Origin of the sequence: Wolbachia endosymbiont of Bemisia tabaci (assembly GCF_003999585.1) — a bacterium.
Taxonomy (GTDB): domain Bacteria; phylum Pseudomonadota; class Alphaproteobacteria; order Rickettsiales; family Anaplasmataceae; genus Wolbachia.
In genome coordinates, this window is the sequence record NZ_CP016430.1 from 223137 (window position 1) to 280807 (window position 57671).

Annotated in this window: 38 protein-coding genes, 1 tRNA gene and 8 pseudogenes (1 of these 47 only partly in view); 20 read left to right on the forward strand and 27 right to left on the reverse strand. The window is 33.3% G+C overall.

What is annotated here, in order from left to right; all coding sequences use genetic code 11:
• The first annotated feature begins 30 nt into the window (after nucleotides 1–30).
• The 3 genes from BBB02_RS01035 (at nucleotide 31) to BBB02_RS01045 (ending at nucleotide 2781) form a co-directional block, all read left to right on the forward strand.
• The gene (locus BBB02_RS01035) at nucleotides 31–228 is read left to right on the forward strand and encodes a hypothetical protein (RefSeq protein WP_063630617.1); all 198 of its coding nucleotides are present in this window, start codon (nucleotides 31–33) and stop codon (nucleotides 226–228) included.
• 303 nt (nucleotides 229–531) lie between these two features.
• Complete coding sequence (locus BBB02_RS01040) at nucleotides 532–1434, forward strand: DMT family transporter (protein ID WP_127463675.1); 903 nt, start codon at nucleotides 532–534, stop codon at nucleotides 1432–1434.
• A gap of 39 nt (nucleotides 1435–1473) precedes the next feature.
• Entirely contained in the window at nucleotides 1474–2781 is a 1308-nt protein-coding gene (locus tag BBB02_RS01045; protein WP_127463676.1) for a UDP-glucose dehydrogenase family protein, read from the forward strand.
• A 17-nt stretch (nucleotides 2782–2798) separates the two neighbouring features.
• Here BBB02_RS01045 and BBB02_RS01050 read toward each other — a convergent pair whose 3' ends face one another.
• From BBB02_RS01050 to BBB02_RS01095, 10 genes are all read right to left on the reverse strand, one after another.
• A complete protein-coding gene (locus BBB02_RS01050; protein ID WP_127463677.1) occupies nucleotides 2799–3944 on the reverse strand; it encodes an MFS transporter in 1146 nt (381 codons plus the stop codon).
• Nucleotides 3945–4071: 127 nt separating this feature from the next.
• On the reverse strand, nucleotides 4072–5124 hold the full coding sequence (locus BBB02_RS01055) for a threonine aldolase family protein (RefSeq protein ID WP_127463678.1): 1053 nt from the start codon (nucleotides 5122–5124) through the stop codon (nucleotides 4072–4074).
• Nucleotides 5121–6170, reverse strand: coding sequence for a threonine aldolase family protein (locus tag BBB02_RS01060; protein ID WP_063630628.1), 1050 nt, complete (start codon nucleotides 6168–6170; stop codon nucleotides 5121–5123). The genes BBB02_RS01055 and BBB02_RS01060 overlap by 4 nt, the downstream gene beginning before the upstream one ends.
• 1 nt (nucleotide 6171) lies before the next feature.
• The gene (locus tag BBB02_RS01065) at nucleotides 6172–7950 is read right to left on the reverse strand and encodes an ABC transporter ATP-binding protein (RefSeq protein WP_127463679.1); all 1779 of its coding nucleotides are present in this window, start codon (nucleotides 7948–7950) and stop codon (nucleotides 6172–6174) included.
• On the reverse strand, nucleotides 7951–8940 hold the full coding sequence (locus BBB02_RS01070) for a phytanoyl-CoA dioxygenase family protein (protein WP_127463680.1): 990 nt from the start codon (nucleotides 8938–8940) through the stop codon (nucleotides 7951–7953). It abuts the gene before it with no gap.
• 4 nt (nucleotides 8941–8944) lie between these two features.
• Nucleotides 8945–10621, reverse strand: coding sequence for a WG repeat-containing protein (locus BBB02_RS01075; RefSeq protein ID WP_063630622.1), 1677 nt, complete (start codon nucleotides 10619–10621; stop codon nucleotides 8945–8947).
• Entirely contained in the window at nucleotides 10582–12909 is a 2328-nt protein-coding gene (locus tag BBB02_RS01080) for a glycosyltransferase (RefSeq protein WP_127463681.1), read from the reverse strand. The genes BBB02_RS01075 and BBB02_RS01080 overlap by 40 nt, the downstream gene beginning before the upstream one ends.
• Nucleotides 12866–13819 (reverse strand): NAD-dependent epimerase/dehydratase family protein, encoded by a 954-nt coding sequence (locus tag BBB02_RS01085; RefSeq protein WP_063630624.1) that lies wholly within the window; start codon nucleotides 13817–13819, stop codon nucleotides 12866–12868. Before BBB02_RS01085 ends, BBB02_RS01080 begins: the two co-directional genes overlap by 44 nt.
• Before the next feature lie 125 nt (nucleotides 13820–13944).
• Complete coding sequence (locus tag BBB02_RS01090; protein ID WP_063630625.1) at nucleotides 13945–14694, reverse strand: NTP transferase domain-containing protein; 750 nt, start codon at nucleotides 14692–14694, stop codon at nucleotides 13945–13947.
• A gap of 120 nt (nucleotides 14695–14814) precedes the next feature.
• Nucleotides 14815–17415: an ankyrin repeat domain-containing protein gene (locus BBB02_RS01095; protein WP_127463682.1), complete on the reverse strand. Its 2601-nt coding sequence runs from the start codon at nucleotides 17413–17415 to the stop codon at nucleotides 14815–14817.
• A gap of 432 nt (nucleotides 17416–17847) precedes the next feature.
• On the opposite strand from BBB02_RS01095, the pseudogene mutL (BBB02_RS01100) reads away from it, so the two are divergent.
• Nucleotides 17848–19014: pseudogene (mutL, locus tag BBB02_RS01100) on the forward strand (DNA mismatch repair endonuclease MutL); the annotation flags it as partial.
• Nucleotides 19015–19119: 105 nt separating this feature from the next.
• Here mutL (BBB02_RS01100) and BBB02_RS01105 read toward each other — a convergent pair.
• Nucleotides 19120–21720 carry an ankyrin repeat domain-containing protein gene (locus tag BBB02_RS01105; RefSeq protein ID WP_127463682.1) on the reverse strand — a complete coding sequence of 867 codons (2601 nt, stop codon included), beginning with the start codon at nucleotides 21718–21720 and terminating at the stop codon, nucleotides 19120–19122.
• A gap of 429 nt (nucleotides 21721–22149) precedes the next feature.
• Here BBB02_RS01105 and mutL (BBB02_RS01110) point away from each other — a divergent pair, with 429 nt between their 5' ends.
• The 3 genes and pseudogenes from mutL (BBB02_RS01110) to BBB02_RS01120 form a co-directional block, all read left to right on the forward strand.
• Nucleotides 22150–23940, forward strand: coding sequence for a DNA mismatch repair endonuclease MutL (mutL, locus tag BBB02_RS01110; RefSeq protein WP_127463683.1), 1791 nt, complete (start codon nucleotides 22150–22152; stop codon nucleotides 23938–23940).
• 68 nt (nucleotides 23941–24008) lie between these two features.
• On the forward strand, nucleotides 24009–24947 hold the full coding sequence (gene wmk / locus BBB02_RS01115) for a WO male-killing family protein Wmk (RefSeq protein ID WP_127463684.1): 939 nt from the start codon (nucleotides 24009–24011) through the stop codon (nucleotides 24945–24947).
• Between the two features lie 169 nt (nucleotides 24948–25116).
• Nucleotides 25117–25515: pseudogene (locus tag BBB02_RS01120) on the forward strand (DNA repair protein RadC); the annotation flags it as partial.
• Here the strand turns inward: BBB02_RS01120 and BBB02_RS01125 are convergent.
• Nucleotides 25513–25692: pseudogene (locus BBB02_RS01125) on the reverse strand (adenylosuccinate synthetase); the annotation flags it as partial. The pseudogenes BBB02_RS01120 and BBB02_RS01125 overlap by 3 nt on opposite strands.
• A gap of 179 nt (nucleotides 25693–25871) precedes the next feature.
• On the opposite strand from BBB02_RS01125, the pseudogene BBB02_RS01130 reads away from it, so the two are divergent.
• A pseudogene (locus BBB02_RS01130) lies at nucleotides 25872–26420 on the forward strand (hypothetical protein); the annotation flags it as partial.
• A gap of 93 nt (nucleotides 26421–26513) precedes the next feature.
• On the opposite strand, the gene BBB02_RS01135 reads toward BBB02_RS01130, so the two are convergent.
• Complete coding sequence (locus tag BBB02_RS01135) at nucleotides 26514–27479, reverse strand: IS110 family RNA-guided transposase (protein ID WP_127463686.1); 966 nt, start codon at nucleotides 27477–27479, stop codon at nucleotides 26514–26516.
• 333 nt (nucleotides 27480–27812) lie between these two features.
• On the opposite strand from BBB02_RS01135, the pseudogene BBB02_RS01145 reads away from it, so the two are divergent.
• The 5 genes and pseudogenes from BBB02_RS01145 to BBB02_RS01165 form a co-directional block, all read left to right on the forward strand.
• Nucleotides 27813–28346 (forward strand): annotated as a pseudogene (locus tag BBB02_RS01145) (triose-phosphate isomerase); the annotation flags it as partial.
• Nucleotides 28347–28496: 150 nt separating this feature from the next.
• Complete coding sequence (gene murD, locus BBB02_RS01150) at nucleotides 28497–29852, forward strand: UDP-N-acetylmuramoyl-L-alanine--D-glutamate ligase (RefSeq protein WP_127463687.1); 1356 nt, start codon at nucleotides 28497–28499, stop codon at nucleotides 29850–29852.
• Nucleotides 29853–29870: 18 nt separating this feature from the next.
• Entirely contained in the window at nucleotides 29871–30461 is a 591-nt protein-coding gene (locus tag BBB02_RS01155; RefSeq protein ID WP_127463688.1) for a COQ9 family protein, read from the forward strand.
• Nucleotides 30462–30823: 362 nt separating this feature from the next.
• A complete protein-coding gene (locus BBB02_RS06320) occupies nucleotides 30824–31006 on the forward strand; it encodes a helix-turn-helix domain-containing protein (RefSeq protein WP_245970153.1) in 183 nt (60 codons plus the stop codon).
• Between the two features lie 347 nt (nucleotides 31007–31353).
• Nucleotides 31354–32694 (forward strand): ankyrin repeat domain-containing protein, encoded by a 1341-nt coding sequence (locus tag BBB02_RS01165; protein WP_127463689.1) that lies wholly within the window; start codon nucleotides 31354–31356, stop codon nucleotides 32692–32694.
• A gap of 806 nt (nucleotides 32695–33500) precedes the next feature.
• On the opposite strand, the pseudogene BBB02_RS01175 reads toward BBB02_RS01165, so the two are convergent.
• A pseudogene (locus tag BBB02_RS01175) lies at nucleotides 33501–34531 on the reverse strand (class I SAM-dependent methyltransferase).
• Between the two features lie 95 nt (nucleotides 34532–34626).
• Between BBB02_RS01175 and BBB02_RS01180 the strand changes: the two are divergent.
• The gene (locus BBB02_RS01180) at nucleotides 34627–34998 is read left to right on the forward strand and encodes a hypothetical protein (RefSeq protein WP_127463690.1); all 372 of its coding nucleotides are present in this window, start codon (nucleotides 34627–34629) and stop codon (nucleotides 34996–34998) included.
• Nucleotides 34999–35280: a DUF2610 domain-containing protein gene (locus tag BBB02_RS01185; protein WP_127463691.1), complete on the forward strand. Its 282-nt coding sequence runs from the start codon at nucleotides 34999–35001 to the stop codon at nucleotides 35278–35280.
• A 10-nt stretch (nucleotides 35281–35290) separates the two neighbouring features.
• Here the strand turns inward: BBB02_RS01185 and dapD are convergent, their stop codons facing one another.
• Nucleotides 35291–36133 carry a 2,3,4,5-tetrahydropyridine-2,6-dicarboxylate N-succinyltransferase gene (dapD, locus tag BBB02_RS01190; RefSeq protein ID WP_127463692.1) on the reverse strand — a complete coding sequence of 281 codons (843 nt, stop codon included), beginning with the start codon at nucleotides 36131–36133 and terminating at the stop codon, nucleotides 35291–35293.
• Nucleotides 36134–36171: 38 nt separating this feature from the next.
• On the opposite strand from dapD, the gene BBB02_RS01195 reads away from it, so the two are divergent.
• Both BBB02_RS01195 and sdhA read left to right on the forward strand, forming a co-directional pair.
• Nucleotides 36172–36582, forward strand: a complete 411-nt coding sequence (locus tag BBB02_RS01195; RefSeq protein WP_127463693.1) for a zinc-ribbon domain-containing protein — start codon at nucleotides 36172–36174, stop codon at nucleotides 36580–36582.
• Between the two features lie 208 nt (nucleotides 36583–36790).
• A pseudogene (sdhA, locus tag BBB02_RS01200) lies at nucleotides 36791–38673 on the forward strand (succinate dehydrogenase flavoprotein subunit).
• Here sdhA and BBB02_RS01205 read toward each other — a convergent pair.
• The 9 genes and pseudogenes from BBB02_RS01205 to rpmE form a co-directional block, all read right to left on the reverse strand.
• Nucleotides 38645–41281, reverse strand: a complete 2637-nt coding sequence (locus tag BBB02_RS01205; RefSeq protein ID WP_127463694.1) for an ankyrin repeat domain-containing protein — start codon at nucleotides 41279–41281, stop codon at nucleotides 38645–38647. The pseudogene sdhA and the gene BBB02_RS01205 sit on opposite strands and share 29 nt — an antisense overlap.
• Nucleotides 41282–41531: 250 nt before the next feature.
• Complete coding sequence (gmk, locus tag BBB02_RS01210; RefSeq protein ID WP_127463695.1) at nucleotides 41532–42140, reverse strand: guanylate kinase; 609 nt, start codon at nucleotides 42138–42140, stop codon at nucleotides 41532–41534.
• A gap of 35 nt (nucleotides 42141–42175) precedes the next feature.
• Nucleotides 42176–43945: a pentapeptide repeat-containing protein gene (locus tag BBB02_RS01215; protein WP_127463696.1), complete on the reverse strand. Its 1770-nt coding sequence runs from the start codon at nucleotides 43943–43945 to the stop codon at nucleotides 42176–42178.
• Nucleotides 43929–44903: an ankyrin repeat domain-containing protein gene (locus BBB02_RS01220; protein ID WP_127463697.1), complete on the reverse strand. Its 975-nt coding sequence runs from the start codon at nucleotides 44901–44903 to the stop codon at nucleotides 43929–43931. The genes BBB02_RS01215 and BBB02_RS01220 overlap by 17 nt, the downstream gene beginning before the upstream one ends.
• A 661-nt stretch (nucleotides 44904–45564) precedes the next feature.
• Nucleotides 45565–46525: pseudogene (locus BBB02_RS01225) on the reverse strand (aspartate carbamoyltransferase catalytic subunit).
• 75 nt (nucleotides 46526–46600) lie between these two features.
• Complete coding sequence (locus BBB02_RS01230) at nucleotides 46601–47617, reverse strand: extracellular solute-binding protein (RefSeq protein ID WP_127463698.1); 1017 nt, start codon at nucleotides 47615–47617, stop codon at nucleotides 46601–46603.
• Between the two features lie 89 nt (nucleotides 47618–47706).
• Nucleotides 47707–49182: a hypothetical protein gene (locus tag BBB02_RS01235; protein ID WP_127463699.1), complete on the reverse strand. Its 1476-nt coding sequence runs from the start codon at nucleotides 49180–49182 to the stop codon at nucleotides 47707–47709.
• 83 nt (nucleotides 49183–49265) lie between these two features.
• Nucleotides 49266–50054, reverse strand: a complete 789-nt coding sequence (locus BBB02_RS01240) for an NAD kinase (RefSeq protein ID WP_127463700.1) — start codon at nucleotides 50052–50054, stop codon at nucleotides 49266–49268.
• Between the two features lie 21 nt (nucleotides 50055–50075).
• On the reverse strand, nucleotides 50076–50288 hold the full coding sequence (gene rpmE, locus BBB02_RS01245) for a 50S ribosomal protein L31 (protein WP_006013575.1): 213 nt from the start codon (nucleotides 50286–50288) through the stop codon (nucleotides 50076–50078).
• Between the two features lie 125 nt (nucleotides 50289–50413).
• On the opposite strand from rpmE, the gene fabD reads away from it, so the two are divergent.
• The gene (gene fabD, locus BBB02_RS01250; protein ID WP_179948520.1) at nucleotides 50414–51373 is read left to right on the forward strand and encodes an ACP S-malonyltransferase; all 960 of its coding nucleotides are present in this window, start codon (nucleotides 50414–50416) and stop codon (nucleotides 51371–51373) included.
• A gap of 607 nt (nucleotides 51374–51980) precedes the next feature.
• On the opposite strand, the gene gpmI is transcribed toward fabD, so the two are convergent.
• Nucleotides 51981–53489 carry a 2,3-bisphosphoglycerate-independent phosphoglycerate mutase gene (gene gpmI, locus BBB02_RS01255; protein ID WP_127463702.1) on the reverse strand — a complete coding sequence of 503 codons (1509 nt, stop codon included), beginning with the start codon at nucleotides 53487–53489 and terminating at the stop codon, nucleotides 51981–51983.
• A 198-nt stretch (nucleotides 53490–53687) separates the two neighbouring features.
• Here gpmI and BBB02_RS01260 point away from each other — a divergent pair, with 198 nt between their 5' ends.
• A complete protein-coding gene (locus BBB02_RS01260; RefSeq protein WP_127463703.1) occupies nucleotides 53688–54422 on the forward strand; it encodes a leucine-rich repeat domain-containing protein in 735 nt (244 codons plus the stop codon).
• 87 nt (nucleotides 54423–54509) lie between these two features.
• Here the strand turns inward: BBB02_RS01260 and BBB02_RS01265 are convergent.
• Nucleotides 54510–54581, reverse strand: a tRNA-Asn gene (locus BBB02_RS01265).
• Nucleotides 54582–54825: 244 nt separating this feature from the next.
• Complete coding sequence (alaS, locus tag BBB02_RS01270) at nucleotides 54826–57369, reverse strand: alanine--tRNA ligase (RefSeq protein WP_127463704.1); 2544 nt, start codon at nucleotides 57367–57369, stop codon at nucleotides 54826–54828.
• A gap of 218 nt (nucleotides 57370–57587) precedes the next feature.
• On the opposite strand from alaS, the gene BBB02_RS01275 reads away from it, so the two are divergent.
• On the forward strand, nucleotides 57588–57671 hold the start of the coding sequence (locus BBB02_RS01275) for a hypothetical protein (protein WP_127463705.1). 873 nt of this gene lie beyond the right edge of the window; 84 of the gene's 957 nt are visible here — the first part of the coding sequence; its start codon is at nucleotides 57588–57590; its stop codon lies beyond the right edge, outside the window.

Here is a 57671-nt window from a genome sequence, read left to right on the forward strand (position 1 = left end):
GGAGGTATAGCAAGAGAATAGAGAGGGAAGATGAGCTTAAACTACCATAATCTAAAAGAACATCCGAGAAATTTTCGAGATGTAACAGGTTTGAAAATAGAAGAATTCGAAAAGATTGTAGAAAAAGTGCGCCCAGAATGGGAAAAAGTTCAAGAACAGAAGAAATGCCATGGAAGAACGTCAAGATTGCCTGTATTGGAAGATAAAATACTCTGTATAATTCTATAGACCTGCTGCAAAAGAGGAGATATTTAAAGAGAGATGTAGCAAGAGGGAATGAGCTTAAATTATCAAATCAACGTTATTCTACTTTACCTCACTAGCATTTTCCTTACTTGAGCCTTACTATTACTCACAAATATAAACGTTCGTTACATAGCTCTTAATATGTCTAAAGAGACGAAATTTCCCGAATTATTTATAATGAACCCTTACGATCACATTCTGGGGACGTACATCAGAAAACTTTTATATTATTAGTTTTGTAGTAAAATTATATGAGTACATCGTATCTATTAAATCAGAAGCTTTATGGATTACAGATTGAGAGCTTATTTGTTTGGGGTTATCTGGTTTATACTTAGCTTACTTAGTAGTGTAGCTAATGATACTATATCAAAATATCTAAGTTTACATCTTCAGAGTTTTGAAATAATTTTTTTCCGCTTTCTGTTTACCACTATTACCCTTGTACCTTTTATGTTTTACTATGGAATAGAAACTTTTAAAACAAGTCAAATATCTACTCAAATAACCAGGGGTGGGTTGTTGTTTTGTGGAATGACCTTATGGACTTACGGGTTGACTGTTTTCCCCATAGTAACTGCAACGATTATAAGTTTTTCTATACCATTATTTGTTATACTTCTTGCAATCCCTTTGCTAAACGAAAATATAATTTGGCAAAGATGGATAGTAACTGTTATTGGCTTTGTTGGTATTGCTATTACTACCAAAGCTCATAGTGAAGATTTTAATCCTAAAATTCTTATTTTTATTGTATCTGCATTGATCTTTGCTATATTGGATATACTTAATAAGAAACTTGTAACAAAAGAGTCAGTAATAAGTATGTTATTTTATTCAGCTCTAACGACAACTATTTTTTCTACTCCACCTTTGTTATTTTGTTGGCATGTGCCTTCCTTGTTGGAGTTAGTATTACTGCTGATTTTGGGAATTAATTCTTCAAACCTAATTCTGTTCTTTATGTTAAAAGCTTTTACTCTTACTGATGCTACTGCACTTGCACCGTATAGATACATAGAGCTAATAATTTCTGCAATAGTAACATACGTTATATTTAATGAATTACCTGATAAAAGTGCTTTATATGGTACTTTGATATTAATACCTTCAACCTTATTTATAGCTTATTCGGAAGGTAAGGCAATTAAGAAAAATAGTGTAACAACAAAAGTTTATAATTGTTAATGGTATTTATTTTAGATGCTAAGCTATATTTTTAAGGTAATGCACATAACTATTATAGGAGTAGGGTATGTAGGATTAGTATCTGGTACAATGTTATCTGAGCAGGGCCATAAAGTTGATTGCATTGACATAAATACTGAGAAGATTGAACTTTTGAAATCAGGGAAAATTCCTCTATATGAACCTGGATTAGCAGATTATTTAGAGAATAATATAAAGTCACAAAGAATAAGATTTTTCGATTCGTATTTTCAAATAAATCCCAATACAGAAGTAGTATTTATAACTGTAGATACTCCATCAGACTCCCTAGGAAATGCAAATTTAAAGAATGTATATAATGCAGTAAGTGAAGTTTCTGAAAGAGTTAATCAAGATTGCTTAATAGTGATAAAGTCAACTGTTCCTCCTGGTACTGCAGAAAATATACATAATTATTTATCTAATAAGGGCTATAACTTTGATTTAGGAGTTAATCCAGAGTTTCTCAAGCAAGGCTCTGCAGTATCAGATTTTTTATACCCAGATAGGATAATAATAGGAGTAAAAACTAAGCTAGCTAGGGCAAAACTAGAAGTTATATATAGATCATTTATAGATAAGAATATTCCGTTAATAGTCACTGATACAGTTACTGCTGAAATGATTAAATATGCTTCTAATGCTTTTCTAGCAACAAAGGTTGCTTTTATCAATGAGATGGCAGGTTTATGTGAGCTATTAGGAGCAGACATTGACCTTTTAGCTAACAGTATGGGAATGGACCATAGAATAGGTAAGGAATTTCTCAAAGCTGGTCCAGGATTTGGAGGATCATGTTTTCCTAAAGATTTGTCGGCTTTAATAAGGCTTGCTGAAGACCACAATGTCAAGCTACAAATTTTAAATTCAGTTAAGGAATCTAACTATAATCATATAACAAACATTGCTAAAAAGGTAGAATATGTATTAAATGGAGTCCAAAATAAAAAAATAGCAATATGGGGGCTAACTTTTAAGTCTGGTACTGATGATGTAAGAAATAGCCCAGCTATAGATATTGCACAATTGTTAGTGAATAACAAGGCTAAAATTACTGCATATGACCCAATGGGGATGGATAATGCTAGGCAAGTTCTAAAGGATATAGAATACGCGGACAATGCTATAGGGGCTGCAAGGGACGCGGAAGCCTTGTTATTGTTAACGGAGTGGAAAGAATTTAAAAATCAAGATTTTGCAAGTTTAAAGAGTATTATGGCTGCACCTAATGTTTTTGATTTCCGTAATTTATTAGATAGCGAGCTATTACTAAGATATGGTTACCATGTTTATTCTTTGGGTAAAAAATCTATCTACAAAGTTTAACTGTTGAGAAATTTTTTTTACACCGCTTTACTTAGTTTTTTTAGATCTTTGCTTGATAGTATGGAAAAGCAAACGAGTGCAACAACAGAGCAAATGGAAAAAAATGAAAACATAATACTGTTACCACAGTGCTTAACAAGTACTCCTAAGAGCACGCATGAAAATATTGAACTTGCAATATACCCAAATAATCCTGTTAAGCTTACAATTGCACATACATTATTTTGTGGAGCAATTTCTACAGCTATAACACCTGTCAGTACTTGCACTCCAAATATAAAGAATCCTGATAAGATTGCACCAAGGTTTATAAGAATTATGTTTTGACCAAAGTTCATTGCAATAAAAGTGAGTGCTATACCCAACATATAAAGTGATGCCAGCAAGCTTCTATTTTGAAAGAAGTACATATCACTAATTCTTCCTGTTATTAAAGTTCCAAGGATTCCACCTAAATCATATACGCCTGTTATTAGTGAGGATTGTACAAGAGAAATTTGTAATTTATTCTTTAAAATTATAGGAAACCAAAAGAAGATTCCCATTTTTATAATATAAGCACAAAAAGTAGCACAACATAGAAACCATATGGAACTTGTTACCTTGATACCTATTTGAGATTTCTGCACCTTATAATAGGTAATAAAGTTGGCACTTTCTTTGTAATATGCCTTTAATATTATATAAATTCCAAAAAGTAAGCATAAGAAACCAGAGTACAAAAATGCACTTTTTGCATCATATATTTTAATTATACTTGGTAATACAATTAAAGTAATACAAGAACCAAGTTGCTGAGATGCGCTCATAACTCCCCATGATGATGCAATTGAAGAGATGCTAGAGTTTTTAACCATAAACTTGGTAATAGCTGGCCAACCTAACCCTTGTGTCCAAGCTAATAATATTAATGTTAACAGTAATAAAGTTAGATTATTATATGATAAAGTTATACCAATGGTTAATAATCCAGTTGCAATATTGCATAGCCCAAACATAAATAATGGATTATTTTTGGAGTCCATGATTATTCCATTAACAAATTTTGATACTCCATAAAAAAAAGAAAAGCAGGCAAAAAAATAGCTTAATTTTACATGGTCAGTATCTATTAACAGTGGTAGAGCAATTGGTATACTTTGTCTTGATAAATAAAGCAGCATATATCCACAGAAGAATAGTAAATATTGAAAGAAGACAAAGTTTACACCTATTCCCAAATAGCTCTATGCAGATGCTAGCATAATACTATATTGGTATAATATTGTTTGACAAGAAGTTTGCAAACAATTAGTGCAGAAAATTACTTAGTATCTTTCTTATAGCAGATACAGTAGCATTAATATCTTCATAGCTTATATCTCTATGTGTTATAGCTCTGATTTTACCTTTGATGTTAGCCATTCTAATTCCATAATTTGTCATTAGTACGTTTATTAATTCTTGAGTAGATATACAATTAGTACGTAATGAAAAATACGCTATATTAGTTTTATACAGGTTGATATCAATTATAACTTGATCTATGGAGTCTAGGCCTTCTATAAGGTGCTGCATTTTTTTATGATCTTCTTCTAAAGAATTTACATTATTACGTAGAGCATATAAACATGCAGCTGAAATAATGCCAGCTTGGTGCATACCTCCGCCAATTTGAAACTTATAGTACCAAGCTTTTTCAATAAACTCTTCACTTCCAAGCAATATTGCGCCCATTGGAGCACCTAATCCTTTACTAAAATCAATGAATACCGAATCAAAATAACTTGCATACTCCTTTGGAGATATTTTAGTATGAGCACAAGCGTTGAACAGTCTTGCTCCATCTAAATGAGTGAATACGTCATTCTCTTTGCAGAGACTTGAGATCTCTTGAATATATTCTAAAGGCCACACAGCTCCACCACCAAAATTTGTCGTTTGTTCGATAGAAACAAGCCCAACTCTCGGAATATTTCTTAAACTAGGACGAGTAATAAACTCAACAATTTGTTCTCCAGTAAATATTCCTCTCGTACCTTTGATGGGCAAAGGAGTGGCATGTGCCTGGGCTGCGATCAAGCCAGATTGTACTATGAGCGGATGTGAAGTTTCATCAAGCAGCAAGTAATCACCAGGTCTTTGAATGTGTACTTTATAAGCAATTACATTGGACATCGTTCCTGAAATCAAAAAGATTCCTGCAGGTTTACCTAATATTTTACATGCGGTTGCCACTAATTCGTTCACAGTTGGATCTTCACATGCAGCTTCGTTTCCAACTTTTGCTTTAGCCATCGCTTCCCTCATTTTAGCTGAAGGGTCAGTGTTTGAATCGCTAAAGAAATCTATTTTTACTCTCATATTAAATTTAACACAACCTCCTTTATAATTTCAGCAGCTTTCATGATGTCTGTTTCCTTTGTGCCAAGATGGGTAACTGCTCTTATATGAGACTCGAGCCAAGGAAAAAGCAATAAACCATAAGCTTGGCACTTACTCAAGAAAACCTCATTAGTTACATTTAGTGCTTTTATACTAAAGCTTACTATATTAGTTTCTGGATAAGGTAGTACCAGTTTTATGTGTGGAATTTCCTTAATCTTGTCTGCAAACAGTTTGGCGAGTTTATTGTCTTCTTTAAGCCTAGAAATATTGTTCTGTAGTACATACTTTGCTGCATTAGCACAATACCCTATCTGATGATAACCACTACCTAGCCAAACCTGTAGCTTTTTAGCCCTTTCAATTATCTCTCTTTTACCCATAAGCATTGAACCAAAAGGAGCTCCAAGTCCTTTGGTAAAAGAAAAGCTCATTGTATCCACATATTTAGCATAATCTGCTAAAGCAATATTTGTTTCGACATGAGCATTAAATATTCTTGCACCGTCTAAATGAAGATTTACATTGTGAGCTTTTAAAAAGTGATATAACTCGACTTGTTTTTCAAAAGGATAAATTTTACCATTAAACCCGTTTATACTATTTTCTATAGAAACAAGACTCACCTGAGCAAAAATTTTGTACCTTGGCTTAGAATTAATAGCATATTCTACTTCAGCAACATCTAAGATTCCGCTATTATTTCTAATACAATTAAATACGATATTATTTACTTTTGCATTGCCTGCGCTATCGAAAAAATTAACGTGATAATTATAATGAGTTATTAGTTCATCACCAGGACTTGTTTGACTGGCAATGGCTAATCTATTTGCAAGCATACCGCTGGTTACAAATAATGCTTCTTCTACTTTGAATAATTGTTTGCAATATTCTGATAAGTCATTACAGCTTTTGTCTTCACCATAAGCAAAATCTCCAACAGTTGCATTACTTATTGCATGTATAACGTTGGAGCTCTGCAGAGTTGTAGTGTCACTTCTCAGATCAATAATTTTTTCCATCTTATTTCTTGCCATTCAAACAACCAATTTGAGCATTCCAAAGTTCCTTGTAAAGACCTTGCTTAGAAACTAATTCAGCGTGTTTACCATCTTGGACAATTTTTCCTTTGTTAAATACTAGAATTCGGTCCATGTGTAAAAGTGTAGAAATACGGTGTGCTATAGTAATCGTAGTTTTATTTTGCATCAGTTTAAATAAACTCATTTGAATTGTTTTTTCTGTTATAGAATCTAACTGACTAGTTGGTTCATCAAGAAATAATATTGGAGCGTTTTTTAAAAATGCCCTTGCTATTATTATTCTTTGTCTTTCTCCTCCAGATAGTTTGATGCCTTTTTCTCCGACTGTAGTTCCATATTGATCTGGTAGAGTCATAATGAAATCGTGAATACCAGCCAGCTTTGCAGCTCTCATTATTTCTTCGATAGTAGATTGAAGTCTACCATATATGATGTTTGCTAAAATAGTATCATGAAATAACAATGGGTCTTGAGGTATTACAGATATTTGTTGCCTCAAAGAACTCTGTGTAACTTCTGATACTATTTGATTATCAATCTCTATATTACCTTTTTTAACATCAAATAGCCTTAGGATTAAGTTTATAAAAGTAGATTTACCACCTCCAGAATAACCAACTAGACCTACCTTTTCGCAAGGATTATTAATGGTAACTGAAAAATCTTGAAATAATGACTTTTGACCCTCATAAGAAAAAGAAACATTATTAAACGTTATTCTTCCACTTAATAAATTTAATTCTTTAGCATTTTCCTTATCTTGAATTTCTGGTACGGTATTCAAGATTGGCAATGCATCTGAAACTTTGCCGAAATGAGTAGAAAATTGGGTAAGATTTCTAGTTAGATGGTTAAGAAACTCTATAATCGATATATTAATTCCAAGTACAAGAACAATATCTCCTATTGCGATTTTGTTCAATTGATAATCATGAATTAAAAAATACAAGTTTACTGCTTGGAGTATATCAAATGAATAGCCATATATAAACCAAAGCCAAAAGTATGCCCACTGCAATTTTCTCTCTGCAATAGTTCTTTTCTTGCATATTTGAAAAAATTTGTGTCTCTCATGTGCTTGCTGAGAAAATAGCCTTACTGATATAACATTTAAAATACTATCTGCTATACTAGCTATTACTTGTGAATTTTGTTTAGAGTAATTATCAGCTAGTTCAGTAAGTACACGAAAGCTGAAAATCGAGACTAAAATAAAAATGCTTACCCAAGTGAATGTAGCGATTGCAAACTTTATGTTTACTAATGATAAGGTATAAATAGCTAAGACTAATGCTATACTGTAAACGAAAAAACAATCTATAAGCAATCTTATTAACTCTATCACACTATCCATTAAGCTACTGACCTTATGTACTAAGCTTCCAGATAAATTGTTCTGATAATAGGAATGGTCTTGTTGGAGTAGCCTACAAAAAGATATATCAGCTATTTTTTGACGCATTAAGGTAAACATTCGAATGTCAACAAAATAGCCATAGAATCTAAAAGCAGTAGTGATAAGTAATGCCATGCCAAGATAAGCGCTTACAGGTAATAAAAGATTTTCAATTACATTACCTTCCTGATATTTTACAGCTGTATCTAGAATATTTTTTACTAAATACTTTCTAAAAGACAAATCAACAGCTACCACCAGAGCAACTAAAGACATTATAAGTACATTAAGCTTGAATTTAGATACTATATTCAAGATGAACATCAATACACATTTGAAGCTATCAACTCTACTTCTGTTCATTTACAATGCTAGCTCCACTACTTTAACTTTTTTATTGAGAAATACAAGTAGTGAAAACCATAAATTTTTGTATATTTTTCCTGAGATGTCTCCAGCATCATGTAGTGCTGATGCTTGATTTAGAATAAGCAGCTTATATAAATCTCGCTTAGCCTCAGTAGTGTCGATCTCAGAAATATTTGTAGTTGTATCTGTAATAAAGGCTAACCAGCTCTTGATAAGTTCTTCCATGTTTTTTGCTTTTATACTTTCCTGGTAGCCAAACAATGACAAGCATTCTCTCAGTATAGATTCTGTTAACTCACCACAATTGAGTATACCAAAAACTGAAGGCTGAGGTTTTGGCACATAGGGAAGGTCTTGATCTTTTATAATCCACCTTGTTACATAAGCAAATCTATCTTTAGCATCTATATTCTTATCACTACCATGCCATAACCGTGAATCAAAAACTATCGCATCTCCTGCTGAAATAGGTAGTGACTTAATTTTATAATTTTCCCGATTACTTGAGTACTGATCAAAAAAATATGGGTACCAAAAATCAACTAAAGGCTGTATTTCCCATTTATGACTGTTTTCTATAATTTGCAGTGCACCTGAAGTTTCACTTACATTATTCAAAGCTAACCAAACAGAAAAGTGGTAAGGATCATTGAAACTATAGGAGATGTCTTGATGGAAGGGAACTGCATCTATTAAATCAGCAGTTTTACATATAACATTTGATTTTTTCTGCAGTATCTGACACTGAAGTGACTTTTCAAGGTAATTTTTAATAATTTTATCTAATGCTTGAGAGATAATTCTAGTTACTCGAGATGACGTGCCCCATCTGCCGGTACAGTTTAAGTAGTCAGAAGTTGAAACACTTAGTTCTTGGGATAGCTTTGATATCTTATTTGTTATATCACTTAAAGACTGAGTTATTAGCTCTAAAGGAACCAGATTTTTGATAATAAAAAAACCATTTTTTTGTAATGTTTCCATGTGATTAACACCTGACATCAATAACTGATAAGTAATCTGTTAAAGGTAAAACAGCAAAAATTTTGAATCCTTTTACTTGTTTGAGTATTTTTTCCCAATCGTTTAATGTTCTTAGTTTACCTCCTGTTTCAACCATGACATTAATATCTACAGAGCCTCCAGTTGGAGAGCGGTAATCTAAAATAGTTTCTATCAATAAAATACGAGATATTCCTTTGACCAATTTTAAATAAGACAATACTTTATCATCATCATAGTGCTGTAGAAAGCGGCAAAAGACACCTAATTCATAATTTGTAACTGATAGTTCTTCCTGAGTTATAAGTTTGACTTTTAAATTTTCTACTAACTGTCTTGGTACTTTATGTTCGTTATATAGGCCTATAGAACCTTTATTGTGTATATCAGAATAAGCAAGAAATAAAGAGTGTACACCAAATAGCAATATATTCTTAGCACCATCTATATTAATCCTAGAATTAAACTCTTTAGTATCAAATCTAGAATATCCTAGCAATGCTTGGTAAAACGCTATTTTCTTATCTTCTGATGCTTCTCTTTCCTTAAAAGATTCAAATGAAGAGATTGACTCCTGTTTTAGTATATCAGCAATCTTTAACCAATTCTTTTCAGCGGCAACTCTTGCCCACATTGTTGCTGCTTTTGGCAAAAATGGTATTTCCTTAAAACACTTACCTTTTGATGATAGTTTCCATAAGTCCTCGTCCTTATCGTAATCAACAAACCCTATTTCCCACAACGCCCTTAACAGCCTTTCTAGATTTGGTACGATAATGTTTAACTTTTTAGATAAAACTGGCATAGTTGCAGGTAAAATATTTAACAAATCAAGTTCAATAGCAATGCTTGTTAGGTAAGTTTTCCAAAAGGCTGAAAGTTCTGCAGAAATCCTATGCACTTGAGATTCTTTACCTAAATCAAAAATACTAAACTTTACATTTCCGGTAATATCGATTTGTCCTAACAGACCTTCAAAAGTTTCAACTTTTGCCATCCCATTATAGAATGCTTCTACCATTTTAAATCTCTGCTGGTAAACAGGATCACCATTAATATCTATATGAAACCAACCATGTTGATCTTCTGCAATAGAATACCCTTTATGAAAAACATTAAGTTTTTTATACCATTTATTATGTACTAACTTTCCATGATGATTAATATGTGTAGCTTTACCATCCTTATAGACTACAGCGATACCATCCTTAAAATCTCCAACATAATCATATTCCTCCTGATAAATCCTGTTGCCATTTAAATTAATATGAAAACATTTATCATGTCTTCTAACTACACAAGCATCTTCCTGATAATTTCCAATCCATTGATAAGACTGTTTGTATACTCTACATCCAAATGAATCAATATGGTAACACCCTGTATCATCTTCTACGGCTGCTCTATTAAAGTAGAATCCAAAAGTTTTTAGAAATCTATTATGATAAACTGCTTCTCCTCTTACATTGATATGATAAGCACCTGTCTGATCATAAACCGGTGCAAGACCGGGCTCATGAAATTTACCAACCTTTATAAACCTATTTTCATACAAAGGATTTCCTAGTAATTCGTGAAAGCTCTCACACGGTGAAATTTTAATAGATCTAAGATTATCTTTGATTAATTGATCAAAGGTTTTCTCATGTTGCATGTTTTGCATAATTTGTAATTTAAATAATTCTTTTGTAAGCTTAGGTACTCACTACTCTGCCATATTTCCTCGAGTTTAACCTCATTAACATTACCAAAATTTCCTAATGTCTTACGGAGTTCATCTGGAGCACAGCAAGGACTAAACTTTCCTTCATTGTTTATCCATGCTTCTTTACCTAAAAATGGGCATTGACCACCTGGAGCCAAATCCTTAATACCTTCTTGAGAAAGAATTGTAAAATTTTCTAATTTTATCTTTTTACCATTTGGTAATAGCATATTATCTCTAAGCTCATATAACCTTCTCACCTCTGTATTCCATCTACTAATTGCTAACTCATCTCTTCTCATAGATAGATCCTTAATTTCCTCAAAATGTGCCCAAAGATGATGTCCTTTAACTCTATCTATGCCGTTTTTTATGGCCATCTTAACTATGTCATAGAGTTCATGTAAATTACTTTCCAAAAATGTTAATTGTAAAGTAACGGTACACCTTTCACCTGTGTCGCTAAAGTATTTATCTCTAACTTCAAGGAAAGTTTTTAAGTTTTCTGTCACTACTTCCCATTTTGAACCTTTCATGATTCTTTCATGAGTTTCTTTAGTTGCCCCATTCCAGGAAATCTTAACATCAGATAAAATTGGTACCAATAGTTCAGCCCATTTTCTAGCTCCTTTAATGGGAAAAGAACCATTGGTTGTGAGGTTAAGCTTAAGGCCGAACTCATGGCACAAATTGATTATTTCATCAAAGCTTTTATACATTAAAGGCTCACCCATAGTAGAAGGAATGATTTCCCTTAAAGGTGTGCCAGCTGCTTCCTTAATTACTTTTCTGATAGTTTCTATCGATAGTATCTTAGGTTTTATTCCTTTAGCTTTCTTTTCTTCTTTAACTTTGCTGTATGGTGAAAAACATTCGCACATTATACAAGCAAAATTGCAGTAATCTGGATTAGTATCAAAAGTAATTCTCCAAGGACCGGGTTTAACAGCTACTGATTTGCCTTTCTTTTTAATAGCATTACGGTAAATCTTGTTAAGTTTTTCAGTATGCTCACTTATAGAAGGTATATTTCCATTTTTAGTATAAGGATAGCCTTTTTGGGTAAGTTTACTATATAACTCCTGATCTGTAGATAGGATTTGCATTTTTTCTGATAAACTACTTGCATCTCTGTGCTTAAACAACAGTCCATCTCTTACATATTCTGCCATACCACCATAATCGGCTGTTATAACTGGTATTCTAAGTTGCTGTGCTTCATGTATTACTAACGGTGAATTTTCACCCCAAATTGAAGGAACGACTATTGCATCAACTTTATTAAATACGTCAGTAACTATATTCTTATTATCATAACTTCCCATCCACTCTATTCTTTCTTTAACAATAGGTAAAAATTGATCGGTAATCGCTTTTAAAGCGTTAGTTTCTTCTCTTTCTGCTCCCCAAATTCTAAGTTTTGCTTTAGATGATAAGTGAGAAAAAGCCTTTAGTAATAGGTCAACACCTTTTTCGGAAGTATGAGTACCAATATAACCGAAAATAAACTCTTTTTCTTGTGCTCTATTTCTATTCTTAAGACGATTGAGATCAAAACCATAATCAAGATAAGAAATTTTGTTTATCGGAACATTAAAATCCTGAGTAAATTTATCCATCAAGAATTTCGATGGGGAAATAAAGTAATCTATATAGTCTATTATTTTCCTTGTGTGCTTCATTCTAGTTGCAACCCATTGTTCCCAATAATTTATGTCTGAATTCAGGAATTCTTCATCTCCTGTAAAATATCCCTTGTAACATTGGGTTGCACATTTTTGATCCTTTTGTCCATCACAAAGCTGCAATAAATCTTCAGAATTACGTTGAATAAACCTTCCTCTTGGACACATTAACCAAAAGTCATGTAGCGTAAAAATTGTAGGTATATTTTCTTTAAAAGCAATTTCTGGTAAAGTAATTGATAGATGATTAAGATGACCAAAATGTATAAGATCTGGCTGAAAGTTATCTATTATTCTTTTAAATTTTATATTTACTTCTTCATTGATAAATTTATAACGATATTTAGCTGTAGGTATATTAATTAAATGCAGTAAAATCCGGGAATCACTACGATCTAGAACTGTAGTGTAATAAAAATCAGGTAAAAAGCTATTTTCATACCTAGTAAATACTTGTACCTCATTGTTATTTGCTAGTTCATGAGCAAGAGTTTGGCTATAAACCTCTGAACCAGCACTATAATAAGGAGGGTAACCATGAATAACTTTTAATATTTTCATATATTACCATATCTATATTGTTAGGATATTCTTGTGTATTGTTTTGTAGACTTTTTATAAATTTACTTAATCCTACTTCTAATGAATGTTTTGGAGACCAACCAAGTAGCTCTTTAGCTCTAGTAAAATCACCATGAAACTTAGTTACATCAAAATTTCTTGGAGGATAAAAATCAATTCTAGAATCACTTTTTGTGACTTTTAATATTGTTTTTGCTAAGTTTTCTAAAGTACATGGGCTATTAGTAGTAAGATGAATAGCAGGAAGAGAAGATTTTTCGCTTTGTAAATATTGAACAGTTAAGCATATACCCTCTATAACATCATCCAAATAGGTAAAATCAAAAACACATTCTTTACCTTCTATTTTAATTGGATCACCTCTTAATGCATTAATACAGAGTGCAGGAATTACTCTACTGTTATGATCTAGTAAACCACCGTATACATTTGAAAAGCGTAATATTGCTACATTAAAATCTTTTGAACTTGTTATTTGTTCCTCAATCAATGCTTTACCTTTGGCATAATTATTTATTGGATCGATACTAGCAGATTCTGTAACTGGCAGTTCCTTCTGCTCTCCATAGACTTCTCTACTACTTGCATATATAAACCACGGTTTATTTGGAAGTGACTTACATAACCCTAAAAACTGCATTGTACCATCAACATTAATTTTTCTACACAGTTCAGGATAAAGTTCACCATGTATAACTCGAGAAATTGCAGCCAGATGAATAATTCCTGTACACTGAGCAAGTAGTGGTACTATATCTTCTGAAAAAAAACTGAGTGGATTGTTGTGAAACCTAATATCACAGCTTATTACTTCATGGCCCTGGTTTTCTAACTTTTTCACCAAGGTTGACCCTATCAAACCTGCAGCACCTGTTATTAATATCCCCATGTATACCCTCTCACTACAACTAGGAAAATTTGTCGTACCAATTATCTTACAAGTAAGAATCAAAAGGTATTATAAAACCAGTATAAAACAAATGTCAACTTAAATTAATGAATAAGAAAATGTAGTTATGAAAGAAAAGTTGGCCGCCTTTTTTTTTGAAAATAGTGTTCGGCTTTAATCAAATCCTCTTTATTATTTACTCCCATTGCTTCTCTTTCATCAGAAACTACATAACCTACACTCAAGTTATTGGTTGCTGCAATGGGCACTATATCATTAAGACAATATTCATTGGTCGAATTATTAAATTTTATTTCTTTTACTAAGGTAAAGAGATCTTTAGCATATGAAACCATTATTCCAGAGTTTGCAAGAAGCATTTTATCTCCATTTTTTAGGATTTTTTGAACATTGCCGTAATTATCAATTACTAATCTTCCATATTGTTCATCTTGACTATTGAATCCAAGAAGAACTAAATTATTATACTTTAAACAATCAGTCATTTTCATAACTGTATCGCTAGATATAAAAGGAGTGTCTCCATACTGTATTAAAACTATGTCTTGATCAGATAACTCCTCCAGATTTTCTAGAGCAATTTTAACTGCAGTGCCAGTGCCTGTAATATCTTCTTGAATTATTAGTTTTATATTGTATTGATCGATTATACTTTTTAGAGTATCAAAGTTTTCTAAATCTTTTAGAAGGGAGTTGTTAACAACAATTGATAAGCTTTTTAGACTCAGCGATTTTGCATTAGAAATTATATGTTCTAAAAGAGTAAGATTTCCCACTTGGTGCAACGCTTTTGAATATTCAGAATTCATTCTACTGCTCTTTCCTGCTGCTAATATTATCAAAATTTTACTCATACATAACTCAGGAATTGATTAGGTAGTAAGTTAATTTATAATTAATAAGATGTAAAGTCCACTGTAATTTTCTAAATGATCTAGATCTTGGCACCCTCATTAGAGTTTCATTTAAGAGAGCTATAACTTTAAACTCTTTACTCTATTTTCTACGCTGACATCTTGTAAACTCTGATCTGGACTTTTTAATATTTCTAATAATCTACTTGCAAGGTTTGAGTGTTTATTGATTACTGCAACCTGGACTAATGACTTGTCTTGATCATTACGAGCATTTGTTACAGCTACGCGCTCATCGGGTTTTATTGCTCTCAGCTTACTGATAATTTCAACATTACCATTTTTTGCATTTTCAAATAGCTCTTCTACTAATTTCAATAGGTTAGTAATATTCTGGTCTCGAGAAAGATCAAGTGGTGCTTTACCTTCTTTATTCTTGATGTTATAAATTGCACCATGTTTCAACAAAGATTTTACAGCTTCGAAAAAGCTATTTTCAGTAGCAACATGCAACGATGTAGTGCCTTTAACTATTGTTTTAGCATTAATAAAATCACTCAATTTATTGTGGCTTACACGTTGTAACAAAGCTTCAATAATTTCTTTATGACCTTTGGAAGCAGCAGTGTGTAATGGTGTATTACCCTTGTTAGTAACTTGAGTAGCATCAGCTCCATTTGCTAGCAAGATATTTACAACTTTTATGTGCCCATTATTAACAGCATAATGTAATGGCGTTCTTCCATCCACGTTCTTCGAATCAATGATTGCTCCATCTCTAATGGAACTCTCAATTCCTAAATAATTATTATCTTCTATAGCCTTAAATAACTTCTCAACCAATTTTAGTAATTTTATTACTTCTGGGTTTCCTCTTCTTTCCGCAAAGTGTAATGGTAAAACATATCTACCTCCTTCAGCTCTAGCATTAAAGTATGCTCCGCTCATAAGTAGAGACCTAACTATATCTAAATTACCAATTTGTGCCCCTAAGTGTAAAGGCGTAGCATTTTTATCCATTTTTGCATTAACATCCGCTCCATTTATAATAAGAGTTTTAACTACCTTAGGATGACCATATTGAGCTGCAAGATGTAGGGCTGTGCCTTTATTTTGATTTTCTTTTACATTTACATCAGCACCATGTTTCAATAGAACGGTTGCTATCTGATCATAACCTTTTTCTGCTGCAAAATGTAAAGGAGTCCAATTTGTGTGATCTAAAGCATTAATATCTGCTTCCTTTTCTAAGAGCAATTCAACCACCTCTAAATGATCATGGTCTACTGCAAAGTGTAGAGGTGTAGTACTTTTAACTGTTTTAGCATTAATGTCTGCTCCTTTATCAAGCAAAGATTTAGCAACTTCTAAATTACCATCATATGCTGCACAATGTAGAGGAGTCCAACTTCTGTTATCTAGAGCATTAATATCTGCTCCATTTTCAATCAAGAAATTCATTATTTCCAAGCGATTATGTTCTGCTGCCAAATGTAGAGCTCTTCTACCATCATCCATCTTTGCATTTATATTTGCTCCTTTTGCAATTAAGCTCTCTACTATTTTTAAAGAAAAACCATTATATGCTGCATTATGTAAAGGAGTCCAATTCTGATCATCCACGGTGTTAATGTTTGCTCCATTTTTAATTAAAAAATCACTCACCTCGAAATGACTTTGCTGAATTGCTAGATGCAAAGGTGTAAAACCTTCGTTTTTTTTAGCATTAACATTGGCTTTTTTCTCTATTAGTAGCTTCACTACTTCTAAGTGACCATTCTGAGATCCTATATGTAAAGCTGTGGAATTATCGTGGTCCTTAGCATTAACATCAATTCCCCTTACGAGAAGAAGAGACTTAACTACTCCAAAGTGATTACGTTCTGCTGCTAAATGTAGAGGTGTAAGATTCTCATAATCCTTAGCATTAACATTAGATTTTGCTTTTAGTAAAATGTCTACTAACTCTAAAAAGCCATTTTGAGACGCTAAATGTAGAGGTGTAATCTTATCATCTGTTTTTGCATTAACGTTTGCTCCCGCTTCAAGCAGAACTTTAACTATATCTAACCTACCAGTTTGTGTTCCCAGATGTAAGGGTGTAATGTTTGCATCAACTTTATGATTACCTATGCCTGAAGATCCAGCGTTAATATTAGACCCTTGTGAAATAAGAGCTTTAACTACTTCGAGGTTACCATTTTGTACTGCAGAATGCAAAGGTCTTGCTCGATCATTATTTACAGCATTAACATCTAATCCCTTTTCAATAAAAACATTTACTATATCTAGATGACCATTCTCTGCTGCTAGGTGTAAAGGTGTATTAAGTTTATCTGTTTTAGTACTAAGATCTGCTCCATTTGCAATCAAGGTGTTGACTATATCTAAATATCCTTGCTGGGATGCAAAACTTAAAGGTGTAAAGCCTAGAATGGTCTTATGGTTTACATCTGCTCCATGAGCAATAAGAAAGTTAACCATCTCTAAGCGATTTTTTGCAATTGAAAAATACAGTGGCGTAAAGCCATCGTACTTAATCTCTGAATTAATATCTAAACCTTCTCCTAATAAAGTGTTGACTAAATCCAACTGACCATTTCCTGCTGCTAAATGTAGTGGTGTAAGACTAAGATGTTTCTGAATTTCATAATTTTCATTTAAAAACTCTACAAAAAATTGCAGCTGATCCAGATTATTAGATATTCTATTAGTAAACATAAAGGCCTCGCATGAAGAATTTATGTAAAATATAGTATCTACAAGTTTTTAAGCAAGATAAATCTTCTTCTTAAAAAAGATACTGTAATCCAATCTGTATGCTTATAACTTTTTTATTTGATCATGGGAGTAGATCAGGTGTCTCAGCTGCAATAGAGACACCTGCCTTAAGTAGCTACGTCAATTTTCTCTGTTTTTTGCCCCTTTTTTTTCTGATGAAGATGTCTTCATTCTTCTCAGTAGCCAATATTCTTTTTAAAGAATAATCGTTACGTGCACCAAGGAACTTAGAAAGAACAATAGGAAATCCACTTAAAAAGCATTAATAATTATACATAATTCTAATGATCTTCATGAAAGGGCTTAGAATAGAATTTAATAGACAATCTGATTTTAATTGATATTAAACTGATCAGACTGAGAGTTGAAAATATGGCAATAATTCTTTTAGACACAAAAACTATAAATCGTATAGCAGCGGGAGAGGTAATAGAAAGGCCAGCGAGTGTAGTAAAGGAATTAGTAGAAAATGCAATAGATGCTGGAAGTTCAGAGATAGAGATCAAAATAGAAAGTGGTGGACGTAACCTTATAACTGTGACAGATGATGGAAATGGAATAGAAAAGGACGACTTAGAACTAGCATTTATGAGGCATGCCACTTCAAAATTAAGCGATAGTGAGTTAATAGAAATCAAGCACCTTGGGTTTAGGGGAGAAGCTTTACCTTCAATTGCAGCAGTAAGCAGAATGAAATTATCGTCTAAGGCAAGTGGAGCAAAGGAAGCATGGTCTATAAGGTATGAGGGAGGAGAAAAAATAAGAGAGATTACCCCTTGTTCTTTGTTGCAAGGTACATATATTGAAGTTCGTGACTTATTTTTTGCTACACCAAATAGACTAAAGTTTCTAAAAACCGAAAGGGCAGAAACACAAAGTATTGTTGATATTGTGAATAACTTAGCGATGATTAATTATAGTATTGGGTTTACTCTCACTTCTGGTAATAAAAAGCTCTTAAAATATGTTAAGCAAACTTCGCTGTTCAACAGATTATGTGAAATAGAAGAAGAATTTCAAAGCAATTCACTGGAAGTTAAAGAGGAAGAAGAAGGCATCAAACTTAAGGGACACATCTTTAAACCTAATGTCAATCGTGGCAACTCAACTCAGATTTATACGTTTGTTAATGGAAGGCCAATAAAAGACAATCTACTTGTTGGTGCAATTAGATATGCGTATCACGATTTTATTCCAAACAATAGGTATCCTTTTGCAGTGTTGCATTTAGAAGTACCATATGACCAAGTAGATGTAAATGTGCATCCAAATAAATCGGAAGTAAGATTTCAGAATAAAAGGCTAATATATGAAATAGTGAGAAGAGGGATAATAAAAACACTATCAACGAGATTTGCAGCGGGTGATCAAGGTATTGAAGAGGAGCTAATTTTTAATGATAGTAAAAGCCAAGAGCAGGTTGATAGTCAAGAGAAAAAAGATCAAAAAGAGTTTTATGAAAAGAGACCAAGTCTTTTAGAAAATCGTCTAATGAAAGAATTCAATGCACCAGATGAAAGAAGGCAAAGCTTACCAGAAACTTTTGTAGTAAGTTAATTTATAATTAGTAAGATGTAAAGTCCACTGTAATTTTTATATATTTTCTAGATCTTGGCACCCTCATTAGAGTTTCATTTAAGAGAGCTATAACTTTAAACTCTTTACTCTATTTTCTACGCTGACATCTTGTAAACTCTGATCTGGACTTTTTAATATTTCTAATAATCTACTTGCAAGGTTTGAGTGTTTATTGATTACTGCAACCTGGACTAATGACTTGTCTTGATCATTACGAGCATTTGTTACAGCTACGCGCTCATCGGGTTTTATTGCTCTCAGCTTACTGATAATTTCAACATTACCATTTTTTGCATTTTCAAATAGCTCTTCTACTAATTTCAATAGGTTAGTAATATTCTGGTCTCGAGAAAGATCAAGTGGTGCTTTACCTTCTTTATTCTTGATGTTATAAATTGCACCATGTTTCAACAAAGATTTTACAGCTTCGAAAAAGCTATTTTCAGTAGCAACATGCAACGATGTAGTGCCTTTAACTATTGTTTTAGCATTAATAAAATCACTCAATTTATTGTGGCTTACACGTTGTAACAAAGCTTCAATAATTTCTTTATGACCTTTGGAAGCAGCAGTGTGTAATGGTGTATTACCCTTGTTAGTAACTTGAGTAGCATCAGCTCCATTTGCTAGCAAGATATTTACAACTTTTATGTGCCCATTATTAACAGCATAATGTAATGGCGTTCTTCCATCCACGTTCTTCGAATCAATGATTGCTCCATCTCTAATGGAACTCTCAATTCCTAAATAATTATTATCTTCTATAGCCTTAAATAACTTCTCAACCAATTTTAGTAATTTTATTACTTCTGGGTTTCCTCTTCTTTCCGCAAAGTGTAATGGTAAAACATATCTACCTCCTTCAGCTCTAGCATTAAAGTATGCTCCGCTCATAAGTAGAGACCTAACTATATCTAAATTACCAATTTGTGCCCCTAAGTGTAAAGGCGTAGCATTTTTATCCATTTTTGCATTAACATCCGCTCCATTTATAATAAGAGTTTTAACTACCTTAGGATGACCATATTGAGCTGCAAGATGTAGGGCTGTGCCTTTATTTTGATTTTCTTTTACATTTACATCAGCACCATGTTTCAATAGAACGGTTGCTATCTGATCATAACCTTTTTCTGCTGCAAAATGTAAAGGAGTCCAATTTGTGTGATCTAAAGCATTAATATCTGCTTCCTTTTCTAAGAGCAATTCAACCACCTCTAAATGATCATGGTCTACTGCAAAGTGTAGAGGTGTAGTACTTTTAACTGTTTTAGCATTAATGTCTGCTCCTTTATCAAGCAAAGATTTAGCAACTTCTAAATTACCATCATATGCTGCACAATGTAGAGGAGTCCAACTTCTGTTATCTAGAGCATTAATATCTGCTCCATTTTCAATCAAGAAATTCATTATTTCCAAGCGATTATGTTCTGCTGCCAAATGTAGAGCTCTTCTACCATCATCCATCTTTGCATTTATATTTGCTCCTTTTGCAATTAAGCTCTCTACTATTTTTAAAGAAAAACCATTATATGCTGCATTATGTAAAGGAGTCCAATTCTGATCATCCACGGTGTTAATGTTTGCTCCATTTTTAATTAAAAAATCACTCACCTCGAAATGACTTTGCTGAATTGCTAGATGCAAAGGTGTAAAACCTTCGTTTTTTTTAGCATTAACATTGGCTTTTTTCTCTATTAGTAGCTTCACTACTTCTAAGTGACCATTCTGAGATCCTATATGTAAAGCTGTGGAATTATCGTGGTCCTTAGCATTAACATCAATTCCCCTTACGAGAAGAAGAGACTTAACTACTCCAAAGTGATTACGTTCTGCTGCTAAATGTAGAGGTGTAAGATTCTCATAATCCTTAGCATTAACATTAGATTTTGCTTTTAGTAAAATGTCTACTAACTCTAAAAAGCCATTTTGAGACGCTAAATGTAGAGGTGTAATCTTATCATCTGTTTTTGCATTAACGTTTGCTCCCGCTTCAAGCAGAACTTTAACTATATCTAACCTACCAGTTTGTGTTCCCAGATGTAAGGGTGTAATGTTTGCATCAACTTTATGATTACCTATGCCTGAAGATCCAGCGTTAATATTAGACCCTTGTGAAATAAGAGCTTTAACTACTTCGAGGTTACCATTTTGTACTGCAGAATGCAAAGGTCTTGCTCGATCATTATTTACAGCATTAACATCTAATCCCTTTTCAATAAAAACATTTACTATATCTAGATGACCATTCTCTGCTGCTAGGTGTAAAGGTGTATTAAGTTTATCTGTTTTAGTACTAAGATCTGCTCCATTTGCAATCAAGGTGTTGACTATATCTAAATATCCTTGCTGGGATGCAAAACTTAAAGGTGTAAAGCCTAGAATGGTCTTATGGTTTACATCTGCTCCATGAGCAATAAGAAAGTTAACCATCTCTAAGCGATTTTTTGCAATTGAAAAATACAGTGGCGTAAAGCCATCGTACTTAATCTCTGAATTAATATCTAAACCTTCTCCTAATAAAGTGTTGACTAAATCCAACTGACCATTTCCTGCTGCTAAATGTAGTGGTGTAAGACTAAGATGTTTCTGAATTTCATAATTTTCATTTAAAAACTCTACAAAAAATTGCAGCTGATCCAGATTATTAGATATTCTATTAGTAAACATAAAGGCCTCGCATGAAGAATTTATGTAAAATATAGTATCTACAAGTTTTTAAGCAAGATAAATCTTCTTCTTAAAAAAGATACTGTAATCCAATCTGTATGCTTATAACTTCTTCATTTGATCATGAGTAGATCAGGTGTCTCAGCTGCAATAGAGACACCTGCCTTAAGTAGCTACGTCAATTTTCTCTGTTTTTGCCCCTTTTTTTTCTGATGAAGATGTCTTCATTCTTCTCAGTAGCCAATATTCTTTTTAAAGAATAATCGTTACGTGCACCAAGGAACTTAGAAAGAACAATAGGAAATCCACACAAAAAGCATTAATAATTATACATAATTCTAATGATCTTCATGAAAGGGCTTAGAATAGAATTTAATAGACAATCTGATTTTAATTGATATTAAACTGATCAGACTGAGAGTTGAAAATATGGCAATAATTCTTTTAGACACAAAAACTATAAATCGTATAGCAGCGGGAGAGGTAATAGAAAGGCCAGCGAGTGTAGTAAAGGAATTAGTAGAAAATGCAATAGATGCTGGAAGTTCAGAGATAGAGATCAAAATAGAAAGTGGTGGACGTAACCTTATAACTGTGACAGATGATGGAAATGGAATAGAAAAGGACGACTTAGAACTAGCATTTATGAGGCATGCCACTTCAAAATTAAGCGATAGTGAGTTAATAGAAATCAAGCACCTTGGGTTTAGGGGAGAAGCTTTACCTTCAATTGCAGCAGTAAGCAGAATGAAATTATCGTCTAAGGCAAGTGGAGCAAAGGAAGCATGGTCTATAAGGTATGAGGGAGGAGAAAAAATAAGAGAGATTACCCCTTGTTCTTTGTTGCAAGGTACATATATTGAAGTTCGTGACTTATTTTTTGCTACACCAAATAGACTAAAGTTTCTAAAAACCGAAAGGGCAGAAACACAAAGTATTGTTGATATTGTGAATAACTTAGCGATGATTAATTATAGTATTGGGTTTACTCTCACTTCTGGTAATAAAAAGCTCTTAAAATATGTTAAGCAAACTTCGCTGTTCAACAGATTATGTGAAATAGAAGAAGAATTTCAAAGCAATTCACTGGAAGTTAAAGAGGAAGAAGAAGGCATCAAACTTAAGGGACACATCTTTAAACCTAATGTCAATCGTGGCAACTCAACTCAGATTTATACGTTTGTTAATGGAAGGCCAATAAAAGACAATCTACTTGTTGGTGCAATTAGATATGCGTATCACGATTTTATTCCAAACAATAGGTATCCTTTTGCAGTGTTGCATTTAGAAGTACCATATGACCAAGTAGATGTAAATGTGCATCCAAATAAATCGGAAGTAAGATTTCAGAATAAAAGGCTAATATATGAAATAGTGAGAAGAGGGATAATAAAAACACTATCAACGAGATTTGCAGCGGGTGATCAAGGTATTGAAGAGGAGCTAATTTTTAATGATAGTAAAAGCCAAGAGCAGGTTGATAGTCAAGAGAAAAAAGATCAAAAAGAGTTTTATGAAAAGAGACCAAGTCTTTTAGAAAATCGTCTAATGAAAGAATTCAATGCACCAGATGAAAGAAGGCAAAGCTTACCAGAAACTTTTAAGTATGGAGAATCCCCAGCCCAAAAGGGAACGATGGTTTTAGAAAGGAAGCAAATTGATTTGGTAGAGGATCATCCCCTAGGATATGCACGTTGTCAGGTCCACAATACTTACATTATTGCTGAGGCTGGAGATAGGCTGATTATAGTAGATCAACATGCAGCCTATGAGAGGTTGATATACGAGTGCTTAACAAGCATAAAAAGACAAAAACTTCTCATTCCTGAAATAGTTGAAATTAAAAACCAAGCTGGAATGGAGATGGTTAAAACTTATAAAGATAAGCTTTTTGAAATGGGTTTTGGTATTGAAATAGAATCAGAAGATAAAATAATGGTGAAAGAAATACCTTCAATCTTGGGAACAATAGATATAAAAGAGATGCTAGTTGATATAGTAGATAAGTTAACGGAAATGGAAGATACGTTGTCAATAGAGGATAAGGTGAATAAAATATCAGCCACAATCGCTTGCCATGGAGCAGGAAGAAAAATGAAATTGGAAGAGATGAATGAGATACTAAGACAAATTGAGAAAACTCCATATTCTGGTCATGAAAGACCAACGTATATAGAAATGAAACTAAGTGATATAGAAAAATTGTTTGAAAGGAGATGAGTTCAGTTTGTCAAAAAGGTTCCCAATTAAGTATACGTAACAGCTCTTCTGGTTATGGAGTATAAAATGTGAAAAAAGAGAATAAATGCTCTAATTTTTTAGATTACAAAGTAATAGGACAGGAAGTAAGAAATCATAGATTAGCAAAGGGATATACTCAAAAAGATTTAGCAAAAAAAATCGGAACAACATATCAGGTAATACTTCAATACGAAAAAGGAACACGCAGAATTTCAATTAAGAAGTTATATGAATTAGCAGAAGCATTATCAACAACTGCTAGAGATCTAGCTTGCGGACAAGAAGTATCAAATGAGGGAAGGTATGAGGGAGAAGAGGTATTAAATCTAGTAAGAAGACATAGAGAGATTAAGGATCAAGAATTACGTGAAACGTTTTATTTATTAACTAAATTCATCCGTATTAGTGAGGAAGAAAGTGGAAAGGCGGTAAAAATAGAAGTAGCAAAGGGTTTGGTTAAGGAAGGAGTTTCTGCTCATGTTATCTCTCGAACAACCAATTTATCTGTTGATGAATATGATAATGATGAGAAAAAAATTTCCATTCCGTATAAAGTAGGTCAAAGAGTAAAAGAATGGAGGTTGAGAAGAGGATACACTCAGGAAGATTTAGCAAGTAAAGTGGGCATAATAAATCAAAGAATATATGAATATGAACAAGGACGAGCTGCTGTTTCACTTGAAATGTTAGATGAAATAGCAAAGATGCTATTAATTAATATTACAGATCTGCTTCCAGAAACAAGAGAAAATGAGAATAGTGAAGTGGAACTATCAAGGTTAATAGAAGAATACAAAAAGATCAAAAGCCAAGAATTACGTCATGTACTCATAAAATCTCTGTTTGAAAGCATACAAGTTTGCAAAGAGAAAGTGAAGAGAGTAGAAAAGATGAAAATTGCAAAGAATTTAGTTAAGGAAGGAATTTCTATCAATATTATTTTAAAAACAGTGGGCATCTCTTTAGACGAAATTCAACAAATTTAAAATAAAAAATCAGTATCTATTAATATCTTTACTTTTTGATGAAAAAATAAGTAAAAAAGATTGAAAAATTGATTTGACTTCACTCAAAAGCTATGGCCTTATGCCAATGCTGACAAAAAACAGCAGTAAATATATAAAAACATTTTGTTATTAGTGAAGGGTAATTTTTATGAATAATAAGAAAGATCGTAGAGAAGAAATAGAATTCAGAGCATTAGAAAGCAAAGGCAAAGCACTACTTGATCGTGAAATAATGGAAACGTTTTTAAGTGCAGTACATGAAAGACCACAAGCTCAAGAAATTGCTAAAAATCTGGTGAATACTTATGCAGGAGTAGGAAGGATTTTAGGTCGAGAAATGGATGACCTGAAAGTTGTAGAAGGAGTAACTGATTCTGCAGTAGCAATGATTATGTGTGTTAAGGAAACACTAGAAAGGGTACTGAGAGAAAAGCTCAAAAGTGAGCCAATAATGGACTTACAAAGGCTAGTAGAGTACTTAAACGTAAGTATAGGCCACTCAGAAAGGGAATGTATAAAAATACTGTATTTGAATAAAAGGCGTCAATACAGCAGAGGGCAGTAAATTTAATTTATACACCTTATCACCTACTACTATAGTATGCCCTGCATTATTTCCCCCCTGAAACCTCACAACTACATCTGCATTCTCAGAAAGATAATCTACTATTTTACCCTTACCTTCATCACCCCATTGCAGACCAACAATTACAATATTATTCATCACTATTTTCTAGATTAATACGTAAATATTAATGCAGCATGCTACAAATGAAAAGAGAAATCTACGCCTTTCCTATATCCCTAAAATAAAGAAATAGACTATCGACTTTTTTATATATTATAAAATTATTCATCATTATATGGTACAACTTACAGCATATTTATAGTAAGGTGTTAATTATGAAAGAGGCAAAGAAGAGTCCGGTAGTTAGATTAAAGGCCACAGCTAAAGAATTCAATTTTAGTAAATTAAGAGCAGATCAAGATAATAAATTAGCGAATTCCGGTGAAACAATGTTCTTAGATTTTCAAAGAATGAATTTTATTATTAATGAAAAAGAAATAGATAAAAATTTTATTATTGCATTTAAGGAAGGAGCTAAAGATTATAAAAATGAGATTTTTAACCGTGATAATTTTGATAACCTCTCTGAAGAAGGTAAAGCTTTTATGGAACCAGTACTTAGGGAGCTTGATCAAGATAGACTATCTGAAGTTTGGGAAAATCATTGTAATAGCCCTACAGTTGCTGATGAGAAAAAAATTGATGAATATAGAAAGGAATTTGAGAGATTTTATAACGCAGGGAGAAGCTCTTATCATCTATTCTCCAAAAAAGATTACCGTGCATTAGCAAAGGAAATTTTCAAGGAAATGTTTAGATACGCTGAAGCAAAGGTTCCAAGTGATGCTATTTTAGAAGAGTTAGTCACCAATTGTAATCAATCAGCAGTTGTGTTAAAAGTCAATAGAAAAATTGATGTAGCTGTGAATAAGTACTTAAAATTTGTGTGGGCGTACTTATTCACAGCTATGCTATTACTATATAGAAACAGTTTTAGGGCTATACTCCTCAGTAAACAGTCTACCGTCTCTTACTAAAGAGTTAGCAAGGATAAGTAATTTTCTCATTGTAGCAGTAGAAGCAACTTTATATGGTTTTTTATATTGATTGTATAGCCTATCAAAGAAGATTTTTATATAAGAATTGTACCTTTGCGCACTAAGAATGCACATATGTAAAACCTTTCTAATTTGTGATCTACCACCCTGAATACACCTTTTTCCCTTACTAAAACCACTATCTCGATTAAAAGGTGCAACTCCGGAAAGGCTGGATATTTCTTCATGTTGGAGAGTTCCAAGCTCGGGTAGATAACAAATAAAAGTAATAGCTGTTATTGCACCTACACCAGGTATACTAGTTATTGACATATACTTTTTTTTAAGCTCTTGATTTTTATCGACTAATTCCATTACCTCATCTTCTAAGACTTGAATTTGATTTTGTAAAACTGCAAGTAGCTCTTCCATTTGTTTGATTATAGATAAATCGGTTACTTGATGAGCTTGGGTTTTTTGTATTTTTGCTATTTCTACTAGTTGATTCCTGCGAGATAATTTTTGCTTCAAACAGTCAATACTACTAACTTTTAAAGGAGTGACACGCATGTCTGTATTACTAACATAACGTGAGATGATGCTACAGTCTATTTTATCAGTTTTAGTAGCAATACCAAGGCTTTTTGCATAATCTCTCACCCATCTTGGTTGAATGACATATACTTCAAAACCATGGCTTAATAAAGTATAAGCACATAATTTTTCGTACCCACCAGTTGCTTCAAGTCCAACTTTGGTTACGTTATGTAAACGCAAAAAGTCGATTATTTGATCAATAGCTTGAACGTTATTTTCAAATACTTTATGATGTCCAAGTGGATGAATGTGGATGTCTAGTTTATTTTTGCTAATATCAATTCCAGTAATAATATTTGATAAATTCATAATTCCTCCATAAATAATGTGTATACTGCATTTTCCACCCTTATATACGAGCCTAAAAACTCAACCAGTTGTTCGGAACTTTCAGTATAATACACCAGAGAGGAGAACCTTGCTGCAAGACGGTCCTTATGACCAAGAGTATGGACGGTTCCTCCTCTCTGCGTGTCTTTATACTGCTATTTCGTGACATTTATAAAGACTTGTTTTTAACATATAAGGGTATGGGGCTGGTATATTTAATGAATCTCATGCCGCACTCAGTAGTTGTAATTTAACTCCACACAGTCCTAAAAAAGCGCTAAACATTTACTGCACCGACCACAACTGCATAAACAGAATTGCCATCATAAAGAGTTCGGTTCTTACACAGGTGAAATTAGTGCAGGAATGTTGAAGGAAATAGGATGTAGTTACGTAATACTTGGACATTCTGAAAGGGCTCATGAAAAAGATAGTGAAATAAAACTTAAATCGAAAACAGCAATAGAATCAGGATTACACCCAATCATCTGTGTAGGTGAAAACTCAGAAGATTATAAAAATAAAAAAACAAAAGAAGTAATAGAATATCAATGCAAAAACCGTTTGCCAACACAAGGTGAATATACCATAGCATACGAACCGATATGGGCAATAGGAACAGGAAATGTCCCAAATAATGACGCAATTGCTGAGGTGATAGAGATAATAAAATTGTGTACTGGTAAAAAACACATTATATATGGTGGCTCAGTCAGCTCAGAAAATATAGGAAACTTGCTCAGTATTCCAAATCTATTGGGAGTTTTAATTGGTAGTGCAAGCTTAGATTTTGATCACTTTTATCAAATTATACAACAAGTCAAGAAAAAATTTTCTCTTAATTAATTCTAAAGGATAAATACTCTTATTGTCATGGCAAAGGAGTTGGCAAAATGTGTCAAGGAGTTTTCTATTGGCTAAGGTTGTGACAATAAAGTTAAGCACTGCCAAAAACTATGGAAGAAGTCATTATAATTTGTATTATATCTTTATAAAATGGTTCGCATAAGTTATCTAGAAGTGCAACTAAACAAATACAAAAATCAAAGTGTTGCGGTTTTCGGCCTTGGTAAAACTGGTTTGTCTGTCATTAATGCCCTAACAAAAAGCAGTGCAAAAATATATGCATGGGATGATAATAAAGAGCAAATAGCAAATGCAAAAAAGATATATAAAGAGTGTAACTTTACTCATCCCAATGAGTATAATTGGCATGAGATAAGCACACTAATTTTGAGCCCTGGAGTGCCAACACCAACGCATTGGATAGTAAAACTTGCAAGAAACTTTAACTGCAAAATAAAATCAGACATTGAGCTATTTCTTGAAACTAAAACTACAAGCCAGAAGGTTGTAGGCATCACTGGAACAAATGGCAAATCAACCACCACGTCATTAATAGGGCACATATTAAAATCCACAGGCAAAAAAGTAGCTATTGGCGGGAATTTAGGTGTGCCTATTTTGGATCTAGAAAGAGACGCAGAAATTTATGTAATTGAATTCTCCTCTTTTCAATTGGAGCTAATAAATAAAATTGATGTAGACATTTCTGTATTGCTCAACATCACACCAGACCACATAGATAGACATGGAAGTATGAATAACTATATAGCAACTAAATTAAAATTGATAAATGGTAGCAAGATTGCCGTGATAGGATGTGATAACAAAATTACCTCTGATGTATTCAATAAATTCACTGGGAACAAAATTCCAATCTCAGCTTCGATGTCACCCTCTTTGTCATCCCAGTGCCTAGGCACTGGGAAACTAGAGAATCATAGCTTATCAGTAAGCGACGTGAAAATAAACCTAGTATCCAATGTAGAAAATATAGTAGCTGCACACGCTGTGTGCAAGTTACTTGGAGTAGATAGCAGCACTATTGTCAATGAAATCAAATCCTTTCCAGGGCTAAGACACAGAAATGAATTTCTTGGCAAAATACATAATGTACTTTTTATCAACGATAGCAAAGCAACCAATGCAGAATCGACCGAAAAGGCAATTTTATCTTATAAAAACATATATTGGATTGTTGGCGGAAAAAGCAAAAAAGGCGGAATAGAATCATTAAGCAAGCATTTCACCAAGATTAGAAAAGCTTTTCTTATTGGAGAATCAACTGAAGTTTTTGCAAACATTATGGAGAACAAAATAGATTATATGAAGTGCTATAATCTAGAAAACGCATTTAAACTGGCTTTTGAAGAGGCCATAAATAGCAAAGAAGAAGTAGCGATATTACTTTCTCCTGCATGTTCTTCTTTTGATCAGTGGAAAAATTTTGAAGAGCGCGGTGAAGCATTTTGCAGAATGTTTGAAAATCTCAGGTACAATTATATGTGATGTTTAGTATAATATTGTATGGAACAAAAGTTAATAGTAGATGAGCTGATTAAGGTTATTCCATTTGAAGGAATAAGTGATGCAACCTTATTGAAAGTGTGCACGAACCTTAACCTAGCCAATAGTTTTTGTAAATTTCAGAATGGAATATATAGTGCTTTGGAGTACATAGCAGAGGACTTAAATAGCTCAATGGAAACTGAACTTTGGAATTTCAAATTAGAAGATATGAAGGTAAGAGAGCGGATAAAGTTAGCTGTCCAAATACGCCTTTCAAACTATGCTAAGTTACCAAATTACAGAGAGTTTTTAAAAAATGTTTTATCATTCTCTATATTACCCCAAAATACATATTTTTCTAGTAAACTCTTGTACAGAACTGTTAGCGCGATTTGGTATGGCATTCATGATCAATCAACAGATTTTAACTACTATACAAAAAGAGCAATATTAGCTGGAGTGTACTTAAGTACGATACTTTTTTTTATCAATGATTATTCAGAAGATTTTGCAGATACCCTGTCGTTTCTTGACAAACGTATCAACAATGTCATGACATTTCAAAAGTTTAAAACCCGTTTGAATAGAATGGTAAGAAACTTCTTATAGCCTCTTTACTTATACGAGTTACTCGTATTTATACCTAAAGCTGCCTTGATTTTTATGTTAAGATAATTGAACATCCACTTTCAGTGAGCTTAACAAAGAACTTGATTGAAAACAATACATTAGAAAGTAGTTTTGCTGGAAACTTGAAGTAGACAGAATTGATACACATAAAGCTGATCCATGTACAAAAGTATCTGTTCAGATACATGACTAATGCTGTGTGATCCATAGAGGTTATTACAATAAGAATGTAAGATCAAATAGAAATTTGGATTTGCAGTAGTTTATAGACCTTATTACAATTGCAAAGGATAAATTCTAGGGTCAAACTACGTCTGAGTTAGATAAAACTATACAAAGAGTTGGGTCATGCAGGAAAGGTATGTCAGCATTATGGTATTTCACGTTTTACCTTACGTAAATGGTACAAACGTTATGAAGAGTTAGGTGAAAAAGGGTTAGTAGATCTCAGTAGTAAGCCTAAAACTTCACCTTTGCAAAAGATCAATGAATCAGATGAACAGCTTATTCTTCATCTAAGATAAACTAGAAAGCTAGGGGCAAGGCGTATTCAAACCGAGTTAAGACGTCTATATGATTTATCCTTGTCATTGGCTACTATACACAAAATTTTCAAAAAACATGATGTAAGTCTTCTGCATGTTAAACGTCATTATCGCAAACAGGTCAAGCGTTATAACTGTAAAGTACCTGGAGAGCGTGTGCAGATGGATGTGTGCAAAATATCGTCAGGGCTTTATTCAGGAAATTGTGGATTTTAATATATCGGAATTTAGTAACTTCAATAAATTGTGATATATCTCTTACAGATTCATTCAAACTTAATTAAGTGGGAGTATTGTTAATGCGAAAAGGGTTTAATTAAAATGGTATGGCGTGTGAGGAAGACATACATCAATTGGTAGAAAGTGGATTTGATATTAACTCAAAAGATGTAAGCGGAGTCACTCTCTTGCATAAGTTTACAAAAGAAGGCGATTTAGTTGGAGTAAAATCATTATTAGAGCACGAAGCTGACTTTAATGTTGTGGACAACGAAAATAGAAATCCACTGCATTATGCTATTATGCATGGACACAAAAAAATTGCTAAACTTCTTGTTAATCAACTGACAATTAATTCTAGAGATAAAAATGGATTTACTCCACTTCACCTTGCTACACTACAAGATGACACAGAATTAATGGATTTTTTAATAACAAAAGGCGCAAAAATTAATGAAAAAGATGCTGAGGAAGGCTATACTCCTCTTCACATAGCTTCATTATACGGTTCTAAAAAGAGCGTCCAGATTTTAATTGATAGCGGAGCAAATCTTGAATGTGAAGATAACAACTTTCGTACTCCTTTATTTTTGACCATTTATCAATGTACTACACATTATGAAAGTAGAGCAGAGATTATAGAATATCTGATAAAGAAAGGTGCAAACATAGAAGCAAAAGATGCAGAAAATAATACTACGCTTTTTCTAGCAGCATATAACAACAAAATGCAACTGGTAAAGCTTATTGTAAAGCAAGCAAAAGCTAAGTTAAAAGAGTTTATTTGCACAAAAAATAAACATGGTTTTGATGCACTGGATTGCGCTATTAAGCATAATAATAGGCAAATGGTAACATTTCTTGTTTCAAAGGGAATAGAAGCAGATGACCAAGATTGTAGCGGTAACACTAGGTTACATAAAGCTAGCTATAATGGTGATACTAAAGCAGTTAAGTTCTTATTGGAGCTTAAGGTAAACGTTAATGCCGTCACTAGATGCAACAGAACTCCTCTGCTACTTGCAGCTAAAAAAGGCCATGTAGAAATTGTAAGAATGTTGTTAGCAGTAAAAGCCAATATGAATATTTGTGATCAACAAGGTTTTACACCTCTGCATCTTACTATTCAAAAGGATTATTTTGATATAGCTCAGCTATTAATGGAAAAAGGGGCAATTAATTGTAGTAATGATTATACTGCAATAGATATGTTTATTGACAAGGCTCATAGCAAAAAAAATATTGAAGAAAATTACAAAAAATTTTGTAGGTTTTTGATGCTTTACTTGAAAGAGCTACATAGTAAACACAAAGCCTTTTGTGTACTTTTAATCCTAGCTCTAAGCTTAACAATTATAGGTTTACCATTTATTTTCAAGCCTATTATTAAATATAGAGAAAGAAGTAAAATATATAAAAAAATTAGGGCTATGCTGATTTATATTTAAGTATAACAGGAGAACTAAGCTAACATATGACAATTATCTGCTCGATAAAAATGGAATTAAATGTATCCGTTTAGCAGAGTGGCAAAATAAAATAGACAAAACCATAAAAATAAATGGTGTCATGCAATTTGAGCTTCGGCATAGATCCCACATAAATTTTTTGGTACATATTTTTCAACATCAATTTCGTATTCCATTCAAAGAATATTAATATTGGCATATAAGTATGAATATTATGCTAATATAGTTACTTTTTAGGTATACATGGCAAATTTATGCCTGGAAACAGTTTTTCCTACACTTTCTTTATAAAAATCACAGGCGCCTGTTATTAGCTAAAGTAAAGGTCAAGTATCTGGAATTCTGGACATAAAATCCTCCTGTATAAAAAGATTAGAAAAAAAATGCAGCGCACATATGACAGACCGCTGAAAAAGATACGCTACGTTTTTTATTGAAAAGTTAACTGAAAGTCTGCAGACAAAGATAGATTTTGAGCTCTTAAAATATCTCTAATTGTCATTATAATCAGATTCAAAATATGCGGAAGTAATTTTTTTTGACAATAGATTTCTTGCATAACTAAGTGTCATTCCAGCTGGGATCCAACTAAACACTTTACAACGTTTTTTGCGCGAAAAGGCTGGATGCCAGTGTCAGCTACTTGCATGACACATATTTGTTCCTATGATAGTCTTATCTGTCTATCTTATTTTGCTACTCTGCTGAACAGATACGTTTCTTTTACCTTTTTTATTCTGTAAATTTTTTAGTATTTGTATGTTTAACATAAGAACTACACAAGACTACAAATGGTGAATCAGCATTACCTTAAAGAGAGTACCCATATTTTCAGTTAACCTTAAAAATTCACTTAAGATCTTATTCTTCTGTTCATTACTTGCATTTTCCATTAAAGCTTGCGCTCTTTCCTTTATACCAAACAAATATAAAAATTCTCTTTGAGTTAAAATCTCACAATTTAAGTATTTTAATGAATCTTTTAATGCTTGAAAGTTTACAAGTGCAGTAATATCACTGTTACCAATATTTTCAAGAAAATTAGCATACTGATGCTGCCTTATCGATTGCAAAGTGCTCTTGTATGAAGGATATATATAGCCATAATCTATGATCAAAGCAGCTCCTCCATTATTGACTATCTTCTTCTCAAGCTTTCTTAATATTTCAATTCCAGTTAAGCATACTTCTACTACCGCACCATTGAAACCCCCTGTCATTCCAGTCTGGAATCCATTTTTTGGTCTGGTTAAGCACTGGAGTGACAATGAAAGACTGCCATCATCTTGTTTCATCACTCTATTTTCATACCACTGCCCATCACGATAAACAAACTGATCAATTGGAAGAGCATCAAAGAACTCATTTGCAAAAAAAATAGTTGGCTGATTTGGTAAGTTGTTGACATCTGTGTGCCAGTTAATATCTAATCCCTTTAATTTCCCTTTTGTGTTTTCTGTAATAAAATAGGGCTTATCTCAACTAGGTGAATGTTCATTGAGCTAAAAAAACAGCTATATTTTTTGGTGACTCTTATTACATCATGAATGAGTGTTCCTTTACCTGGTCCAAGTTCAACTAGAGAAAATTTTGATGGCTTTCCTAATTTTTCCCATGTATTCATTATCCACACTGCAATTGTTTCACCAAATAGCTGACTAATTTCAGGTGCAGTAATGAAGTCACCATCTTTGCCAAGTGGTAATTTATTCATGTAATAGCCGTACTTTTTATGATATAGAGCAGTGTTCATAAAATCACTGATTGATATTGACCCTTGTCTTTTATCAATTAATTCGTGTATATAAGTGAGCATATTATTAATAAATGTTTAACTATAGCGTGCCATACTATAAAATAGTGGAGTATTTATATATATAATATAAGTTTAAAAGCGATAGTGCTTTGGTTATGAATAGTCAAGATACGGATTATGTTACCCTTATACCTCAGAATGATGGGGTTGAATATAAATTTGAAGAAGTTGTCAATTTTATAGAAAATAAAATTATAGGTGCTGATGGATTAACTTTAGCGGAGGTGTTTCAAGCATTAGTTAAAATGCTGAATGGTGACCTAGAATTGGTCAAAAGAGTACTAGCATGTACTAATATTATGGTAGAGCATGGAATGAAGATGGCGAAAGAGTCACAGCTAAGCAGAGCCGATGTTCTTCGAGCTTTAGAAGGCAAAGAAAGTATGCTCAATAGACAAGATTTTATCAAAAAACCATCTCTCCCACCTGCTATAAAATCGATTAAAAAGAAAAGTAGAGGTCTTTAAATGACTGCATCCATCAAAAAATTTACTGTACAGTGTGATTTTAAAGGACAAAATTCGCCTTTTGCAATATACATAGGAGATCCAAAGGGTGATACTCATCCAATTCACCATCAAGATTCCTGGCTTGCAAAGGAGCGTGGAGGAAATATACCTAACAAAATTAAAGAAAGTCTGCAAAAATTACACAAGTTATCTCAAGAAAACGGAATTTCTTTTTCAGAATTATGTGCATATGCTATCACTGTAGTTAGCAACAATGATAAAAAAAGTGATAACAAGTAGTGAGATAAGTTTAATCTCTCAATATTTCATTTATAGAGGTCTTTGATCTCGTTTTTTCGTCTACTTTTTTTACTATAACTGCGCAATAGGTTGAAATGTTGTTTTTAGGTGGAGTAGATCCTGGTACAACTACAGAGTAAGGTGGTACTTCACCATAAAATATCTTACTTGTTTCTCTGTCAATAATTTTTGTTGATGCTCCAATAAACACACCCATGCCAAGAACTGATCCTTCTCTTATTATGACACCTTCGGCTACCTCACTGCGCGCTCCAATGAAGCAATTATCTTCTATAATGACTGGAGAAGCTTGAATAGGCTCGAGAACTCCACCTATTCCCACTCCACCGGAAATATGGCAATTTTTTCCTATTTGTGCACAACTACCAATTGTTGACCAAGTGTCTATCATTGTGCCAGAATCAATGTATGCACCAACGTTGATAAAGCTTGGCATTAGAACAACATTTTTACCTATGTAAGCAGATTGGCGGACAAAACACCCAGGAACTGCTCTAATTTTTGATTGGTAAAATTTCTCCTCATTCCATTCACTAAACTTACTACCGATTTTGTCAAACCAGCAATTGGTGTTGTCTATTATTTTGCTTTCCTCAGTGAGGAAATGTAATAATATTGACTGCTTTATCCACTTATGTACTATCCATTCTCCACTTGATAGCTTTTCTGCTACTCTAATTTTACCACTGTCAAGTAACTCAATTACCTCTTTGATTATTAATCTTGCTTCGTGTTTTAGATTATAGTCGTTAAGTTTTTCTTTATCTTTCCAAATATTTTCTATCTCATCTTGTAATTTTTTAGTTGCAAATTTTTCATTTATTATATACATATTGATATCAAATTTATATTATTTTATACGTAAGCACTATGAAAATACAATGTCATAATTGTAATAAAACTTACTTAGTATCTCGTGGGCAAATAGGTGAATCTGGAAGAAAAGTGAAATGTACAAACTGCAATCACATGTGGCATGAGTATCTAAAAGAAATGTCAAGTGAATTGTGCCCTGCTGGTATACAAGAAAAAAAAGCTAACTGGAGGCAAAGTTTAACTCTAGCTTTTGCAACAGTTGCAGGGTTATGCGTTATAATTGTTGGTGGTATCTTTCCAGGAGAGGTAAGTAAGATATATAAAGCAGTTAGTGCATATAAAGATTCAATAAGCCATAAATTAGGATACAAAAAAGTGCAAACGGAAAATTCAAGTGCGAGAGAACTTGTTGTAAATGAGTTTTATCAAGATTACCTTTTTCTATCTAATTTTAGATCTAATTAAATAGGCATAAGTCATCAATGTTATGCAAATAACTACACTTATTCCTTTATGATAGTGTCATTCCAATTTCAGCTACCTTCATGACGCCCTATGATTGTTATTACATCGTTTATTATAGATTTGTTTCAGAAGCTTACATCCAGAAAACTTGTATAGATTTTTTCTACTTCTGTGATATTATAAGCCTGTGATGATAAAATAAGTGGATATGGATAAGTCAGCGTATGAAATCATAGAGCATGAGTATGATGTGGTGATAGTGGGTGCAGGTGGAGCAGGGCTTAGAGCAACACTTGGAATGGCTGCAACTAATTTTTCAGTTGCCTGTATTTCTAAGATTTTCCCTACACGGAGTCATACAGTTGCAGCACAAGGCGGAATTAGTGCAGCCTTGAGCAACATTGCTGAAGATGATTGGCGCTGGCATGCGTATGAAGTCATACAGTTGCAGCGCAAGGCGGAATTAGTGCAGCCTTGAGCAACATTGCTGAAGATGATTGGCGCTGGCATGCGTATGACACAATAAAAGGTTCAGACTGGCTTGGCGATCAAGATGCAATAGAGTATATGTGTAAAAATGCTGCCAAAGCTGTGATTGAACTTGAAAATTTTGGTGTACCCTTTTCTCGTACGGAAGATGGAAAAATATATCAGCGTGCCTTTGGTGGAATGACAACTCACTTTGGTAAAGGAAAATCGGCTCAGCGTACTTGTGCAGCAGCAGATAAAACTGGGCATGCAATTCTTCATACTCTATATCAGCAATGTCTTAAATTTAACGCTGAATTTTTTGTTGAATATTTTGTAATCGATTTGATTATGGACAAAGGGACATGCTGTGGGGTGATAGCTTGGTCGCTGTGTGATGGTACGTTGCATAGATTTCGTGCACATTCTGTGGTAATAGCAACAGGTGGTTATGGACGTGTTTATTTCTCTGCAACAAGTGCACACACCTGCACAGGTGATGGTAATGGCATGGTGGTGAGAGCTGGGTTGCCACTTGAAGATATGGAATTTGTGCAATTTCATCCAACAGGAATATATGGCTCAGGGTGCTTGATGACGGAAGGATGCCGCGGTGAAGGTGGGTACCTCGTTAATTCTCAGGGTGAGAAGTTTATGGAACGTTATGCGCCAAAGGCAAAAGATTTGGCTTCTCGTGATGTAGTAAGTCGAGCAATGACAATTGAAATTAGAGAGGGAAGGGGAGTTGGGCCAAAGAAAGATCACATGTACTTGAATATATCGCATCTTGATCCGGAAGTAATAAAGCTCAGATTACCAGGTATTAGTGAAACAGCAAAAACTTTTGCAGGAGTTGATGTTACTAAAGATCCTATACCTGTTATTCCAACTGTTCACTATAACATGGGAGGTATTCCAACCAACTATCATGGAGAAGTGATCACGTTGCAAAAAGGTAAAGAAGAAGTGGTAGAAGGATTATTTGCAATAGGAGAGGCAGCATGTGTTTCTGTACATGGTGCAAATCGACTAGGTTCCAACTCGCTTCTTGATCTTGTGGTTTTTGGTAGAGCTGCCGCGCTTAGGGCAAAAGAAAAATTGAAACCTGATACACCACATAAAAAATTGCATTCAGACTGCACAGATTTGATAGTAGATAGATTTAATAAAATGAGATTTGCTTCCGGAGAGTTCAAAGTAGCAAAAATACGAAGTGAAATGCAGCACACTATGCAGAAATATGCATCAGTATTCCGTGTTGCTGAAGTTTTAGAGGAAGGTAAAAAAGCTATAAAAGAAGTAGCAAAAATGATGCCTAACATTGCAGTTGAAGATCGCAGTATGATATGGAATAGTGATTTGGTTGAAGCGCTGGAGCTTGCCAATATGATTCCACAAGCAGTTATTACCATGGAATGTGCAGCTAATCGCGAGGAAAGCAGGGGTGCTCATGCTCGTGAAGATTTCCCTAAACGTGATGATAAAAACTGGATGAAGCATACTATAGCATGGCTTAAAGAAGAGAAAAGCCAAGTTAGTGTAGAAATTGACTATAAAAAAGTTGCTGAAAAAACTCTGAGCGATGAGATTGATTTCATCGCCCCGGAAAAGAGAATTTATTAGTTAACCCATCTGGTTTATTTATAAATTGACGTAGTATTGATACATAGCTCATTTGAGTAGCTGGGCTTTCTTTATGCTCCGATTGATTTGACGATCTTTGTACTTCTTGCTCTGCTGAGTTGTTAGCTAAATTTTGTTGTTCAGTAATATTTTCAGGTTGTTTTGCAGCTAGGTGATCATCTTTACGGCTTTGCTTATTGTTGGTTAATTCCTTAACAGACTTCCTAATGTCGCTAAGTCCCAAAGTGAATATCAGACAGACCACTCCTGTTATAGCTATGATGGGTAACGCTGCTCCAATTGCAATTTGTCCTTGGAAGCAAGAAAGTGTTACCATTGTAATAATAGTAGTTGCTACTGTGATTGCTAACAATACACTAGCTCTCCTGCCCGGATCAATGCATTTCCATGCAGCTTTTAGGCCATCTCCTGTTTTGTGTAGAATATGCTGACATTTTTTTGAAAAAGTTCTAACGTTATATTTTTTTTCAAGTTTTTTCCTTAGTTCTTTAGCTTTTACCTTTCCTTCTTGTGGAGTTTTTGAGTAATTTTCTAAATTACGTAAAGTGCAATAATATTTTTCAGTATGAAATTCTCGATCTTTTAGTTTCAGAGAACGGGAATCAGCACCTATTTCTAGCATCTTTGCACAAAACTTTGTTGTATTGTCGTACTTTTTCCCTAGATCAAAAATTGTTTTCATTTGCGAAAGGTGGTTGCCTTTTTCTGCTTTTTTTGTTAATGATACTTGTAGCGGTGTTCTTCCTTCTTCGTTAATGGCCTTTATGGCCTTACCTAACTGATCTTCAGATATTTCTTTTTCTTTTACTAAACTGGAAATCAACTCCAAGCATGCAACCTTTTGTTCTCCTTTTAGCGAAGCAATATAGTGCAAAGCATTATTACCCTCTTTGTCTTGAGCAGTAATGTCTGCACTATTTTGGAGAAATAACTCTAAGGCTTTATATCTATTTGTTTTTTCAAATTTTTTATCTGTACATGATCGATCTTCATTTTTTTCTTTTATATACTGGAATAAATAATAAAGAGGTGTTTGTTTTGCTGTATTTTCAGCATTTATAGCTTTTTTAAACTGTGCTTTAAGATACTCTTTTTCTTCCTCCTTACTTACATTTAATATTATATTTGAAAATTCAAACTTTCGTTTTTGATTATTACCCTCTTTGTCTTGAGCAGTAATGTCTGCACTATTTTGGAGAAATAACTCTAAGGCTTTATATCTATTTGTTTTTTCAAATTTTTTATCTGTACATGATCGATCTTCATTTTTTTCTTTTATATGCTGGAATAAATAATAAAGAGGTGTTTGTTTTGCTGTATTTTCAGCATTTATAGCTTTTTTAAACTGTGCTTTAAGATACTCTTTTTCTTCCTCCTTACTTACATTTAATATTATATTTGAAAATTCAAACTTTCGTTTTTGCTTTAATTCTAAAACTATTAGATGTAAAGCATTATTACCATCTGTATCTTTCAGGCTAATATCTGCTCCTTTTTGCAATAACTCCTTAAAGGATTTCTCATCTTTATTTTTAATTGCTAAATGTAATTGATAATTATCATTACTATCTGGAGTATTTATGGTATGTGGTATAATTTCTTTAATTTTTGTTCTTATTTCTGATTTTAACTCAGGTTTCTTTACTGACTTTGCTAATTTTTCTAGGAAATCACAATAGTATGTCTTTTGTTCTTCTTTTAAGTATTGTAATTCTTTTGTAGATAATCCTAAATTGTCAGAGCTGGCTCCATACTCTAGTAATTTTATAAGAAACTTAAGTGTGTTATCGTTATCTTGGATTGTGTGAGAATCATGTTTCCCTTTTATTATCTTGTTAATTAGTGCTACCTGAAAAGGAGTCTTTCCTTCTTGATTTTCACTATCAACAAGTTGTGCTAAATTTTTCTCGTTAGCTATTTTTATCAAGGTATCTAGAAACTTAAGCTTTTGTTTCTTTTTGAGCGATGCAATAAGGTGTAAAATATTATTTCCTTTTTCATCTGTTATGCCAATGACATTTGTGCAATCTTTTAGGTATTTTCTAAATTTCCTGTTGTTTCCATTTTGGATTGCATTTAGTAATTGAACGTCATTATCAGAATCCGATATTCCGTTTATTCCATCTTCAAAATCGCTATCAGAATCTGATATTCCGCTCATTTCATCTTCACAATCGCTACCGTAGCCACTGTCTTGTTCATTGTACCTACTCAAACAACTTTTAGTGATTTCAGAAATTACTTGGTTTTTTGTTTCATTTGATATTCTTTTCGATCGTTCTATTACTTCACCTAGCACTGGAAGGAAGCACTGGATATAATATCTGTGATATTTTTCCTGTTCTCTAAGCGATTCTTCTAATTTAGTTAATACTTCAGGACTAGCGCCTTCCTTAAATAACCTTTTACATTCCTTGAGTGTTCCATCTCGACTTCTTGGTTTTTCATGCTTATGTTTTTCTTTTTTTACCTTTCTCTCTATAATATTATACAATTGCTTGTCTTTTTTATCTTGTTTTTTATTTTTGTTTATACATTTGTCTAGTTTATTTGCATTACTAACTAATACACTTGAATCTATAACCATATAAAAACCTCAATATTAAAGCTATTTGGCGTTAGCGCTTCAACTAACAACCTATTGAATTGGACTTTTAAATTGAGCTAGATGTTATCGAAATATAGGTGGAAAGCTAGTTTCTATTAGAAAATCTGTTGTCATAATCAAATCCCCACTTTAGCACTTGTCTACTATTTTAACTATTTTATCTTAAAAAATAATAAATGTGGCTAAACTGTGAAGCGTGAATGCTGCTAAAAGAGATAAATAAATATTTTTATAGATCTTTCGGGCTTTGTTTTTCTTCTAATTTTTTAATCCTTTCTTTATTTAGTATTGATTTTATCTCTTCTACGCTTTTATCAAGATTATCATTAATTATTACGTAATCATATTTATTACTTTTACTTATCTCTTTTTGCGCTTCGGCTAATCTACGCTCTATTTCAATTTCATCATCACTATTACGCCTTTGTAGACGCAGTCTAAGCTCTTCCATTGAGGGAGGTAGTATAAAAACACTTACAACTTTTTCTCTTAAGATTTCAAACAAATGAAATGCTCCTTGCCAATCTATATTCAGTAAAACACTTATTCCACTGCTCAGGTTTTGTTCTATAAAATCTTTTGGTATACCATAAAAATTCTCAAAAACTTTAGCATATTCAAGCATTTGACCAGCCTTACATAGTTCGTGAAACTTTTCTTCAGTAAAGAAAAAATAGTCTTTTCCGTTTACTTCACCGGGACGAGGTTTGCGTGTAGTCATAGAAACAGACATAACTAAATCAGTTGATTGCTCAAGTAATTTTTCTGATATAGTAGTTTTTCCAGCTCCAGAAGGAGAGGATAGAATCAGTAGTATGCCCTCATTTTTTACGGTCATTTTTCTTTATTTAACAAGTACATTATAGAGCTTTTTTAAGACTTTGTATTTTTTGAGTCAAAGTTTAAAAGGCTAGAGCCTTCTAAATTAGAATTTGATGATAAATTGGCATCAATAAGAGAGGAATTATCAAAGACAGTATAACGTAAATCGGCTTTTTCAAGATTTGCCTTATTCAAATTAACGTTTACAAACTTTGCTCTGCTTAATATTGAATTAGAAAAAATAGCATTTTCTAAATTCATATCCTTAAACTCAAAGTAAGAATAATTTACATCAAATTTTTTGCCCTGCGATATTTTCTCTTGCAGATCTTTAATTGAAGTTATAGCACTCTCTAGATCTGTAATTTTGCTCTGTCCCTGATTGTCAATCAAAATTGAATTATCAAATTTGCAATCTGTTAAATGAATATCAGCAATTGAACTTTTATATATGCTTGAAGAGAGGAAAGAGACATCACTCACTGTTGAATTACTCAAATTGCTAAGAAAAAAACTAGTCTTTCTAAAGGCATTATCATAAAACACGGAGGATTTGAAATCACTTTCAATAAAGTTTGAATTAGTGACTTTTGACTTAGACCAGCTCGAATTATCAGCTAATAATTTGAAGAATATTGAATTTTCTATCTCACTCGAATCCATATTATAGTGGGAAAGAGTACTATTATAAATTTGAGAGTCTTGAATTTTTGTCTTATACATTGAAGTTGTAGAAAGATCTGAATCTTCTATTTTTGCAGAGGTAAACAATGAATGATCAAAGAACGAACCACTCATGTCAGAATTCACAACTTTAGTATTATGAAACTTTCCATGACAAATGTTAGCGTTATAGGTGTTAACTTTATACAATTCACTAAAACTAAAATCAATATTAGATAAGTCAGCATCCTGAAGGTCTGATTCGAAAACATATGCATGTTTTATCTTGGAACCATTTAGTATAGATTTAATGAAGTTTGAATTATCCCCTTTCACATAGGAAATTTGTGAATTGATTAAATTGGCTTTTTCAAAGTTACTATCAACTATAATAGAAGCATTAAAATAGGCGTTCGAAAGATTGCTACCTGTAAAATCCGATTTTTTTATTTCTGCACCATATATGTTAGCATTTTTTAATGAAGAAAATTGTACCTTGAGCTTATGTGCATCCACTCCAAAGAAACTTGCGTTGTCGAAATTATTTTTCTGCATAACAGTGTCGTTTATTTCACTATCACTAAAATTGATGTAGCTGGCACTTGAGTTTGATAAATTGGAGAAATTCATTTTTACATTCAAAAACTTGGTATGCAAACCAATTATATTACGTATACTTACTTTGTTGAGATTAGAATTGATAAAATCAGCATAACTGATATTAGACTGATCAAATATGATATCTGTTAAATTTGTAGAAGCAAATTTTGAAAAACTTAAATTTGTGCCTTTTATTTTAACGCCATGTAAATTAGCATTGGAAAAATTGGCACCACGTAAATCAACATCGATAAAAGACACATCTGATAAATCGGTGTTAGAAAAATCGGCACCAATTAAACTTACTCCATCAAAAATAGATTTGCTTAAATACAATTGACTAAAATTAGCCCCATTTAAATTAGGGCCAAAACCTTTCTTAAAATCTTGTGGAACCCCTGCTTTGTTGCACTGTACTAAAAACTTAGCAAAATCTTTTGTATTGTAAGATACGTATTTTATATCGTGCAGAGCGCTTAAAAAATCATTGATTGCATCATCTCCATAGCATAAATGACCAACTAAAATTAATATCAAAAGTCTAATTATCTTTTGCATCGCAGGTACTTTCTTTCGTTTTTATAGCAAAGTTATACATCTCTGAGTTTTCTTGATTGTTTATTTCTTTATCCTCTAAAAGATATGGCATCATTTCAGCAATTGCATTTATTATGTTGATCTGATTCCTTTCGATTGCTATTTCAATAGGGGACTTAAAATTATTATCAACTACTCTAGGATCAGCACCTTGTAATAAGAGAAAGCGAACTGTGTCTATTTGACCTTGTTTCACTGCATAAATTAGAGGAGTATCACCCAATTTATTTCTAAATCTTAGTATTTCTTGAATTGTTAATCCAATTTTTTCTAGCTTATTTATTACTCCTCTTAGACAAATTAAGTTGCCCTTCTTGATGCAGTAAAAAAATTGCTTACTGTAATCATCAGTAAATATAGTTTTAGGAAGGTGCTCATTTAAGCTATCATATTGTCTTTTATATATAGACTTGCTTTTATGTTTTTTTATTTCTTTGTTTAGCTTTGTCCATTTTTCGCTTTTTTCATTTTTTTTGTTCACAGGTGTTATATTGTCAGGCTGTTCTTCTTTCTTTTTCTCTGTTAATTGGCTTGTTGAAAGTTCGGTGTCTTTTTTGCTAATCTCCTCTTCAGGCTGTAGGTTTGTTTGATTATTGTGACTGATTTTCTTCTCTTCAGGTTCTTCTTTTTTTTCTTCTGATAAAGGACTTATTGAAAATTCGGTATCTTTTATATTAGTCTCCTCTTCAGACTGTAGGTTTGTTTGATTACTTGAAGGTACTTCTTCATTGATTACATTTGTTGGGTCTGTGCTTTCTTTGAGTTCGCTCAGAAGCGGAGAAGTTTTTTCAGCATCAGTGTTGCTTTTCGATACGTCTTCTTGATTTATACTGCTTTCATTTTTATTTTCTTCAGGCTGTTCTGCAGCAAGCAGGTTAGATATAACAATTAATAATATGAAGAATGCTTTATATTTCATAAACATTGCAAATATAGGCTTAATTAAAATGATACTATAATCAAATGATTAATCTACAGTAAAAAGTGCTTTAGTTATTGTACAAGTACGATTATGTAAAAATTTATTTTTCTCTTTTATCTAGGTTTTATCTAAAATTGTCATTCGAGTAGCTGACATACAACTGTACGGACATTAAAGAAATCAGTATACAGCTGTATGAACATTGTGGTAATTTGCGTACTAAACAATGTCATCCCAGTGCTCCGACACTGGGATCCATTTTCCATCATCATTAGAAACGTTATATTTTAGCATAACTTTTATGCTCGCAAATTTAACTGGATGCCAATGCTGGCTACTTTTATGACATCTATCATTTTATGTTTATAGTATTTTTTGCAAATAAACGTTCGTAGTTGTAAATTAAATGCAAAAAAATACTTGACACATTTGGTAAGTTGATTATTATCAGTAAAGATGAGGTTATTTTAGAGCTCGAAATCCACCTTATCCAAGTCTGCAGACTTTTCAATTAATTTTTCAACAAAAATATAGCACAGTCTACTTCAGTGCGTACACGTACGCTTAATTTCTGTCATAAGGTGTGTTACATTTTTCTAAATCTTTTCTTTATAGGAGGGTCATTATGTCTAAAATTCCTTAAACATTAATTTTTAACTTAAACATTTATTAAATAGTGCAGTACTGCCTTACGCGTTGCTAATCCAAACTTTACTTGCTGTAAAATAACACAATCTGCTATATCATTGCTAATTTCGATACCTCTATTTATTGGTCCTGGGTGCATAACAATTGCATCTGGTTTTGCGTGCGATAGTTTTTGTGCATCAAGTCCATACAAGTGAAAATATTCTTTTTCTGAATAATTATTATTCATGCGCTCTTTTTGCAACCTTAAAAGCATAATTACGTCAGCATCCTTTATACCTTCAGTTAGTGAGTAGTGAAGTGAATCTACTTCAGAAAAATGTTTACACATCAAAGCTGGTGGTGCAACTAAGCTTATTTTTGCTCCAAACATTTTTAGCAATCTTATATTTGATCTTGCAACTCTAAGCTGGTGGTGCAATTAAGCTTATTTTTGCTCCAAACATTTTTAGCAATCTTATATTTGATCTTGCAACTCTACTGTGCAAAATATCTCCACATATCACAATTTTGAGGTTTTTTATTTGCTTTTTATAACTGATAATTACGAGATAATCTGCAAGAGCTTGAGTTGGATGTTCACTGCTTCCATCGCCTGCGTTGATTAGCGAGCAGTTGACATACTTTGCCAATGTATTAATAATACCACTACTTTTATGCCTGATTATCATATAGTCAGGATTCATTGCATTTAGTGTTTTTATCATATCTTTTAGATCTTCCCCTTTGTTAATAGAAGAAGATTTTATTGGTAAAGTTATAACATTTGCTCCAAGGCTTTTTGCTGCTATTTCAAAAGATGCGAGCGTACGTGTTGAATCTTCAAAGAATAGGTTTATGACTATTTTATTTTTCAGAATATGACTATTTTCAACTTTTTCTTCAAGGTATTGGTTGGCTAATTTAGTTATATTTTCTACATCACCGATTGTGAGGTCTGAGATATTTAATAAATTCCCTCTCTTGTCCATAGCTCCTTTTTTGAGCTTATTCTACTTTCTTAATTTCAATTACACAACTGTAAAGTAGAAGGAAGCTATAAAATTTTATTTCCACTTACATTCATCTGCTATCATAACAGCCTCAAAGAGATGCTCCTCAAGCTCACTTATAGGCAGAGTACTTTGTAGGTAATTTCCCCAAGATTTTAACACATCAGAAATTTCAATAGCTTCAACAATAGGATATTCTTGATTCTTTTTAGCATATAGCTCTTGAGCCTGTTTGCTTACAAAAAACTCCAATAAAGCTATGGCATTTTCTCTGTGTTTTGCGTTTTTTGTTACTGCTGCACCACTAATATTCACCATTACACCATCACTCGGAAAGAAAGCTCCTAACTTTTCTGTGATATTCTTTTTATTTTCTGATGAAAGGATTCTTGCAAAGTAGTAGCTATTTACTATTGCAACATTGCCTTCACCAGCGGCTACAGCATAAATTTGATCTGTGTCACCACCGCTTGGTTTTCTTGCCATGTTGCTTACAATTCCACTCACCCACTCTTTTGTTTTTTCAAAACCATTTTTTGCAATCATAAAAGCGATCAATGATCGGTTATATGGACTTGTGGAAGAGCGTACTAATATTTTCCCTTTCCATTTTTCATTCGCTAAATCTTCATAGGTACTTAATTCCTTAGGATCTACTGATTCTTTATTGTAAACCAATATTCTAGCTCTTTTTGTGAGACCAAACCAATAATCTTCATTATCTCTAAATTTTGCAGGTATGGCATTTTTTAGAGTCTCTGAATCCACTTGAGATAAGAGCCCTCTTTTTTTCGCTAAAATCAAATTTACCGCATCTGCAGTTAAAAACAAATCAGCTTCACCACCATTTTCCATGCGTGAAAGCAATTGGGAATAATCGTCAATGATATAACGTACCTTGATGCCAGTGGTTTTTGTAAAATCATCAAACAAACTATGTACTAATTCTTCTTTACGTGATGAATAAACGTTTACTACTTGTGAATCATCAGTTCCGCTATTTTTATATAAAAAATTAACGACTATCAATATAAATGCCACTAAAGGTATAAATACTAAAGCTTTTTTCATAAACAAACCCCTTTAGCTTAAAGTACTCAAATAGCGAGGCCTTAGCAAGTATAAAAATTCCAATCAATGGACATTGTAGGAGATTTATTTCATCCACCTATACTATAGATAGCATCCTTATAATTGTGAGATTGAACTACAACCTGCTCAAGCGTTAAACTGCTGCGTTTAGCGTCTTTACTATGATTTTCTCCAAGAACATTTGTTCTTTCTCGTTTTATTTCCTCAATGAATTTCCCATTAACATTTTTAGGATCAATCGTTTCTTCAGAATATACAAGATTAGTGCAATTTGTTTTTCTATAGTAATGCACGCCAACACACACAGCTAATAATGCAACTATAACTAAGCCTGTAAGTGGTAATAATCTTATGTTATTGATCAAAGGATTCTGGTAAAATTTTTGTATATTATTAACACCACCTTCCATATACAGCAATAAAGGGAGCGATATATTTGCAGCAACTACGGCAGTTAATAATGCAGTAAATAGTGGCCTATTATTAATTACGGACTCTATTTTATTAGTTTTACTGATTACTTTTTCATCAATATTGACGAAGCCTTTTTTAGATTCCCAAGCATTAAGTACAAAATTTGAATGAGTGCCATTGCTATATTCCAGTCTTACAGACTTTATAACTTTACCTTCTGGCTGGTCCATCAAAACATTATCTAAAACTTCATCTGCATTTTTTACTTGAGTTTGATATTCTTTGGTATTTACAAACTGTTTTATTCCAAGCAGCATTGGGCTAATTGCAAACAATGAAGCAACTGCAATAATCGGTACGATGGTATATAGCGGACTGTTTGTAAAGAACGCAATAAATTTTGCTTTATCTTGTAAATATACTAAAGCTGTAGATGTGCCAAGCACGATAGCGGCCGCACCAAAAATTACAACGCCTTTCTGCTGCATGGCATATTGCGCTTTGGGCCAGAATCTGTTTTTTTGCAGTTTAGATTTGCTGTTTGTAGGCGAAGATTCTTGAGAACTACTTCTGCTCGTGTATGATGGCGGAGAAGTTGAAGGTGTATCGCTATGCTGACTAAACTTTTTAAGAAGATTTTTTTCACTTTCATCCCTATTCCATGGTTGATCAAATACTGTTTCTTGAGAAGGTGATCTGCTTAGAGTTGGATGTTGACTATTTGTTTCATTATCAGTTTTAGAACTATCTTCTGGAGTTTTTTTATTTTTATCTATGGATGCATAAATAGTACTTCCTGGTTCATCGTGAACTGACCCACTTGAAGTAGGTAAATTCAACTCTGCATAAGGAGATTCTTCTAATCTATTTGGACTTTGTGGTATATCAAGTTGTGAATCTGGATTTCTCGGTGGAAGAGTAGGTGATATTTCATCAAGTTGTGAAGCTTGATTTTGTGTCAGAGTCGGTGACGATGTATCTGATGCTTCTTCAAATGGATTTGTGTTTTTGCCATCTTGTTTTAGAGTGCTTGTTCTGGGAGTTGGTATTGGTGAAGTTGCTGCACTATTTTCACTTACCGTTGTATGAGAAACCATTGTGACGTTATCTTTATTTCCTGATCCAGGCATATTCGCTCCAAAATTAATTACAATGTTATGTTGATTACGCTATAGTTATTAAGATATAGTGAATACTAATTTAAGAATAAATATTAGTATAAGAACTGCTGATCAAAGATCCTTTCATTCAAAGGGCAATCTTTGTCAAAAAGTAGAGTGACTGTATTTTCGTGATCTTTCTGTATTTTTACCTGCGATATATCGTGAAATTCTTTATAATCTGATACTACAAGTGCTGGACGATTTTTCACATCATTGATATCAATTTGCACTATTGTATCATTTGAGATTAATGCTCCATTCCAACGCCTTGGGTAGTAGCTATTAATGGAAGTCAGTGCAAGTAAATTTGAATTAAGTGGTAAGATTGGCCCACCGGCAGAGAAGTTATATGCAGTGCTACCTGTTGGGGTAGACAATATAATTCCATCTCCTCTGAATTTTTCTACTTTTAGCTTATTATTAATGGTAATATTCATCTCCACTATTTGATTTGCATTTCTAAAGACATACACTTCATTTACTGCGATGTAATGGTGTTTTTTGCCACTTATGTCTGTGGCTTCCATTTTTAGTAAAGTTAGCTGAGTAGGAACTGCATGTTCTATATGATCAATTAGATCTTCAAAACATTTATTCATTAAAAACCCGACGTTGCCGGTATTTATTATTCCATATACATATATATCTTTATTTCCTATGACGTAGTTGTGTAGGGTGCGTAGCATAAAACCATCGCCACCAACAACTATCAGCAGATCAACTTCATGTTTACCTGCTTCTGCTATATTGATAAAATTGAGTTTCTGCAGTAGTTTAGATACTTCCTGAGACTTGGGTAACGAAGAAGCAATATAGCCTACATTTTTATATTTATACATGTTAAATAAAGAGGGGAGGAACTAAAAAAGACTCCCGTATTTATCATTAAACTTAGCTATTTTACTATCCTTCTCCCCTGAACCGCTTGTCAAACTTCCAGTCCATGCAGGATGAGTAAGAGGATCTCTATCAAGCTTTATTCTTTGACCTTCTTTTCCATAAGTGGAATAAGTTTCAAACTCTTGACCATCTGTCATAACTATAGTAACTTTGTGATAATCGATTTCTGCCATTGTTCTTACAAATTTCTTACCAGCTAAGATTTTAGTGAATCTGGTTCATTTGGTCAATCATTATTGTGAAATATTGACAAAAAATAAATAAAGTAGTATTCTCAATGAAGAATGAAAAAATTTTTATGATTTTTGCTTTTCCTGGTCAGGGCTCCCAATTTGTAGGAATGGGAAAGAGCTTATATGATGAATTTTCAGTTGCAAGGAACGTATTTGATGAAGTAGATGACATATTGGGTAGAAAGCTGTCTCATTTGATTTTCAATGGCCCTATTGAGAAATTAACCATCACGGAAAACGCTCAGCCAGCTATAATGGCAGTGTCAATTGCAACGCTACGTGTTATGAAGCACGTATTTGGTGAATCTCTTTACAGCGTTCAGTATGTTTGTGGGCATTCAGTTGGCGAGTATACAGCGCTGTGTGCTGCAGGGGCATTGACGCTTGAGTCTGCAGTCAAATTGCTAAAAGTTCGTAGCGAAGCAATGCATGAAGCTTCACTAAAATGCAAAGGTGGAATGTTTGCTCTACTTGGAGCAGAAATAAGTGAAGTAGAAGGTATATTAAAATCAGCTCAAATTGATTGTGAAATTGCAAACGATAATGGTGGTGGGCAGGTAGTGGTGAGTGGTACTGCAGAGTCTCTTGAGGTCTTACCTGATTTATTCAAAAACTCAAGTGTCAAGAAAATGATAAAATTACAAGTTAGTGGGCCTTTTCACTCATCTTTTATGAAGCCTGCTGATGAAAAACTTCTGGAATTTTTAAAAAGCATCAACATAACTCGCCCTTCGATTCCTTTTGTATCAAACGTTACAGCTAAGAAAGAAAGTGATCCAGAGATCATAAGAGCTTTGCTCGCTAAGCAAGTTGTAAGTAGAGTAAGATGGAGAGAGATGGTTTTATATATGATAAGCCATGGCACTAATAAGTTTGTTGAAGTTGGCCCTAACAAAGTTTTATCTAATCTAGTTAAAAGAATTGATCAGTCTATCAGTGTAAAAAATATAGATAATATTGGTGATATTAATAGCTTCTTTGATGAATCATTAGTACTAACAGCGAAAAATTTAAAAGTGAGTTAGACTGTATCTATTTGGTATTACCCAAGTAGTATGGTATGGATATTAAGTCGCTTCTTTGTTGTCATTCCAGCGCGTGACGCTGGAATCCATTATACTCCGTAAATTTAACTGGATGCCAGTGTCTGGGCACTGGCATGACACCTACTTCTTTCTGGTGCTTCCTTTCTTGTCATTTAAGTAGCCTTTATCTTATCATTTCAGTGCTTGATACTGGTTTTTCATGATCATCAAAACATCGATTACTTTTATACTCATAAATTTAACTGGATCCCAGTACTGGGATGACATCGGCGGTTGATGTACTATTTCCTTGCAATGCAGAAAGCCTATTTATTACACAATCAACGAACTACCTGTCATTTCGTTTGGTTTCTTAATTCCAAGTAGCTGTAAAATAGTAGGAGCGATATCGTATAACTCCTATGATGTCATTCCAGTGCTTGACACTGGAATCCAGACTGTTATGCAATTCCATCAAAAATGTTCATTTTAACATAATACTTTTATGCTTGTCAACTCAGCTTACAATCAAAATTCCTGGATCCCAGTATTGGGATGACATCGGCGGTTGATGTACTATTTCCTTGCAATGCAGAAAGCCTATTTATTACACAATTAATGAACTACCTGTTATCTCATTTGGCTTTTTGAGTCCAAGTAGCTGTAAAATAGTAGGGGCAATATCAGATAATCTTCCATCTCTTAATTTTAGATTATTATAAGAATCAGAACATACGATAAATGGCACTTTACTTAAAGTGTGAGCTGTGTGAGGTGTATTATTTTCTTCATCGAACATACATTCTACATTGCCATGGTCTGCTGTAATAATGAGTGCAGTGTTACCCACTTCTTTGATAACGTTGAGTACTTTTGCAAGGCAATCATCTACAGCGAGCACAGCTTGCTCAGCTGCTTTTATGTTACCTGTATGTCCTACCATATCAGGGTTAGCGTAGTTTACAACTATCAGCACAAATTCTTGAGAATGAATTTTTTTTACAAGTTCTTCTGTGAGCTCAAAGGCTGACATTTTAGGCTGCAAATCATAAGTTTTAACTTTTGGTGAAGGAATGAGTATTCTTTCTTCGCCAGGAAAAGGTTCTTCTCTTCCGCAATTAAAAAAGAAAGTCACATGCGCATATTTCTCAGTTTCAGCAATGCGCAGTTGCCGTAATTTATTGTCTTCTATTATCTGTCCCAAAGTGTTGGCAAAAGATTCAGGAGGAAAAAGACAGGGAATTTTTATTAAATCCGCTTTGTATTGCATCATACTTAGAATTGAAGAAAATTTTGCTACCTTAGCGTAATCTGTTTTGCCTAGTAAAATACTTGCCAATTGTATCATTCGATCAGCACGAAAGTTAGCCAGTAGTAGTCCATCTTCTGGTTTTATACCTTGATAATCGCCTATTATTGCGGGCCTGATAAATTCATCGGTTATATTATTTTGATAATTTTCATCAATGAGCGATACTGCATCATCATAACGAGGCGCCTTTGCAAATGCGATGGCTTCATAAGCTTCAATTGTTCTTTCCCACCTATTATCACGGTCCATAGCATAATAACGCCCAGAGATAGTGGAGATTCTTATATCATTTTCCTTTATGCTTTCTGTAAATTCTTGAATGCATCTTTTCCCTGAATTTGGCAGTGTGTCTCTGCCATCTAAAAATGCGTGTATTACAACTTTAATTCCGCGCTGTGATATTTTGTTTGCTAAAGATGAAATGTGCTTTTGATGCGAATGAACACCGCCATCTGATATCAATCCCATTATATGGCATATGCTATTCTTACTTTTTAGATCATTAATAAAATTCTGTAGATTTGCATTATTTTCTATCGTTTCGATTGCTTGATTAATACGCTGAAGGCTTTGCATTACCACTCTACCGCTACCAATATTCATGTGACCAACTTCTGAATTGCCTATTTGGTCTTCTGGTAATCCAACATCAGTTCCACAGGCAGATAAACTGCACTTTGGATAATTAGAGCTAATATGTTGCCAACAAGGTGGATTTGAATTGCTAATAGCGTTGTATTTACTATTTTCTATTCCATTACCCCAGCCATCTAATATACATAAAACGACTGATTTAAAGTTCATATAAAAATTAACATCGAAACCCTCAATGGTACCAAAAAAAATAAATTCTTCTCACAACTTTTGTGTTAAAATAAGAGATAGAAAAAGCTGCTTGGAGGCAATGGTATATGAGGTTTTTCATAAAATATTTTATTAAAGTGATTGACAGTTGCTGAAGTGTTTACTAAAACACTTGTATAGCTTTAATAGTGAGGTTAAATGAGCTCTAGCCAATATATAAAAGGTAATACTTTAGCAACATCAGGTGCTATAATTAATGTTGATAGATTAGTAAACTTTTTAAAAAGCAATACAAACATTACAAGACTTATTTTACGATATTCAAAAATTAATTATGAAGGTATAAAAGAACTAGCTAAGCTTGCACATCTTACTTCACTTGATCTGAGTTGCAATTGTGTTGGTACAGAAGGTGCAAAGGTTTTAGCAAGCGGAAATCTTACAAATCTTACTTCACTTGATTTAGGAGGAAACGAAATTGGTGATGAAGGTACAGAGGCTTTAGCCAGTGGAAATCTTACAAGTCTTACTGAGCTTAAATTATATGATAATAAAATTGGCGATAGGGGGGCAAAAGCTTTAGCGAGTGGAAATCTTACAAATCTTACTTTGCTTAGTTTAGGATGGAATGAAATCAGTGACAAAGGTGCGGAAGTTTTAGCGAGTGGAAATCTTACAAATCTTATTACACTTAAAGTATATGATAACAGCATTAATTACAGAGGTGCACAGACTTTGGCGAGTGGAAATTTGGTGCGTCTTACTTCGCTCATTTACAATTATTGCAGTATTGATGAAACATTGCCAAAAAATGTCCTTCCTCAATTAAAAAGGAAATGTAATAAAAGAAAAATAGGAGAGGAGCCAGATAGCAAGCTAAGTGAAGCGCAGACATCTTTGCATTTTGACAGTAAAGGCTTTAAAACTATATAACTTCACACGTTTTGTCTGTTTAAGAGACAAAAAAAAGGTAGTGAATTTTGGGCTAAAAGTGAAATGTACAGATTGTATAAAACAGTGCTCCCCGGGCCGGATTCGAACCAGCGACCAATTGGTTAACAGCCAACTGCTCTACCACTGAGCTACCGAGGAATAAACCACCTTCAACTTATCATATTGAACGTAGATTGTAAATGATTTTTATCTAGACTTTAAACCCAACTGATCATGTTCTGCTAGCTTTCCCTTAGTTGTAACCCCAGTTATGGATTAGAAAGTAGAATTAATAAAGAGAGGAATACTCAAGTATTTTAGCAATAATTAAGAGGTTATCCATGAAGAAAGATACAAGAATACCTGAAATTACTATGCCAGAAATACTTACTATAATCTTACTTTACCACCGTACAAAAATTTCAAGTTTTTTTTTATTACAGCTTGTTTGGGCAAGTTCGGCATTTCCACCGCAATCCCTTCTGGTTACAGTAGATACTAGCTCTTTTGCATTGATCTTATTAGTTAAATCTTTACTTACTTTGACAATCAAAACTGTTTTATCCTTTTCTGTTACCATGAAGGCTATTACAGTTTTCGGTTTTTGTTGCTGTAGAGCAAATTCCCTTATTATACTTCCTGGAACGTTATTGAAAGTGTGGCTTACGAAATTTATTCCATTGATTTCGGTACTTTTTACAGTTTCTATACTGATAAGCTTTTTATAAAGATTTTTTGTTTTGACTTCAAATTCTTTGCGCTCCTGGCTTAAAATACTGAGTCGACTTATTATTTCATTTACTGGTGCTTTTACGCATTCTGCAACTTTTTTTAAGCTAATTTCGTTATTGCGTACATAATTAATTGCTTCTTGACCGGTTAAAGCTTCAATTCTTCTTACTCGAGATGCAACGGAACATTCTGCTACTATCTTAAACAAACCAATTTCTCCGGTACGCTCCACGTGTGTACCACCACATAATTCTTTTGAATCTCCAATTTTTACAACCCTAACCTTATCACCATATTTTTCACCAAATAAGGCCATGGCTCCTTCGTCTATTGCCTCATCCATACCTTGAATTTTTGTGGACGTAGAAAGATTTTCTCTGATTAGAGAGTTTACTATATCTTCTACTGAAGACAGCTGATCCTGAGTGACTGGCTTATTGTGATTAAAGTCAAATCTTAGTCTATTTGGTGCGACTAGAGAACCTTTTTGAGTAACGTGATCACCTAAGATTTTTCTGAGTGCAAAGTGTAGAAGATGTGTAGCTGAATGATTTCTTCTTAAGTCTTGTCTTCTTTTTTTGTTAATACTAGCTGTAACTGTGTGACCTTTACAAATTGAGCCGACGCACCTGTGCAAATACAGGTCGTTAATCTTGTTGGTATTTTCCACTGTTAACGTACTTCCATCAGACTTTATAAAATTTCCAGTATCTCCCACCTGTCCTCCTGACTCACCATAAAAAGGTGTTTTATCAAGTATAATAGTTATCTTTTCTCCTTCTTTTGCAGAATCAATTACTTCATTTTTAGAGGAAATTATTGCTAGTATTGTTGCATCCTTTACTTCATCACGCTCATAACCAACAAATTCTGTTTTGCCAAACTGATCAATTAAATTAAACCATACTTGTTCAACAGACTTTTCACCAGATCCAGTCCAATTAGCACGTGCTCTTTCTTTTTGCTCTTTCATTGCATTATCAAAACCTTTTTGGTCAAAATTTATTTTCCTTTCTTTCAAAATATCAAGTGTGATATCCAAGGGAAATCCATAAGTGTCATATAGTTTGAATGCTGATTCTCCAGATAGAGTGTCACCTGATTTTAAATCTGCAGTGAATTTGTCCAAGAGATTAATGCCTTTCATTAAAGTGTCTTTAAAGTTTTCTTCCTCTGATTTTAACGTTGTTTCTATTAAGCTTTTAGCTCTGATTAGCTCTGGATAAGCATCTCCCATATAAGCCAAACTTGTGCCATCTATGAGTGCAGGAAAAACAAGGTTCAATAGAGAATCATTATATCCAAGTAGGTGGATATAGCGTGCTGCTCTTCTGATCAATCTGCGTAGTACATAATTTCTTCCTTCATTTCCAGGAAGCACTCCTTCTGCGATGAGAAATGCAGCTGCACGAAGGTGATCTGCGATAATCTTATGAGCTACTTTATTTTCCGTATTTCCACAGTACTCTTGCGATTTACTTACCAGAGCAGAAAATAGGTCAATATCATAGTTATCATGAACGTTCTGCATAACAGCTGCTATTCTTTCAAGGCCCATTCCGGTATCGATGCATTTTTTTGGTAATTTTTGTAAATTACCTTCTTCATCTTTATTAAATTCCATGAACACCAGGTTCCAAATTTCAACAATTCTGTCGTCTTCATGCAAATCCTGATTTGCATGATCGTAAAAGATTTCAGAACATGGGCCACATGGACCAGTATTGCCCATGCTCCAAAAGTTATCATCTGTTGTAATTCTTATGATTTTATCATCTGAAAAGCCACTTATCTTACGCCAAATTTCGTATGCTTCATCATCAGTGTGGTAAACAGTTATGGATAGTCTGTTTTTATCAAGAGACAATTCTTCAGTAATAAATTTCCACGCAAATTCTATCGCAGTTTCTTTAAAGTAATTACCAAAGCTAAAATTTCCGAGCATTTCAAAAAATGTGTGATGCCGAGATGTATAGCCAACATTTTCAAGATCATTGTGTTTACCACCTGCTCTGAGACACTTTTGACTTGAGACGGCACGTTTCATTTCAGTTTTTTGCGTGCCGGTAAAGATGTTTTTGAACTGTACCATACCAGCATTTGTAAACATGAGTGTTGGATCATGCTCTGGAATCAAAGGAGAAGAAGGAACTTGCTCATGATTATTATTTACAAAAAATTTTATAAATCTTTCTCTAATTTCGTTTAGCTTCATCGTTTTTACTGAGGTTATCTATGCATAATAAGTTGTAACAGAAGTAAAATCAATTTATCAATCTAAATATTAATATATACATTACTTAGTATAATAAAGGTAACTTTTACATAAAAATTTTAATAAAAAGATATAGGTTTAAATATTTTATCCACTAACATAGAGAAGTATTTGTTAATTCAAATAATACTTTTATTAATTCATTTAAGGAGTGTGAAATGCCAAAAAAATTCCAAAACACTAAGAATAGCATGCGAAAGAGAGAAACAACAAATAAGCAGGAGATGGATGGTCCAACAATT

What these genes read in the sequence shown, in the direction of transcription:
- BBB02_RS01035 (WP_063630617.1), top strand. Translation starts at nt 31, where the DNA reads ATGAGCTTAAACTACCATAATCTAAAAGAACATCCGAGAAATTTTCGA.
- BBB02_RS01040 (WP_127463675.1), top strand. Translation starts at nt 532, where the DNA reads ATGGATTACAGATTGAGAGCTTATTTGTTTGGGGTTATCTGGTTTATA.
- BBB02_RS01045 (WP_127463676.1), top strand. Translation starts at nt 1,474, where the DNA reads ATGCACATAACTATTATAGGAGTAGGGTATGTAGGATTAGTATCTGGT.
- BBB02_RS01050 (WP_127463677.1), bottom strand. Translation starts at nt 3,944, where the DNA reads ATGCTGCTTTATTTATCAAGACAAAGTATACCAATTGCTCTACCACTG.
- BBB02_RS01055 (WP_127463678.1), bottom strand. Translation starts at nt 5,124, where the DNA reads ATGAGAGTAAAAATAGATTTCTTTAGCGATTCAAACACTGACCCTTCA.
- BBB02_RS01060 (WP_063630628.1), bottom strand. Translation starts at nt 6,170, where the DNA reads ATGGAAAAAATTATTGATCTGAGAAGTGACACTACAACTCTGCAGAGC.
- BBB02_RS01065 (WP_127463679.1), bottom strand. Translation starts at nt 7,950, where the DNA reads ATGAACAGAAGTAGAGTTGATAGCTTCAAATGTGTATTGATGTTCATC.
- BBB02_RS01070 (WP_127463680.1), bottom strand. Translation starts at nt 8,940, where the DNA reads ATGGAAACATTACAAAAAAATGGTTTTTTTATTATCAAAAATCTGGTT.
- BBB02_RS01075 (WP_063630622.1), bottom strand. Translation starts at nt 10,621, where the DNA reads ATGCAAAACATGCAACATGAGAAAACCTTTGATCAATTAATCAAAGAT.
- BBB02_RS01080 (WP_127463681.1), bottom strand. Translation starts at nt 12,909, where the DNA reads ATGAAAATATTAAAAGTTATTCATGGTTACCCTCCTTATTATAGTGCT.
- BBB02_RS01085 (WP_063630624.1), bottom strand. Translation starts at nt 13,819, where the DNA reads ATGGGGATATTAATAACAGGTGCTGCAGGTTTGATAGGGTCAACCTTG.
- BBB02_RS01090 (WP_063630625.1), bottom strand. Translation starts at nt 14,694, where the DNA reads ATGAGTAAAATTTTGATAATATTAGCAGCAGGAAAGAGCAGTAGAATG.
- BBB02_RS01095 (WP_127463682.1), bottom strand. Translation starts at nt 17,415, where the DNA reads ATGTTTACTAATAGAATATCTAATAATCTGGATCAGCTGCAATTTTTT.
- BBB02_RS01105 (WP_127463682.1), bottom strand. Translation starts at nt 21,720, where the DNA reads ATGTTTACTAATAGAATATCTAATAATCTGGATCAGCTGCAATTTTTT.
- mutL (WP_127463683.1), top strand. Translation starts at nt 22,150, where the DNA reads ATGGCAATAATTCTTTTAGACACAAAAACTATAAATCGTATAGCAGCG.
- BBB02_RS01135 (WP_127463686.1), bottom strand. Translation starts at nt 27,479, where the DNA reads ATGAATTTATCAAATATTATTACTGGAATTGATATTAGCAAAAATAAA.
- murD (WP_127463687.1), top strand. Translation starts at nt 28,497, where the DNA reads ATGGTTCGCATAAGTTATCTAGAAGTGCAACTAAACAAATACAAAAAT.
- BBB02_RS01155 (WP_127463688.1), top strand. Translation starts at nt 29,871, where the DNA reads ATGGAACAAAAGTTAATAGTAGATGAGCTGATTAAGGTTATTCCATTT.
- BBB02_RS01165 (WP_127463689.1), top strand. Translation starts at nt 31,354, where the DNA reads ATGGCGTGTGAGGAAGACATACATCAATTGGTAGAAAGTGGATTTGAT.
- BBB02_RS01180 (WP_127463690.1), top strand. Translation starts at nt 34,627, where the DNA reads ATGAATAGTCAAGATACGGATTATGTTACCCTTATACCTCAGAATGAT.
- BBB02_RS01185 (WP_127463691.1), top strand. Translation starts at nt 34,999, where the DNA reads ATGACTGCATCCATCAAAAAATTTACTGTACAGTGTGATTTTAAAGGA.
- dapD (WP_127463692.1), bottom strand. Translation starts at nt 36,133, where the DNA reads ATGTATATAATAAATGAAAAATTTGCAACTAAAAAATTACAAGATGAG.
- BBB02_RS01195 (WP_127463693.1), top strand. Translation starts at nt 36,172, where the DNA reads ATGAAAATACAATGTCATAATTGTAATAAAACTTACTTAGTATCTCGT.
- BBB02_RS01205 (WP_127463694.1), bottom strand. Translation starts at nt 41,281, where the DNA reads ATGGTTATAGATTCAAGTGTATTAGTTAGTAATGCAAATAAACTAGAC.
- gmk (WP_127463695.1), bottom strand. Translation starts at nt 42,140, where the DNA reads ATGACCGTAAAAAATGAGGGCATACTACTGATTCTATCCTCTCCTTCT.
- BBB02_RS01215 (WP_127463696.1), bottom strand. Translation starts at nt 43,945, where the DNA reads ATGCAAAAGATAATTAGACTTTTGATATTAATTTTAGTTGGTCATTTA.
- BBB02_RS01220 (WP_127463697.1), bottom strand. Translation starts at nt 44,903, where the DNA reads ATGAAATATAAAGCATTCTTCATATTATTAATTGTTATATCTAACCTG.
- BBB02_RS01230 (WP_127463698.1), bottom strand. Translation starts at nt 47,617, where the DNA reads ATGAAAAAAGCTTTAGTATTTATACCTTTAGTGGCATTTATATTGATA.
- BBB02_RS01235 (WP_127463699.1), bottom strand. Translation starts at nt 49,182, where the DNA reads ATGCCTGGATCAGGAAATAAAGATAACGTCACAATGGTTTCTCATACA.
- BBB02_RS01240 (WP_127463700.1), bottom strand. Translation starts at nt 50,054, where the DNA reads ATGTATAAATATAAAAATGTAGGCTATATTGCTTCTTCGTTACCCAAG.
- rpmE (WP_006013575.1), bottom strand. Translation starts at nt 50,288, where the DNA reads ATGGCAGAAATCGATTATCACAAAGTTACTATAGTTATGACAGATGGT.
- fabD (WP_179948520.1), top strand. Translation starts at nt 50,414, where the DNA reads ATGATTTTTGCTTTTCCTGGTCAGGGCTCCCAATTTGTAGGAATGGGA.
- gpmI (WP_127463702.1), bottom strand. Translation starts at nt 53,489, where the DNA reads ATGAACTTTAAATCAGTCGTTTTATGTATATTAGATGGCTGGGGTAAT.
- BBB02_RS01260 (WP_127463703.1), top strand. Translation starts at nt 53,688, where the DNA reads ATGAGCTCTAGCCAATATATAAAAGGTAATACTTTAGCAACATCAGGT.
- alaS (WP_127463704.1), bottom strand. Translation starts at nt 57,369, where the DNA reads ATGAAGCTAAACGAAATTAGAGAAAGATTTATAAAATTTTTTGTAAAT.